This is a genomic window from Mesorhizobium sp. M0601, from assembly GCF_040320845.1.
GTDB lineage: Bacteria > Pseudomonadota > Alphaproteobacteria > Rhizobiales > Rhizobiaceae > Mesorhizobium.
In genome coordinates this window covers 1-57,018 of the sequence record NZ_JAMYQK010000033.1, presented here as the reverse complement: position 1 = coordinate 57,018, position 57,018 = coordinate 1, and the positions used below count along the sequence as shown (strand labels likewise).

The window sequence follows — 57,018 nt, the reverse complement described above, 5'->3', positions numbered from 1 at the left end:
CGCGGAATATCGCGGCCCTCGCCACCGTGGAGGGCACCTCGAAATGACACAGATGATAGGGCCAATAGAAACAGTAGAGCGGTCCGGGGCCCATCTTGTAGAGTGAGAGATAGTGCTTCTCGACGGCATCCTCTGTGGTGCCAAGAACGAAGATGCCGGGGTTGGGCATGGCGCCGACACAATAATCAACTATCCCCGGCCCCTCGAGGAGCTGATTGAGCGGATACCACCCGACCGCCCCCTGGATCGGGGTACCAGGCTCAACCACAGGCCCGTACATGCCGCGCTTCGCCACCCGCATGCCTGTGGCGTTGGCGACGATGGCGTTCTCGAACGAGATCTTCGTGCCGTCCGCGAAGGAGGTGACCATTGGGGCCTTCATCCCCCACTTCTTGGCAAAACCCTCCTGAGTCGTCGGATTTCGGTAGGGATCGTGCAGGCCCTTGATGTTCCCGCAAAGCACCGGACGTATGCCCAGGCCCCTGACCCAACGGTAGAGGTTCATGATAACGCCGGGCTGATCCCCCTCCACATTGGTGAGGACCACTCCTGCCCGGTCGGCATACACTTTCAGGATCGGTCCGATCGTGCCGTCGAGTTCGGCGTTCATCAGGGCAACATGCTTGCCGTGCCGGATCGCCCGCATTGTGACGTGGGCAGCGAACTCGATCGCGCCTGTCGCCTCGACGACGACGTCGATGTCGTCGGCCTCGCAAATGTGCATCGGGTCGGCCGTGATCGAGCGGCGACCGCGCGCCACGAGATCCTCAAGCGCTTTGGTGCTGGTCGCCTCAGTCACATCGTCTTCACCTGCGGCGGCATAGGCATCTCGCGCCTTTTCCACGTGCCTGTTGGAAATCGCCGCGAGCTGCATGCCTGGGACATACCGCAGCATCTGCAGCGCGACGCCTCGGGCCATGAAGCCGGCCCCCACCATACCCACGCGAATTGGCCGCCCCTGAGCCTCGAGCCTCTCCAACTCCCTGTCGACAATGAACATTTACGTCTCCCCTGTGCTGCTCCCCGAAAGGTCGGGCGGCGAAAGGTTAGCGGTCATAATCGGGCCAGCTTCGGTCCTTTTCAGAAATCAGCGCCGGCGCATCCACCGGCCACTTCACTGCGAAAGCAGGATCGTTCCAGCGAACACCACGCTCGGCCGCCGGTGTGTAGAATTCGGAGACGAGATATGTCGCCTCGGAGTGGTCCTCCATGGTGAGAAAGGCGTTCGCGCAGCCCTTCGGGATGACCAGCATCCGTTGGTTCGCCGCTGACAGTTCCACCGTGAGGTGCTGCTTATAGGTGGGCGATCGGGGACGCAGGTCGATCAGCACGTCGTACAGGCTGCCCCGGATGCAGCGAAGCATCTTGTCCTCGCACTGGGGAGCCAGCTGGTAATGGAAGCCGCGCAGTGTATGCTTGTGCCTGTTGTATGAAATATTCACCTGCACGACACGATCCGGAAGCCCCTGCTCGGCAAACTCCCGCGAACACCAGCCGCGTGCGAAAAAGCCCCGCTCGTCTTCGAATTTCTGCAGTTCCACCAGGGTGGCGCCGGGAATATCGGTCTTTGTGAAAAGCATCGTAGATCCATTGGTCAAATGAGTGTCACGTCGGGTTGCATCTCCGACGATCTCTGCTCAGGGTGGCTCGCGCCGGCGGTCCTCTTGTGCGATCGAAGGACGGCCATCAGACTTGCGCCGGATGCAAGAGGCGCGAGCCGTGGACTTCATAGCCGATAGGCACATAGGCTAGGTGTGAGAGTGCGCGTCTTACACTTTCCCGACGTTCCGGCTTGACCGCGAACATAAGGAATCCGCCGCCGCCGGCGCCGCACAGCTTGCCGCCTTCCGCACCTGCGTCCCTGGCGAGATCGTAGTGGCCATTGATTGTCGCGTTGCTCACGCGGGACGCCAAACTCCGCTTCATCTCCCACCCTGCGTGAAGGACGGCACCGAAGCGCTCTACGTCGATGACGGGCTCCGCAAAGATCTCCTGAAGCATGAAGGCGTCGTCCCGCATCCGCCTGAGCGTATCGAGATTGCTTGACGTTTTCGCCTTCTGCTCTGCCAGCACGGAACTGGCCGGCCGCTGATGCGACGTCCAGAACATCATCAGGTTGCTGAAGAGATGTTCGATGGCGCCATTGCGCACCCGCTGCGGCTCGACCGTTACCGCGCCGCCCGGCTGGAAGCGGAACAGGTTCATGCCCCCGAACGCGGCGGCATACTGGTCCTGCTTGCCAATCGGCTCCTTGAGGATGTCCATCTCGATGTGACATGCCTCTTCGGCCAGTTGGCCAGGGGTGACACGTTCTCCCCGGAATGCATGCAGGGCGTTGAGCAGTCCCACCGTGAACGAGCTCGACCCCCCCATGCCCGTCGAGGCAGGCATGTCTCCGACCGTCGAGATGTAAATCGGCGGTTCGATCTCCAGGAAACGCAGGCATTCGCGAGCGATGTTGTTCTTGATCTCCCCTATGGTGTTTACCTGCTCGGTCTGTGAATAGTTCAAGCGGATGGGTTCATTAAAGATCTCGCTGTGACGCTTGACGGTGACATAGATGTACTTGTCTACTGCCGCGCTGAAGACCGCGCCGCAATCGAGATTGTAGAAATCGGGCAGATCGGTACCGCCGCCAGCAAAACTGACGCGCAAAGGAGTGCGCGTCAGGACGAGAGACGGTAGACGCTGTGCAGCGCGATCGATGATGGTCGGAAGGTCCAGTCCTGAGCGGCGCTCCACCGCTTTGGTCCCGTCTAGCTGTTCCATATTTTTCCCCCTTGAAAATCGACGGAATGAAAATTAGGCAACACGCGGCTGTGCGGTTCGCCAGCGCAGCTGACCATCGAGCGTCCCCGCCTTGAGCAAATGATCGAGCCAGCGCAGCCGCGTGAAGCGCTTGTCGGTAAAGTCTTCAAATCTAAGTGCGATCGAGCGGAACGCCTCGTAAAGGTCCTGTGCTCCCTTTCGCGCTGTCCACTGAAACTCGAAATCCGGGAAAGTCCGTGAGAACTTGCTGAAGTCCGCCTTGTAGGTCCTTTGATCCGCGCCCGGCTTCGGTGTCATTGTGAGCTGCGCGCCGGCGACGGCCTCAACGGCGATCTCCGCTATCTCGCGCACCTGAAGATTGAGGCTTTCAACACCCATGTTGAACGCCTCATTGTGGATGTCCTGTAGCGGCGCCTCCAGCATCAATTTGAAATAGCGCGCGACGTCCTGGACATGAACCACGGGCCGCCATGGCGTGCCATCGCTGTGCACTTCGACACGTCCAGTGGTGAAGGCGCTGCCCACGAAATTGTTCAGCACGGTGTCGAAGCGCATTCGCGGCGACAGACCATAGACGGTGCCGTTGCGGCAATAGACGGGCGAGAACCCGTCGTCCGCCAGCGCGCGCAGCGCTTCTTCGGCAACAACCTTCGATCTTGCGTATTCTGTTTGCGGCGCCAGCGGGGCGGTTTCGTCGACGACGGCGGCTTCCGACATGCCATACATGATGCAAGAGGAGGAAAATAGGAACCGCCGGATGCCCGCCGCCTTGGCCATCGTGGCCAGACGAACTGTTCCTTCCGCATTGATCTGCCTCGTCCAATGCGCGTTGAGATTTCCGATCGGGTCGTTCGAGAGTGCCGCCAGATGGATTACCGCGTCAAAGCCCTGCAGATCCGGGGGTTCGATGGCGCGTAGATCCTTTGTGATCTCGGGCACACCGGTATTGTCGGCTCCCAAGGTGCACGCACGAAAATATCCCATATCCAGCCCGACCACCTCATAGCCCGCCGCCTGCAACACGGGCACCATGACAGAACCGAGATATCCATTGTGTCCGGTGACGAGAACGCGTGTTGGTTCATTCATGTCTGCCCTCGCTCCGCTTCGAAAGGAGTTGACGGGTGAGGTCCAGAAGCGAGCATCGCTCGCTTACTTGCGCATATAGGCAGTCCGCGGCTTCGGCCGCTTGACGGTCACGATCGTCATCGCCGACAAAGAGTGTGCGTGTGAGGTCGAGATCAAAATCGCGCTGTGCCTGATACAGCATACCGGGTTTGGGCTTGCGGCAGTCGCAGCCGTCGTCCCAGCCGTGTGGGCAGTGGTAGATCTCCGCGATCTTGCCGCCGACGGCCTCGCACTCGGCGCACATGCGCTGGTGAAGCGCCTCGAGATCAGCGGCGGTCATCGCTCCGCGCGCTATCCCTGCCTGGTTGGAGATGATGATCATGCGGTAACCAGCCTCGTTCAGAAGGGCCAACGCCTGCTTTGCACCCGGAACCCACTCCCACTGGTCCCATGAACACACATATTGAGCCCGTGGCGGTCTGCAGTTGAGTACGCCGTCCCTGTCTACGAGCATGGTTTTTTCGCGGCTCATAAAGCGCTCCGTCGCGGGTAGACGCTCGATCGAGCCCACGCTGTAATAGCGGTGCTCGCTCACGAAGCCGGCGAGGCGATGCTGCCTCGCGAGCGGCGTGTAGATGGCCTCCTCGAAGAGGGTGTCCTCGTCGGGCAGGAGTTCGAGGGCGAGATCGGTTAGTATGGCATAGCTGATCTCGACTCCCTGCAGCCCGGGCGTGGTGCGGAGCCGGTCGAAGACGGTCACATTGTCGTTCGCATCAAGGATCACGCTGCCGCGTGAATAGCCGTCCTTGTTGCTGTAGACCGTAATCATTCCAGGCTTGCCGGCCGCACAGAAGCGTTGCCACAGCCGCTCCATGCGCATCGGCCAGTAATTGTCGCAATACAGCAGCAGGAAGCACGGATCTATGAGGTGACGGGCATTGGATACCCGGCTGCTGGTGAGGTCGTCGGGACGGGTGACGGCATATTCGATACTGAGCCCGAACCTGCTGCCGTCGCCGAAATGGTCCATCACCACATGGGGCAAATACCCGAGTAGAAGAAGAACCCTTTCGAACCCCTCCTGCCGCAGCTGTTCGATCTGGTATTCCAAAAAAGGGCGGCCGAGCACCGGCACCATTGGTTTCGGGCGATCGAGTGTGATCGGCCGCATGCGCGTGCCACGCCCGCCGGCCAGGATGACCGCCTGACGCGGCCGGCTGTAGCCGCGGCCTTCGACATCTGCCTTTTGCAGGCAGGGAGAGCTCGGCAGGACAATATTCATTGACCGCGCTCCGGTCGGTCGGCGATGAGGTATCGCGTGATGGCATGACAGATCGCGGCGTGGACGTCCTCGACGAGTTCGTAGGTGCCTTTTTCGGACCGCACCCATACTGGCTGATCGACGAGCTCTTTAAGCGTGCCGCCGTCAAAACCGACAATGCCGATGGTGGCTACCTTCCTTTCGCGAGCGAGTTCGACTGCCCGCACGAGATTAAGCGAGTTCCCGCTGGCTGAAATCACTATGAGTACGTCACCCGGCTTGGCGAAGTTCTCCATCTGGCCGGCAAAGATACGCTCGTAGCCTTCGTCATTGCCGAGTGCCGTCATCCAGGAGACGTTGTCTGTCAGGCCTATGACCCGGATTGGCTGCCTTCCCGAGCGTTTCGTGGCCTTACCGAGGTCATTGACCCAGTGGGAGGCGGTCGCTGCGCTGCCGCCGTTGCCGGCGACGAAGACTGTGCCGCCCGCATCGCGTACGGCGCGCAGCAACTGTATCGCCTCCTGCACGGCGTCCGTATCGATCTGCGCCAATGCGATGCAAAGCGATGCCAGATATTCCTGCGTGAATTCTTTAGGGTGCAACCAGAGGGCATCATCCCGCGAAGATTTGCGACATGCCGTCACTCCCTGATCGATCGCGAGCTCTGTCATGCCACCCTCGATTGCTGCAATGGTGAGCAATCATCACAGCGTGCGAGCACTTCGAGTTCAATTGCTATTCCGAACGGGAAGCTGGCGGGCGGCGCTCATCGGAGGTACTTAAAAGGAATATCCCTTGTTCTCCATACAGCCGACACGTCGGCACATGGCCATATCGGCGTCAAGATCATCACGGTGTCGCCCGACAACAATGCCGTAGGCAAACCCGCGGTGATGGGGCTTTACCTCCTGCTCGACGGCGCGACGGCGCTCCTTCCATGCGCTCTTTCGGCAGCACGGAGAGGACAAGTTGATAGATGGGTAACGCTTTGAACCGGATACCCGACGAGACGCTCCAGTTGGCCGATCCGAGCTGATGCCTTCGAAGGCTCGTCAAGCGCTTTCGACGGCAATGCCGGCGCTGCACCGCCCGGGTCGTGCGCCTCACCCACCCGGCGTACCGCTCGCGGCGGACCCACGCGACCGCGCAGAGCTGCTGGCCCGCCTGCACGAAACTGCTTCTGCCAGTGATAGAGACCCTTGCGAAAGATGCCGAGCTCCCGCGCCAACCTTGCTCACATTGGCGCCCGCAGCCATGCGTTGCACCGCCGCTCGCTTGTATTCGCCACTGAATTGCCGCCCCGGGTCTTCTCTCCTCATCAGCTCTCCTTAACGAATGGAGAACTGTTACCCTTTTCGTGTCTCAGAATCGGGGTGCACCACACCGGTTCGGACAGGATATTCCTTTTAAGTACCTCCGATGAGCGCCGCCCGCCAGCTTCCCGTTCGGAATAGCAATTGAACTCGAAGTACCCGCACGCTGTGATGATTGCTCACCATTGCAGCAATCGAGGGTGGCATGACAGAGTTCGCGATCGATCAGGGAGTGGTGCGCGAGCAAGTGCTTGGGGTACCCGTGCACGCCCTGGGCTTGGCGCAGGCAGTCAACTGCGTCTTCGACTGGGCCCTGCGGCGGGAGAGCCGAACGGTTTTCCTGTGCAATGCCCACAGTGTCGTCACCGCCCGCCGCAATCGCGCCCATGCCGAAGCGATGGATAGCGCCGATCTTGTCGCGCCCGATGGAGCGCCGGTGGCCTGGATGCTGAGACGGCAGGGACACGCGGATCAGCCGCGCATCGCCGGACCGGACCTGATGTGGATTTGTTGCCGGAGGGCATCGGAACTGGGCTCGGCAATGTTCCTGTACGGCGGCAGCCCCGGCACCCTCCAGCGTCTCGAACAGTGCATTCGAACCGAGTTTGCCGGCATAAACATCGTGGGCTCTTACTCACCTCCGCCCCGCCCTCTGTCGGCCGAGGAGGATGAGGCAGTGGTCGGAATGATCAATCAGTCCGGTGCGAGGATCATGTGGGTGGGGCTCGGATGTCCCAAGCAGGAAAGCTGGATGCAGGCGCATCGCGGCCGGATCAATGCAGTCATGTTGGGGGTAGGAGCAGCTTTCGATTTCCACGCCGGAGACGTCAAACGGGCGCCGCAATGGATGCAGAAGAGCGGGCTGGAATGGCTGCACCGGCTCTTCCAGGATCCCCGCCGGCTGGCGAGCAGGTATCTCGTGACGAACAGCCTGTTCATCCTGGCTTTGTTGCAGGCAACGCTGCTTCCCAGGCGCAGACTTCGTGACGGTTAGAGGGAGGCGGAACCAGTGAACACACTTGGACCGCCGTATTGCCGATCTGCGCCAACTTCTTCACGGCCGGCTGTTCTTTGGCGCTGCTTCTGGGAGGCGGCGCTGCCATATCTGGACTGGGTGGTTTGCATTGCCTCGACAGGCACCTGACTGGAGGCTACCATGACTCTGAGCAAACAGGCCGCCAGTCTGGCTGTCCTGCATGTCACCGACGTCCTGCAGCCGCTGATCATCTTGCCCTATGCCGGGCGTGTCCTCGGACCCATGAGTTTCGGGCGCTACGCGTATGCGCTCGCCATCGGACAACTCGCTGCCGTCGTCGTGGCCTATGGATTTCATTGGACGGCGCAGCGCAGGGTAGCTTCCCTCCGATACGAGCCGGCGGCGATCGCGTCCCTGGTTGCTCAGGTCATGGCCACCAAGGCAGTGCTGTTCATTGCCGTATGCCTCGTGGGCCTTGTGCTGGCCGGCGACGTGCTGGCGCTCAGTAGGCCGACATTCCTGTGCGCGATGCTCTCGGCCGCCGGCGGCATTATTTTTCCGGCATGGCTCTTCGTCGGCCTTGAACGCGCCTGGCAGGCGGCCGTCGCGGTGGTTGTTGCTCGCGTTCTGGCGCTCGTCTGTTTCGTCGCCCTGGTCGCATCACCTGACCAGGTCGCACTCGCCGTTGCCATCCAGAGCGCAGTTCCCGTCGTCAGTGGCGTCATCTGCTTACCTTTCATCCTTCCCATTGGGTTCGGCGGCTTCAGGTCCGTCACGCTTTCGACAATTGGAATGCAGCTGCGCAATGGCTGGAGGGGATGCCTTTTCATAGCCGTGGAGACTGCCCTCGTCACCCTCCCTGTTGCCCTTGTCCAGCATTTCGCAGGCTATGTCGCAGCCGGGCAATATTCTGTCGCCGAAAAGTTTCTGCTAGCCTCGAGAGTATTTTTCAAGTTGCTTATGGATACTTTCTTACCGAGGGTTTCATACTACGCTCATGTCGATCCGGCTGCCGGGGTTCGATTGATAAGGAGATCACTATTCACCGTAGCAGGCGGGGCGGCGATGAGTATTGGAATGTTCTTTATTGCTCCATACATAATTTTGATTCTGTTTGGAGATAAATTTTCAGGAGCGACACCTATAGTGCGTGCGATGGCAATCATACCATTTCTAATGAATATAAATACATTCACATCAAATGTATTTATGTTTAGTTACGGATATGAAAATGAATGGGCAGCCCTTAATGCATCCGGACTGCTAGTATTCCTGGTGGCCGCATATTCTTTGTCTTTCGTCATGGCGGAGCAAGCCATTGTTTACGCGATGGTGGCGAAGGAAGTCGTCGTGCTGGTGGTTTCAGCCGGCTTCTTCATCATTGGCGGAGCGGCAGTCCTTCGCACGGCGGCGGCGGCTTGCGACGCAGGCCGGGTGCGAGCGCATCCCCCGGCGCCCCAATCCGCGCCGTTGGAGCACGAGGCCGATCGTTTCCGGTCGTAGGAGAGTCTGTATGTTAGCCACCGATCACTTCGTCGTTCAGCCGTCCGGGTCGCCTCACCAGCAGATACCTCCAAAGGATCGCGACGAGCTGACCGTGAAAGACATCTTGAGATTTATTCGAAGCAGTTGGCGCCTTTGCCTCCTCTGGATGGTTGTAAGCCTTGGTGTCGGCGGCGCATATACAGTCCTTTCGCCTGGATATTACAGCGCTTATGCGACGATCCTCCTTTCATCTCCGCCCGCTCCGCAACCGGGCGAAGCTCAGGCGGATGAGAGGGTCTATGTAGAGAGCCAGATACAGGTCATTCAGTCGGACGAAGTCGTCGGACGCGTTGTTGACCACACTGGCTTAGCGGAAGACGAAGAGTTTGTGACGGACGACAGCTTGCGCACCCGGATATCCAGCTATGTGCAGGGCCAATTGGCGTCTCACTTCGGCACCGAACTGCCGACGGCGGAGCCAAATATTCGGGATGAGGCGATGGTCCTTGTGAGGCGCGCGTTTTCCGTTCTTCAGATGGGTTCCTCCAGCGCCGTCGAGATCGGGGTCACCTCTTCCGATCCTCAGTTCTCCGCCATGCTCGCGAACGCGATCGCCGACGGTTACATCGGAAATCAGCGCGAGCGCAGGCAGGCGGCTGGCGCGGAAGAAGCATCTGATCTGCACAAGCGGCTGGCGGAACTTCGGGAAAAGGCTTTTGTGACCGAATCACTGAAGGAACTCCAATCGGACCCTGAATCTGCGGAGAGGGCAAGAGTCCTTTTCCGCGAGCAGCAGAGCGCGGCCGAGGTTTATCGCTCGCTTTACAATGCCCTTCTGCAGCGGACCCTCTCCGATTTTAGCGCCTCGTCGCTGATCCCGAGCGCAAGGGTCATCACGGCGGCCGAACCGCCTCGCCAACGCAGTTGGCCGCCACCCGTCCTGATGGTAGCCCTCTCCGTTATGGCCGGTGGGGTTGCCGGCGTTGGTCACGCATTGATCAGGCAAGCAATGAACCACCGCCTGATAACGGTCGAGGATGTGCACAGGTCGACCGGCCTTGATCGGATTGTAGGGATACGCAGAATTCCCCGCCGCAGGTGGAATGTTGTGGGGCCATGCGAGCAGTCTTTGCAGCCCGTCTACTTAAAGGACGCTCCCGAGCTTCACAGCTCGCTGAGCAAAATTGCCAGCCGTATGCGCGGAGTTCAGGGCCGCCAAGGCGGATTTGTAATCGGCGTTGCTTCACCCCTCGCCAAGTCCGGAAGCTCCACGGTGGCGGTTCATCTCGCAAGGCTCATTGCGGCGACCGGGCAAAAGACACTGCTCATTGATGCCAATTGGCAAAAGCCATCGATGGACCAGCCAATGGTGAACGCGGAGCCAGGTCGCAAGCTCGCAAGGGCGTTTGCCATCATTCCCGCGCATCAGGGAGGGCTGGAAGTTCTGGTTCTCAGGCCCATGGGGTCAATCTCCGAGTTGAATGCCTCGCTCTCCATCTCCGCTGCACTCCAGCATCTGCAGCAAGAATACAGTTGCATAGTGGTTGATTTTCACAGCACCGACCGCATCGCTGATCTGGAAGCTACCATGGGCGTCATCAACGAGGTCCTTTTGGTGCTGCAGGCACGCCGCACTTTCGCGGATCACCTCAAGGGAATCCTGCGCATCATCCCTGCAGAGAAACTCTCGGCAGTAATTTTGACCAGGATGAACCGTGCGGCTTTCAGTCCTAACCGGGAATACAGGCCATGACCTCGCCAGCGACATTGTCACGCAGGAAGGGTTCAAAGCCGGTCGACCTCGTTTCCAGCCATTCCCCTGACGTGCTCGACTACACCCTCTTTCTTTCGGGCATTTGGCTGGCCTGCGCCCTCGCAATATCCCTGCGCCTGCTTGGCCTTTTCTTCATAGTGGTCCCGGTCGGTGTCTGTCTGGCCTATGCCTTGCTGCGGCAGACGGTGCCGCCTCGTCTGCTCGCGGTCTACACCGCCTTCTGCCTCTTCATTGCCCTGCTGTCCAGATACAGGCTGATGCCGGATTCCTGGCAGGTTCACTTCCTTCAAGAAGCAGTCACAAGGCAAATCGTCCCGATTGTTGGATTCTTCGCCGTCGCATGGGCGTCCAAGGCCTATTTCCGCCGCAGGCTGATGAGCGGCAATGCCTTTTTTGGTGCACCCGTTTTCCTGTTCCTGTCTCTCGTTGTCGCGCCGGCGGTGATGTTTCAGCAGGACGTGCAATATCCGCGCGCATCTGGGCAAGCCGCGATAGTGATTCTTTATGGTGCGCTGATCAACAACATGGTCATTGCCGTGTTTTTCATTGCAGGCGGTATCTTTCTGACGAACGACTGGCGCCGATACGGCGGCATTTTGCTCCTTTTGGGAATAGCCCTCGCCAGCCCCTTGGCTCAGTTCAAGGTGCTTGCGGTCACGACGATCGTCATTCTGATTGGCGTGCCCGGCCGGTTGATGGCCGCAGCTTTGGCGACCGCACTGACTTCGGCTTATGCCGTCGGGCTCAACTTCATACCTCAAACCTTTGCTCTGGACCCGAACTCTGGGATCCGACTCGCGTTCATTTCGGACGCACTCGTATCCGTTGCGGATACATACGGGTTTGGCATCGGATTTGGGAGGGAATCTGTCCGATGGCGATACGAGTTTCCCGGATTCGAGGATATTACCTTTCTTCCCGACACCCATAATATTACGCATGCCAGAATGCTTGAGGTACTCTCGACAGGAATTCACAATTCGTTCTTTCAAGCCATATTGCGGACGGGGGTCATTGGTTTTATTTTGATCGTGTCTGCCATTTTGGTGGCCTTCCCGCCAAATCGACTGCCACGCGGTGTTCGCAATCATGCGTCCACGGTCTTCATCACGATTTTCCTCGCCATGTTCGTCAATCCGGCCCTGGAGAGCCCTCTACAGATTGTGGGAATTGCTTTCTCATACGGCTATTTGATTGCGCTTCGCGCCAGCGTTCCGGCCTTGGCTGTGGAACTTCCTCCAGTTGAACCGGATCGAACGCAGCATTACGCTTGTTCATACATCGGAACGAACATGGATGCGGCCCTCCCGACATAGGGCAGGCTATCGGTCTCGGTAGAAGGGATCGCGTTGTACGATTTTGGCGCGGCAGGAGCAGGGGAGCCGTCCACTGATGTGCCCGCTCATGCGGCGGCGCCGTGCCGGTCCATCAGGAGTGCCTCGAAAGAGCCAGCGAGCCAGCCATTTTGCCTCGGCCTCGGCTATGCCTCTTCTGGTAGCATAGGGCCATCCACTGCGCAGGTTCGCCCGCGCCGGAGAAACCCGTAATAAGCCGCCCGTAGAGATACGGGGGCAACCCGTTGGGGGACCTTGGGGGACCCATGAAGCTGTTGAGATCCTTGTTGTCGGCGCTGTCGATGACCATGGCTTCGACCCGCCTCGCTTCGTTTGCTGGCGCCATCGCTCTGATTCCGACAGCGACACTTGCCGACTACAAGCTAAAGCCCGGAGATACGCTGGAAGTATCGGTCCCTGGTATTCCGGATTTCAGGCAGCGATTGCTGATCGGAGTGGACGGCGAGGTGAACTTGGCGCTGGTTGGAGCGGTTCAAATCAGCGGCCTTTCCGTTCAACAAGCGCAGGAAATAATCGCCGGCAGTCTCGCCAGCAAGCCCTATCGGCGGGGGACCGAGGACGGCCGTGAAATAACGCAGCTGATCCAGACGGACCAGGTCTTCGTTTCCCTTGCCGAATACCGGCCCATCTATGTTTATGGTGATGTGGCCAGGCCGGGAGAGTACATCTTCCGGCCGGGTATGACCGTCCGACAGTCTGTGGCGGTTGCCGGTGGCTACAGCGCTGCCCAGGTTCGCATCGCCAATCCGCTCATGGAAGCGGCCGATTTCCGTTCCGAGTACAAAGCCCTATGGGCGCAATTCGCAACGGAACAGGTTCGCATTTGGCGCCTTCGCACCGAACTCGGCGAAGAAGTCGAACATGTCGAGAACGCACCGGTGCCTGAGGCGCTCGCCGAACGATTGAAGCAAACGGCAACAGCGCATATCGAAGCTCGTCTGTCAGACAGTGAAAAGGACAAGGAGCTTCTGCGACGTTTTGTCGAGGAGGCTAACCTGCAACTGGGGCTCCTGTCTGAAAAGAAGAAGAAGGACGAAGAGGGAAGCCAGGCCGACACCGAAGATTACGAGAGAGTCAGGACGCTGTTTCAGAAGGGCCTGGCGGCGACCACGCGCCTATCTGAAGCCCGTCGAGCGGCGCTTATGTCATCAACCCAACTGCTCGATACGATCGTCCAGGCATCGAACATCGAGCGCCAGCGCGGCGAATATGTCAGACAGATGAACAAGATCGACAGTGAACGACGAATCGCGGCCTTGGGAGAGCTACAGGAGGCCTATATGAATCTGGCCCAGATCTCGGCGCGTCTTGAGGGTACCGCGCAGAAGCTGGCGCTTACAGGTCAAGCGCAATCCACCTTGCTGATAGCCGCGGGTCGGCCCGAGATAACAGTGCATAGAAAGCGAGAGCAGGGCGCCGAGACGCTCCCCGGCAGCGAAGATCTCGGGCTTGCGCCCGGCGACGTTGTGGAGGTCGTTTTGCCAAAGGTCGACTTTTCCGGAGCCGTCGCGTCGTCGCCACGGGCGTCCGGGATGCCGAATTGAGATTCGGACGTGGCGGACTGCGATGCGCGTCTTAATGGTTCATAATTTCTACCAGATAAGGGCCGGAGAGGACAGCGTGGTTCGGGAGGAGCTCGCGTGCCTCAAGCAGAATGGGGTCGACGTCGAGCTGTTCTCCGCCACGAATGACGATATCGTGTCGGTCGCGCGGAAGATTTCTAGCGCCGTGGGGGTCATCTACAACCCTCATTCACGGCGGACTCTGTCCCGAAAATTGGCGGAATTTTCACCGGATATCGTCCATATCCACAATTTCTTTCCTCTCCTGAGCCCCTCCATCCTGGATGCGTGCCGCGAGGCCGGCGTGCCATCAGTGATGACCTTGCACAATTTCAGGATTCTCTGTCCCAGCGCCTTGCTTTATCCCGATGAGAGGCTTCGGGAGCGAAGTCTCCGCCACGCCTGCTGGTGGACTGTTCCGAAGAAGGTCTACAGGAATTCCCTGGCGGGCACGCTCGCCGTCGCCGCAATGGTCGAGTTTCACAAGCGAGCCGGCACCTGGTCCCGCAAGGTCGACCGCTTCATTGCCCTTACCGACTGGGCCAGGCACAAGCTTGTGGAAGGCGGCCTGCCGGCCGAACGCATCGTCGTCAAGCCGAATGCGGTTGCCAGGCCGCCGATCTTCGGTGACCTTCGTCGCAATGGAGGGCTGTTCGTGGGACGACTGGATGAGCACCACAAGGGAGTGGCCACGCTGCTCGAGGCGTGGAAGGAGATCGACTACCCGCTGCGGATCATCGGCGACGGCCCGTTGGCTTCGCTCGTCGAGCAGTCTGCGGGCGAGCGCGTGGAATATCTCGGGCGTCAGTCGCGCGAGACGGTGCTGAAGGAGATGCAGGCTGCAGCATTCCTGCTCTTTCCGTCGAAAGGCTATGAATTGTTTCCCATGACCGTCATCGAGGCCTTCGCAAGCCGGCTGCCGGTCATCTGCTCGGATTTGCCGTGGATCAAGGGGGTCGTTGAGCCAGACGTCACCGGCCTTGTCGTTCCTGTCGGCAATGCCGGCGCGTTGGCCGATCAGGTGCGCTGGGCGCTTTCAAACCGATCTGCCTTGCAGGAAGTGGCAGGCCGGGCCTATGCCGCCTATCAGGAGCGGTACACGCCCGAAGCAAACTTCAATCGGCTGATGGCCATCTATGAACCCCTGGTCAGGCGCCCGATCCGGGCCTTAGCGGCAGTGTCGTGAGGTGGGCCGGAACATGGGCTGGCAGGAACCGACCAGGGCTGCCTATAGGGCAGACCAAGCTTCACGCGTCAACAAGCGCAGTGCGGGCCGGGGTACTTCCCATTTGCCTGAGGATAGATCCTGCCGCCTCGCATACTTCGGCGAGGTCCTCTTTTGCTTCCATTGCTGAAACACGGTGCCACTGGAGGCTGCGGCCGCCCGCAGACACCTGTTGTCACGGTTCGATCGAATGCGCATTGTCTTGACCCGGCGCGAACCTTTGGATTCACCTGATGGTGTCAGCATCTTCATTGTGGCACTTGCCCAGGCGTTGCTCGAACTGGGGCACCAGGTGCAGATCGTGGTCGGCACCTTCGAAAGCGCGAAATTCCAGCGACTTCTTTCGCCTCGCCTCGAGTTGCCGATAATCGGATTGAGCCGCTCGCCGTTGACCGGACCGGCCTCAGTCGCGGCATGGCTGCGGGCGATCGGTATCATCAATCGGTTCCGGCCGGACCTTGTCATCCACAGCGAGACGGTGCCGCTACCGTTGCGTGGCACGATCGTCCAGGTCGTTCACGATCTCGAGAGGCGGAAAGGGGCGCTTGCGGCAGTACGGCGAGCCATTCGACGCGCGAGCATGCGGCGCTGCCACTACGTCGTCGCCTCCACGACCGAGCTTCAGGAGGAACTGGTGCGAGATCTTGGGCTGCCAAGCGACCAAATCCTGAAAATTCCCAAATGCATCGATCGCCAGTCATATGCGTCTCGTGGGCTGGCAGAGCGCGAGCGGGCAATCCTCCATGCCGGCACATCGCCCTACAAGGTGCCAGAGGCGACGATCCGGGCATTCGGCGCCCTCAACGATCCTTCCGTACGGCTCTACCTGACGGGTGACATCACACGACCGGTGACGAAGGCGGTCGACGCTCTTCCTGAAGCGATACGGGGGCACGTGGTCCTTCTCGGGATGGCAGAGGGAGCACGCGTTCGCGAACTACACAGCCGCGTTCGCGTCGCCGCTTTCCCCACGCGCTATACGGTCCCTGTCGCCTCGGCAACGGTGATGGAGGCGATCGCCACCGGCACGCCCATTGTCGGGTCTTCAAGGCTCAGCCGGGATCTGCTCGCGGATGGCGTGAATGGGACAGTGGTCGAACCACAGGCCGAGGCGATGGCCGCAGCGCTGAAGGCTGTGCTGGACGATGATGACCTTTGGTCGCGTTTGTCGGCAGGTGCCGGCCAGTGGGTGGGACGGTTCGATGCACAGCGAGTCGCAAAGCAATATCTCGAGCTCGCGGATCTCTACGGACATGGGAGATGACAAAGGGACTGCCGAGCCGCGGCGGCATTCAGGCTCGCAGATCGTCAGCGACTTCGTCGGGCACCTTGGACCCTCGCTGAAAGCTTCTTACGATTGGGGATTGCGATGATCATCGGCTACTGTCGTATCAACACCTTCGAACCCGCTGCCAGGCTGGAGGCGCAAAAGCTTTATCTTGCCCGCTTGGGAGCCGAGAAGTTCTTCTGCGAGAAGACTGGCATATTCGGTTCGACGCCGGAGCTGGAGAGGGCGATCGCATGTGTCAGGAAAGGAGACGTGATTGCGGTCACGAAGCCGTACCGTGTTGCGCGCACAACCCGCGAAGTGCTGGCGCTCATCGAAAGGCTTGGCAGCAAGCATGTCGGTCTTCGCATCGTCGACACACCTATCGATACGAGCACGACGACGGGACGCATGATTCTTGCATCAGCGCCTCTCTGGACGCTTGGGATGTCGCCGTCGCGGTCAATGCTGTCAGACCTGCTTCTCTTTTGGCGTTGTCGTCGATAGGGCCTCATCGGATCTCTGCTCACTGCCAGTTGAAGGCAAGCCGCAATGGCCGTCTGGGATCAAATGGCTTGCGCTCGATGGACCAACCGGCACGCACGGCCGCCCTTTGCCAGATGATGTTGCGGGGATTGGCGAGCGCGTAGACGCAGCAGTCCCTAACACTGTGCTTTTCAGCGCCTTCTGATATCCGGGTATGGAACGACAGGCCGTTGGATGTCGGGGCGTCCCTGCCGTCCCGTGGCTCATTGTAGGTGTCCCGGCTCCGGCAGCGGTTGAACGCGCAACCGCCACTGCCGACCTTACCCTGCGGAACGGCGGAGAAGGCGCCGTTGCCCTGTTGAACGGCATCGACGTCATCGACCCGGCAATTGAAGCTCCCCTCCAGCATGACGCCAACGCCTGTGGGGCTGTTATTGTAGAAGACGAGTCCGCGTCGAATTGTACAGCGGTCCGAGTGAAAGGCGGAAATATTGTCCTCGGTCCAGGAGGTGGGACCGTTTTCGGCTGAGAATTCTTCCAGGCTCGTATCCGGAGAGCGGTCGAACTGCACATTCTGTCCGCGGGGGAACGGCCCGCGCGCGTCGTGGAGTTCGAGGAAGCTCATCTGGGTGCCTGGACAGTCGAAGACATAGATATTGGAGGAGCCGCGGGACGCCTTGACACGGATGATGATCGCATCGGGGCAGCTTTCCAGCTCTATGTTGTTGCGGTTCTGACTTGGTTCGGTCCCCGAGGGGGGAACGCCGACACGATCGATCTCGAGATCCTGCAAGCGTATTCCGGCGGCTCCGCGGGCGTATATTCCGCTGCCCATGGCATGACGAATGCGGCAGCTGCGGATGATGACGCCCTGATGGAGTACCGTGATCCCGTTGCCATAGGGGGCGTAAATGTCAAGATTTTCAATGATCTGCCCATCCGCGCGCGTGCGCACGGGACCGCTTGGACGCGCAAGGGAGACGGCACCCCCGAACCATTTATCGCCCGATCGCCCTTGGGCCAGAGGCACCGCTGCACCGACGGCACCCGAGGCAGGCAGCGCCAGCAGCCCGGCGAGCAGACGGCGCCGATTAAGGCGCCGGGGTTCAAGAGACTGCCGGCCGCGCAACATGAGATCTACCAGCCCGCCCAGTTCGGGTGCCAAACGTCGACTCGGCTTGTGCGAAGACGTCGAGGTGGCCAACGAGATGCAGATAAACCCTACCTGTCGGCAAGGCGGCTTCTTCGGTCAGGTTGTCGTCAGGCATCCCCATTTTTCCCCTGTGCGCCAGCGGCGCAGGTTCCTGAAGAATGCACATCGGCGGCAGGCTTATGCACGCACAGCACTCCCCACACCATCTCTCCATTCTGGCCGCCGCGAAAGCCCTTCATAAGGCTTAACTCCGATGGGCAAAGTGCCATCGGCCGGATTCCCTGCCATTCTCTGAAGCTGGTAATAAGCGGAGCGCGAGGCGATGTCGGTTGAAGCGGACGTCTTTGACTATGTGATCGTCGGAGCCGGGGCGGGAGGCTGCGTCTTGGCCAATCGTCTGGCGGCTGACGGGACCAATATGGTCTGCCTGCTCGAGGCGGGCCCGGCCGACAGCAGCATCCTTCTGCACATTCCGGCGGGACTCTACAAGACATCGTCGAATCCGAAATATGCCTGGCAGTTCGACACGGAGCCTAGTCCGGGGACGGCCAACCGTTCTATTCCGATGTCGCAGGGCAAGACACTAGGCGGTTCGACCGCAATTAACGGAATGAACTACAACCGCGGCGCGGCTGCGGACTTTGACGAGTGGGCCCACCAGGGCAATCGAGGCTGGGGCTACGCCGACGTGCTGTCCTATTTCAAGAGAACCGAGCGGAGGCTTGGGGCATGCGATCCCTTCTACCGCGGGACGGACGGACTGCTTCCAGTTACAGATTGCGATTGGCGACATCCACTATGTGATGCATTCATCGAGGCCGCGCTCAATGCCGGCATCCCGCGTAATCCCGACTACAATGCAGCAAGCCAGGCCGGTGTGGGCTACTATCAGCGCTATATCGATAACGGATGGCGCGTGAGCGCAGCGCGGGCTTTCCTACGGCCGATCGCCAGAAAGAAGAACTTGGACGTCCGCACGAACGCGCAGGCCACGGCCGTCCTGTTCGAGGGAAAGCGTGCCATCGGCGTTCGATATGGACGAGGAGGGCCGGGTCATCCCACGAGCTGTGTGAAGGCCCGTCGAGAGGTGATCCTCTCCGCTGGCGCGGCGAACTCACCAAAGCTGCTGCAGCTGTCAGGCGTGGGTGCTGCGAGTATGCTCTCCGGCCTTGGAATTCCGGTTGTGCACGAATCCCCCGGTGTCGGTGCAAATGTTCAGGACCACTACATAGTCCACCTGATCGCCCGGGTGGAGGGCATCGAAACGGTCAGCGGACACGGCTTCGCCCTCCTGCGCGAGGCAGCGAAATGGATGCTGGGCCGCCCGAACTTTCTCGCCGTCAGCCCGTCGCTCGTCTACGGGTTCGTCAACTCACGGGATCTTCACTCCATCCCCGATATCCAGCTTGACCTTGCCCTGGGCAATTATACCGATCACGGCGCGCGGCGGTTGCCGGTCATCAAGCTTGGCTATTATCAGTTGCGGCCGAAGAGCGTCGGACATGTTCGGGCGGTCTCGGCAGATCCGTCACAAGCGCCGCTGATCCAGCCCAACTATCTCGCCGATGATCAGGACCGACAGGTCGTCATCAACGGCATGAAGACTGTGCAGCAGCTGTTTCGGGCCCCCGAGCTCAGGCGCTACAACTGCACGGAAGAGCTTCCCGGCCCGAAAACAACGGACGACGCCGACCGGCTGCAGTTTGCCCGCGAAACCGGGCTGACAGCCTATCATTTGTGCGGATCGTGCCGGATGGGCCCATCCGCTAGTGTTGACTCTGTCGTGGACGACCAGTTGCGGGTCCACGGCCTCGAGGGCCTGCGGGTCGTTGATGCTTCCATTATGCCCTCCGTTCCCTCGGCCAACACTTCGGCCGCTGTCTTTATGATCGCGGAAAAGGCAGCAGACATGATCCTGGGTCGGCAACCCCTCCCGGCACTGGAGCACTATGCGCCGGGCCAACCCGCGGCGGCCGAATAGTTGAAAGTCGAATGACAAGTGCCGGGAGAATTCCTTGAAGAGACGTACACTGGTTGCCTCTGAATTCAATGCGAAGGACCGGGCTCACTTTGCGTCGGCGTATGAGTTTTGCCGCATCGTTGCCGAATGCGAGGACGCCGATCTGATCGCCCCTGGCATCGACAACTACCTAACGAGACGCTTTCACGCCGTTTTGCCAAAGCACGACCCTCACAACGTCCAGCGTGACTTCAACAGACTGACAAACGCTTTTCGCAAAGGGCTGGGGTTAATGAATGCGCCAACCATTGAGCATGTTCGGCTCAAGCAAGATTATGACCTTTTCTTCTTCGTCGCCTGGAGTCCGCAAAGCCTTGTAGAATTGTCTCGGATCCACGACTGGCGCCGGCGATGCAAGGTTGCTGTCGCGTATCTGTTCGAGCTCTGGTCGAGCACTCTCGAAGAGGACCGCCGATATCTGAAGCTCCTGGACCAGTTCGACCACGTGTTCCTGTTGCACAGCGCGTGCATACCTCGCCTGCCTCAATACACCCGCACGCCCTGTTCCTTCCTTGCCACGGCCGTCGACGGCCTCATTGCAACGCCGTACCTATCGCCGGTCAAACGCGTAATCGACGTATACTCGATCGGCAACCGAGCCGCGAAGATACACCGACAGCTTCTGAAGCTGGCCGAAGAGCGGGACCTCTTCTATCTCTACGACACGCTCGCAAGCACAGATTCCCGGGTGAAGGCGTGGCATGAGCATCGTTTGCTGCTCGCCAATATCATCAGGCGCACGCGCTATTTCATGGCTTTCAGTCCAGCGACGCTTGCAAACTCGAAGGCCGTCACGGTTGCCGGCGAGCAGGTGCTGCCTGCCCGTCTTTTCGAAGGGGCCGCGGGGGGCGCCGTCATGCTTGGGACCGCGCCGCAATGCGCCGAATTCGGCGCGCACTTCGACTGGCCAGACGCAGTGATCGAGGTATCACCAGACTCGAGCCATATCGCAGACGTAATTGGCGAACTCGACGCAAACCCCTGCCGTACGGAATTGTTGCGCCGGACAAGTACGGTCCGTTGCCTGGAGATGCACGATTGGGTCTACCGTTGGGATCACATCCTAGCCACGATCGGCATGCAGCCGCTCCCACGCCTCCACGTTCGCAAGCTCCAGCTGCGACGGATCGCCGCCGATGCTATGGCGCTCGCCTAGACGATCAGGCCTAAAATGAGACCCGGTTTCGGGTTCGGCGCTCAGCGGTGCCCAAAAAAGAGAAGAGCGGCAGTTTCGAACCGGTCGCTTCCGTTGGAGCGTCCGCCGCTCCAGGCCTGCGCGCGAGAGCATATCATTTCGAGGTACTCGAAAGGCTAACAGGCGCCGGAAGTGGGCAAGGAAGGTCGATGTGTCCGCCGGCTCTACCCTTTGGGGTTAGAGCTTATGCCGAATTGGATTCGCGCAGTGTCGCTGCCATTCTCTGGCCATTCCCCGTGCTACCGCAGCCACCGCAATCGAACTTCGCGTGAAGGGGCAATGATCGCAGGCGAGGGGTGCCACGTCACGCTCGGCACTCCGGTGGTTTTCAGCAGAGGAGGGGGGTCGTCCGATGTTGGTCGATGAATGCGGCTTCGAACGCAGGTGAACGTCATGGCACTTCTTCATGAAGGCCCCCGTGCGGGCGCCACGTCAAACGCACCGCGGTGGAACGCGCCCCTCAAGGTCAATGTTCTTCTGCAGTCGTTTCCGCTTCTCGAGGCAATGTCCGTCGTGCTGCTCAGCATCGCCTCGGGAATGGTATATGATCTTGTGAGTTTCGGACATTTCGGCGAGTACGGCCGGAACTTCGGGCTCGGTGTTGTTGTAGCCGCCCTTTTTTCGACTTCCGCGTATGCGCGCGGCCTGTATCTGAGTTCCGAGCTGCGGTCGCTGGCCTCTCAGATCAAGGAGGTCGCGCTGATCTGGACGGCGGTCTTTCTTTGCCTGTCGGTTGTGGCGCTTGCACTCAAGGTGGGAGACATGTTTTCGCGCCAAGGCCTCATGCTGTTCTTCGTGACGGGACTTGGCGGCATCATCTTCGTGCGCCTTGGCGCCGGACGACTGTTTGCCTCGCTGACCAGGTCGGACATGCTTGCCAAACCGCAAGTAGTGATCGTAACGCAATCGGACGTGCGCGTGCCAAGCGGCGTTGTCCAGGCAATCGAGGCTTCCGGATGCCAGGTCTGCCAAACGATTACATTGCCTGCTGCATCCAGCGAGAGCTCGCTCCTTGAGTGTATGGATAAGCTCATTGAACATGTGCGTCGGCGTTCGGTCGACGAGATAGTCCTTGCTGTCAGTTGGGCTGACATATCCCTGATTGAGAAAATCACGGCCCACCTTTGCGTGGTCGCGGTACCCGTAAGGCTCCTACCGGACCACGTCGTTAGCGCACTCTTGAAGCGACCTGTCGTCAACCTGGGGGGGACGAGGGCGATAGAATTGCAAAGCGCGCCCCTGACGGCGCCTCAGCTCCTGATGAAGCGGCTCGTCGATCTTGTGCTGACCACTGTCGCCCTCCCATTTCTTCTGCCCCCTTTGGCCGTTGTAGCGGCGCTGATTGCGCTCGAATCCAGGGCGCCGGTGCTCTTCTGTCAGCGTCGGGCCGGGTTCAATGGCCGCACGTTCAAGATATACAAGTTCCGAACGATGACGATCCTGGAGGACGGGCCCGTTGTCCCTCAAGCCTGCAGGGGCGATCCCCGCGTCACCCGCGTTGGGCGCATATTGAGAAGGTACAGTATCGACGAGATTCCACAGCTATGGAACGTGCTGAAGGGCGACATGTCGTTGGTAGGCCCACGGCCGCACGCGCTCGCGCATGACAGCGAATACAGCCAGATCATCTCTCTTTATCCGGCTCGGCACAAGGTGAAGCCGGGGGTCACCGGCTGGGCACAAATAAATGGCTGGCGCGGCGCGACGCCTGATGTCTACATGATGATCAAGCGTGTCGAACACGATATGTGGTACGTCAACAACTGGTCGGTCTGGCTCGACGTAAAGATCATGCTTCTGACCATCCCCCGCATCTGGACGGGGCGAAACGCCGTCTAGCCCAACTTTGCCGATTCGTGTGGCAAGTGATTGATTTGCAAGGAGTGGCGGCTGGCCGCGACCCATCGATTAACTGCCAAGCGATGACCTCTTCTTCGACGTTATCAATTGAATACGACTTTGGGTGAGGCTCGACACCATGAGAGGTGCGGCTCTACTACAAAAGGCGCTGTTACAGAACAACTGAGTGCAAGCGATAATCAGTACGAAAAACAGCGACCGCTCAATGCATAACCTGCGACTTCAAGCAAAAGTGCCCGCACGGCAACGCGTTGGCAAGTTACCGCTTTGGGAGCGGAGGGGGAATGCCATGAGTCGAACGATTGACGAAGATCGTGTCTCTGTGGTCGTGAGTTCCACTCGAATCGAACGATCTCCACGCCCAGACAAACGAGGATGACGGCTTCTGTGAGCCCGCAACAAACCCGAACCACTGACCGAACTGCGGGGCCTCCCCTTGTAGAGTATGCTATGGCGAGGTTAGTTCCCCAAGGTCGGCTTGCATGCATCAAAGGGCAAAACATCCTGCTCAGTTCAACGCAGGGGGTAGTCTTTACGCTCAATGACACTGCGGCGGATATCTGGCGCTCGCTTGAAGAAGGCGTGCCGGTCCAGGCTATCTTGGGCGAGATGGCAGCCCGTGGCGTTGATAGGCAAGAGGCCTATGGCTATGTCGAGGCTGCCCTTCAAGACTGGGAACGGCTCGGCCTAATCCAGCATGCTCCACCGCCGTGCCCAACCGCAGCTCATCAACATATCTGCCAGGTCGTTGCTGTTCCAGGCGTGTGTGTGCGCATACTGTATCCGGCTGCCGTCGCCTTTCCGGCCGCGACCGTATTTCAGCATCTCGAAGTTCGAAACAGGGCCGTCGACGTCCTGTTCCATCTGGTTGAGCGTGGGCAGCGGATCCACCTGTTCCGGGATGGCCACTGGACTGATTCCTGTGGTCGAGACGAGATACCCATTATGATCAAAGGGCAACTGCTGGCCGAAGTGCTTGGGCACAGTGAATATGAACTCGCCCTGCATGCGGCGGCGCTGTTCAAGAACGGCCGCACGCTCCTCCTTTGTGGTAACCCTGGCTCGGGCAAGACGACCCTGACATTGGCGCTGGTCCACGCGGGGTTTGGCTTCGCGGCAGACGATGTGACACTTCTCGACTCGGCCGGACAGGGTATCGGCCTTGCTTTTGCGCCTTCAGTCAAATCGGGATCATGGTCCATTGTCGGACAATATTTCCCCGAACTCGGCAGGTCTCGGGTTTACCGGCGCCCCGATCGCAGGCGTGTGCGTTTTCTTGTGCCTAGGGATCATGTCCCTCCCGTTCCCCGGCCCGTGGGCTGGGTGGTCTTGCTCTGTCGGACGCAGGATGCCAAACCTTCCTTGCGCGTGATTGACCCGAGCGAGATCCTGGGTGGCTTGCTGAACGGCGCCTTTGCGCGGAATAAAGAGCTAAGTAGCACTGCGTTCGACGCTCTTTGCCAAGTCATCCGATCGGCAGAGGGCTTTTGCCTGACCTATGCCAAATTGGGTGACGGGTTGGAACTGCTGAAGGCGGCGTGCCGATGAAGCCTACCAGGGACGCGTTCGAGTCCCTGATCGCGGGACTTAACGGGCGCCTGGTGGTAACGGCCGACTGGCTGGCGGTGATTGCACTCGCCAACCACACTCTGCTTACGCCCGTCTTGTGCGCCACTCTTGCGCACACGGGCCAGCTTGAACGGCTCCCCGAAGAAGTGGGCCAGTATCTTCAGTTCATTTACGGCTGCAACCGGGAACGCAATTTGCGCTTGCGCAGGCAGCTGAATGAAGCCGTTGCTGCCCTCAATCAGGGGAGCGTCGTTCCGGTCCTGCTCAAAGGGGCCGTTCCCTTGTTCCTTTCGTCGAGCGGCAGGGTTCCCGACAGAATCATGAGCGATCTCGACTTGGCTGTGGAAACGACAAAAGAAGGGGCTGCCCGGGCTTGTCTTGCCAAGCTTGGCTACGCCGAAGTGACGGTCGCTGGTGGCATGGCGCGCCCGCAAGATGTCGGTCTCCTGGAGCTCCGGCCGTACCGGGAGATTGACCGCCAGCCCCCGAGGCTTGCCCGCCGTCACGGCCTTAGGGTGAAAATCCCCGCCCCACAGTCGAGGGCCCTCCACTGGATCATGCATGATCTCATCAAGGAGGCGGACTACTGGCGCGGAAGGACCGACTTTCGCCACCTTTATGATCTGGCACGGCTGGCGGAACAGCATAAGCTGGATTGGGCGGAGCTCCGAACATCCTTGCCCGATCAGAATGCGCGGAATGCGTTCGATACTCAACTCTTAGCCTTGAGTCACTTCTTTGGCGTCAGAGCACCGGCGCAATATGTGCGGCGTCCCTTGGTTCGCTTTCAACACTGGCGGCGCGTCTTCCCCTTGTACCATCCCGTCCTCGGCGTTCCATTGCGCCTGGTCGGCAATTCGGTGTGGGGTATGTGGCGACTCCTACATGGCGATGGCTCGGGCCGACGGGGTCCGCTCGACTTTGGACGCCGCGCAACCAGCATCCTCCTTGACGGCGATCTCGGGTCAAAAATGTAGTAATACTTAATTTCCTGGTTGTATCTTGATGGCGGCTTGTCTTCACAAAACGCATATGTCAAGTTAGAGCGTTGGAGTTGTTACACAATGATAGGAGTACATTCGATGGAGAGCGGGAAGTCTGCCAAAGGAAATACAGACAGCCAGGTGCCGGAAGAACAGGCGCGTCGAGAATTTCTAAAGAACGCCGGGCGTTTTGCTGTTGTAACACCTCCATCGATTGCTCTGTTGCTTGGCACGAGCTTAAACTCGCAAGCTATTGCCGCATCGCATGGCGCGCGTCCCGGGAATGGATTGGGCGACACGGGCCACGTCCACTCTGGTCCTCCTGGGCACAATCCTTAGAATGGTTGCTTTGGTCGTTCTGACCGTTCCTCGTCTCTGGGGTCTATCCTGATCCCGTCTAAGGAAGGGTCGACCGCAAGGAGGTCAGTAGCGCATGCCGAGACTGAACGCGTCCGTTAGAGGTTGCTCAAGTAGGACAGCACGGTCAGCGCGCCGCTAGCAACGATCACTTCCGCCGGCATACCGGGCCTGAGTTTTTCCATACCGGGCCTGAGTTTTTCGCGGGACCTGTTCGGGGAACTGAGAGACCTACACGGAACCTTTCAATTCGTAGTAGGGCTCACGCGTCACTTCCTCATGGGGCGCGTCCGCCGGCAACGGTCTCCACCTCGCCGATCGCAACCGGCGTCGAGCGAGGCTTGAACGAAGGCAGTCGCATCTCGGCAGGAAGGCCCTCGGCAACATTGTTGATGTCGACCGGCGACTCTTCGCCGGACGGTCAGAGTGTCGTCATCAGGGATGATCTCCATCAAGGTTTCCCCGGCGCGAACCGACGGCTCGTATCGTGTGTACCTTAAAGCCGACAACGCTCCCGGACCGCGGTGCGCGCTCGGTCGGTTGAGCACGTCATCTGCAACGTGCACCTTTTCGCCAGCTTCGGCGAGGTTGGCGACTTGTCTCGGCAGTCGTGACCAGTTGCTGCCGTCGCTCGTCGGCCCGAACGTAGCGCCGGCACGGCGGCAGCCCGTCTGGGATGGAGGGCGCGCCGGACGGCCGGCGTCAGAGGCAGGCGTCCGGCAATCGGCGGGTTCTCCTGGAATATGCTTTCCAGGCGCACATGGGCGCTGCGCGCGGACACGATACTTTTCCATTGCATGAGCTCGTCGGGGCAAGCGCCCGCACCATAATGAGTGACGCCGCAAACAGGACGCCCCCCGGAGATTTCCTGGTTAATAGCCAGGTACGCACCGACTCCCATAATGGCCGTTTGAATGGCCATGCGCAGAAACTTGGACAACGCAAGAAGAGTGCCGCCGCGCTTGCCCGCGCTGACGGACTAACCGAGCCCTTCCTCGGGGATACCGGTGCACGATGACCGTAACAGCGGGCCTATCCCGAGCCGCCGGCGCTACCGTCGGCCGTCCCAAAGCGGCCTGACGGCATGCTACGACGGCTCGCGATGCGCAAGATGTCGACGAGAGCCGAAGTACGATCGGGTAGGCCGGCGTGGAAAAGGCGGGGCTGTGGGCTCTGGATGCCCGCGCATCTGCCTTCCTGCTGGTTAGGAGAGGGACAGCCCGCCAGCCGGTCAATTGTAGGTTGGCCGACAGACGGGTGCTCCCGCGGCGCAACCGGACGCGTTTGCCTGGGGTTTCCTGCGGCTATAAGGCTTGCCGCGGCGCATATGTGGAATCGGCGGCTCGCTCGGAGTGACCATAGAGCTGTTCCCGACCCGCTACGCAGATCTGAGCCTTTAGCGATCCGACCGGATCGTAATGCCGCATCGATAACCTCGGAATTACACGAACTTGTCTCAGTGCCGAGGCGTCCGCTGCTTCGAGGATCAGAGTGTCCGTTCGATGAGAAGCCATGTCGCGCGACGCCGGCGACCCAGGGGCCGGCAATGACGCAGTCGACACGTTATAGCCCTCGGGCAGTCTCAGGATGAAATCGTGAAACGCCGGCGAGCGATGCCCGCTCCATGGGGATAGCCGGATCGGCGAGCGAGATGTTCTCGCGAATGGACCGGTTGAAGAGCACGTTCTCTTCAAAACGACGCCGATCTCGCGTCGAAGCCAGGTTGGGTTGACCACCGGCACATCGACGCCATCGACCAGCTTCACAGGCCGGCTCGCTTCGACACACCATAGGCCTGCGCCGCAAGGCTTGGGAAAGATGTCGCTCGATGGCCGAAAGAGCCAGTTCCTCTCGACGCCACGGCGTCAGACGGGCATTCTTATGAATATTGATTTGGTACCCTCCGGTGAGTGCTGAAGCTTGGTAACTCTAGTTTCCTCGGTTCGGTCCGCATCGACAACAACGGAAAGCTCACAACTCGAGTCCGTTCCATCCCGATGACATCGGGATGGAACTCCATTGAGCGTGATCTTCTCCGAAACCGGGCTCCCCTTTTTGATACGCTGACCTTCGGTTCGGGATCATGGCGGCAAAGGGAGTGTGATCCAGTCCTATTTGCCAGGGCAGCCCCTCGCGGGATGTTAGTTCCCCGCGTAGTCCTTCAGGTCACAAAAAACGAGGCTGCGGTGAGCGACAGATGTGGGGAAAGGGTGGCGAACTGTGTTTGCGACGCGCCGCCGGCCCCGTCATTGTCGAAAGAGAGAGCCCCGGTTTCACTGTTGTAGATGATATGATCGGAGCTGTCATGCGCGGCTGCACCAACAAAGAAAGCTTTGAACGGAAGCCCTCCCGACTGAAGCCCGGCAAAAACGGTATCGCTGAGATGGAAAGTGTCCTGGGAGCGCTTGAAGTCGGTGATCTTGTCGATATTGCCGGCTCCAAGAGCAGTATTGAACGAGAAGGCATCGTGGCCTCCGTAACCGGTCAAGACGTCGGCGCCGAGTCCGCCGTTGATGACATTGTTGCCGGCATTGCCCTCGATGGTCTGGGCGAACTCGTTGCCGGTGATGCTCATCGCCTGCGTGCCGGACGGGTTGTTGGTGGCGAGATGCTCGATCTCCGAGCCGGCCGAAAGCGCATAGCTCACCGAGGCGATCACACTGTCGTTGCCGCCGCCCACTGCCTCAACCGCCTTCTCGTTGGCATTATCGACATAGTAAGTGTCGTTGCCTCCATAGCCGATCATCGTGTGGCCGCTGGTTCCATGCAATACATCGGCGCCGCTGGTGCCGTACAAGGTGCCATCACTGGTGCCGCCGGAAGGAGCGACAATCCCGGTTCCAGACCCAGTCTCGGTCCCGGTCGAGCCAGTGATTGGGGGGGTGACGTTCGCGCCCGTGACAGTGCCGGTCGAGCTATCCCCTGCGTAGTCCCAGGTGAACTGGTTGTCGACGTGTGCCGCTGGGGTGGCGGTGGGATCCTCGTGCACGTCGGCTACGACCGCCTTTGACGCGTCCCAGATGGTGTTGTTGGGATTGCCAGGGTTGGTGTAGCTCGAGTTCAGGACGCTGACCCCGCCGGAGCTTACATTCCAGATCAGTCCATTCGACGAGGGGAGCCCGCGGCCTTGATCCTCATTTATGCCGTCGAACGACCTCGTGTGGTCGAAGGTCACATCGCTCGCGTAGGAAGAGAACGCGCCATTACCCTGATGGATGGCGTCAACGTGGTCCACCCTGCCGCCGGTCGATCCGTTCTCGAACATAACGGCCACGCCGGTCTGAGAGTTGTTACCGTCGATCACCCCATTTGAGATCGTCGTATTCGGGCTGCCATATACCGAGACGATGTCCTCCGGATGCGAACTGCCGGCGTCGTTTACGGCATAGAAGTCGGTTAGCGAACTATTCCCCGAGTTGTTGAACTGGACGAACTGACCGCGCGGCATTGGGCCATGGAAGTCATAGCCATCGACGTGTGAAAGACTCGCGCCGGGCGAGTTCACGAGATAGATGCCAGTCGAGCCTTCCCGCACTGTGGTGTTATGAACGGTCAAGTTCGGGGCGTTCTCTGCATTAATGTTGTTGATGTTCGGGCTCGTCTCGGGGTCGATTCCCGCCGGCGGGTCGGCGTTGATGACTTCGGTGTTCTCGATCGTGACGCCGTTTGCGCCCGATACCACCACCCCGTCACCTTCGACGTGATGAATAAGACAATTGCGCAGGATGACATTGTCGTGCGTGATCGTGACCGCATCCCCGTTGGTGACGTAGATGTCTAGATTTTCAATCACCTGGCCATCATACTGCGATTGGACCGGTGTGGTGGTGTAGGTAAGACCCTGCGCCGGCTGCGTCGTTGCCGTCGACGCGGAAGCGGTGGAAATGGGAGCTTCGGTCGTCACTCGGCTGCCTCCGTCGCGCGTAAGTTGTTCAACCGTTCCGAGTGTGTCCGCAGTATTTCCTCGTCGCGACTCATCGATCTCATGTGTTTCTCCAGTTAAATGGTAATCTCTATAAGTATCCCAAAAGACACCCACGTACAATAAAACGACAATCTATCGTCTTAACGAAATTCTGATAATGCAACCAGAAATTTCATATTGGGATATAATGCTAACGTTCATGACCATAATACGGCCTTGGCAAGGCTATACTGAGACTCTCCCGGGCGATTGGCGTTGCGCTCAAGCTTGCGCCTACCTCGAATTGCAAACATCGTCTCGTATGTCGGATCACGTGTGAACTTACCCCCGAGGACAGGAGACAAGGTCATGCACGCATGAACGTCACCGACACGGGTTCGGCACAGCTCGAAACAGGCGATCTACGAGGGCTATCCTGAATCGGCTGCAACTACCGACCGACCTGCACGCTGCCATCGGCGTGAGCAACTGCAACAGCTTCCCGCACTCGTCACGCGGCGGCGGTAGCTTGCGGCGCAATTCGGTGAGCGCCTTCGCGACATCGCCGAACTGGAGATACCTACCGAGCCTTGCTGGACTCGCAGCAATTGGCAAAGCTACTGTGTGAAATTCCTCCACTGGTTCGACCAGCGGCCCGTCCGCCTCCGGAAGGGCGCGGCGTTTGCCCTATTGCGATACCGAGGCGATGCGGGAGCACCTCGCCGAGATCAGTCGGAGCGCCGACAACGGCGCGCATGCGGTGCTGATCCTGATGCGGATCGCAAGCGTCGCGGCCGGACAACGTCACTCTGATGTTCGTGCCGCGCGCTCACTGGAACTGAAGCCAGTCGAAAACCTGCGGCAATTCATGACAAGGGGCTCTTCAACCGTAAATTCAAGGACTACGACGAGATCCTCAATCATTGCTGCGCCGCGAGGAACAAGCTCCTTTTCCAACTCCGGAGGACCTGAGGACCCGGTGAGCCGCTATCGCAATGTGGTTTTTGGCGGCAGCAAAATGTGCGAGACCGTGCCGTCTGGGCGACAGTTTTGATATGCGCCCGCGCGGCGTGCTGCCGCCAATCTGACAGCAATTGGTACAGGCTCGATGATCGGAATTGAAAAGCGCGAGCGCAATGCGACTGCCTGCACGGCAAGCGGTCGCCACCGAGGACGATTGCCTCTGCCGCATCCTCCGAGATAGCAGCCTCACACCTGCGAACCATGCCCGCTTCAAGGCGGACGGAATCCATTAGTCCAACAACGTCGCCTTGTGTAAGTCGCTCGCCGGTAAGAGAGCCTCGTAACCATATTTGGCGACCCGCTCCAAGACCAGCCCCGGTGTAGTCGTCACGACCGAGAATCGGAGACCGTCGCTTGCCGCTTCGATGGTTCCTGCCTCGGCGATCCCGGCAACCGGAATGCACGACTTTAGGTGCAACTGGTCCATTCCAGGATCCCCGGCGCCGTGGTTCGCCGTGGTTCTGCGCCGTCATTCTGCTATGTGGACGACCTGATGCACGGCTTGACGCGTCAGATGAATTAAGACGCGAATCGACCAAGCTCTCAATCTTGGCAATCGTATCGAGGTAACCATGGCGGAACGGGCCGTCTCATGTTTTTCATCGGCCCGCGGGAAACCAAGCCCGGTAATCCTCGCGGCCGCGCAATCCTTTGCCCGATAGGCTGAGTCGATCAAACCACGAGCTCGGGTTCTTGACCAAAAGCCCCAGGTTGAAGATTCGGGATACGCCTCGATGATGCTGCCTTACGCCTAAAGAGGGTATTTTGGTGTACGGTTTTCCTGGCGTAAGGTTAAAAAAGAAAACTGTGCGGTTGGCGCGTGGAGCACCTAATCGGCGCGTGTATCCCAATCGCGCCGGGTGAGAATCGATGATGACAAGGCAATCTTTCATAACCGTGCTTGTCGGGCCAAGCGAGTTACTTCGAGAAGGTGTTAGTCGAATCCTGAATGAAGAAGATTTTCGTGTTCTTTTCTCTACGGCTTCTGTTAACGATCTTCTGCAAAAGCCGCTACCGCATCACCGGTCGATCTTGCTAATCATAGATATCGGCGGTGCTGATGCGGAAGCTGAATTCGCGCAGATTGCTGAGTTTAAGGCGATTTACCCAGCCAGCCATGTCGTTGCGCTAGCTGATCACTGTCGCACGACCGATATAGTCTCAGCCTTTCATGCGGGGGCTGACGGGTATCTGACAAAGATCGCTGCTTACGACACCTTCATCAAAGCCCTCGAATTGGTTATGCTTGGGCAAACGGTACTACCTGCAGAAACTTCGATGGTTATTGAAGGTATAAGACAAGGTTCGAAAGATGAACCGATAGCTGATGAGTTACCAGAGGTGGAAAGTAAATTGGATAGTAGAGATCAAGAATTGGTAATTTTGTCGAATCGCGAGAACTGTATTCTTCGCCGTTTGATCCATGGGGAGTCAAACAAAGCCATCGCGCGCGAAATCAACATTGCCGAAGCTACGGTGAAGGTACACGTCAAAGCCATACTTAGAAAGATTCGAGTCCGCAACCGAACACAGGCTGCAGTTTGGGCGATGAATCATGGTATGCTTACTCGACCGTCTGGCAACGGCGCGCCGGGGAACGATACGCTGGTACCTCAGGAATCTCACCATCGGCATGATCTACTTGAAGCAAAAAATGCATACCTCGTTTTCGACAATCGTCCTCCTATCTGACCTGCGACAGAGCTTCGTTTTGGCTGGTGCACTTTCCGAAGCCTCGTTCCCGATCAAGGACGCATGGGCTCAAATCATTCCGGGCGATGGCCGAAGAAGCGGTGGAAACTTTATCACAGGGGCGTATCACTTAGGTCCGGTTGTTTTTTACCCGTTGTCCTCTCTGGCTCAACAGCGGTGGATTCCGAATTAGATCGCCTCAAACAGTTTAAACTCTGCGTGATTGACAAAAATCATAAGAATGACGGATATTTACTGCCATTTTGACTTTGAGGGATTTTTCATTAAATGGGCCAAACAAAAACTGTTTCTGGTTTGTAGTTCAGCGAAACCCGGATAGGAACGGTTGAAGGCGGAGAATGCGGCCTCCTGGTTTGGAAATGCGACCAACCGGTGGCGGTCCTTATCCAGATCGACGAGGAAGCTTACTCCACCAAGGCAATGGCTCCTCGAAACGGGATTCGGGCTGCTGAGCGCGTCTGGCTAGACAGCCGTTCAGCTGCCGATTCCGCCCTTGGACCTTCAGCAGTAGAATGCGGCCGCGGGACTCACGCAAGTTGGGAAGTTACGCTTGGGCTCACTCCTCAGCCAGAGTTTCCTTCTGCGAGAAGATCGTTGACCTTGCAGGCGACTTCCGTGCGGTTGGTCGCCTTTAGTTTCTTCATGATATTGCGGATGTGGACCTTCACCGTGCTTTCGCGTAAATTCAGTTCGTGGGCGATCATCTTGTTCGCCTTGCCGCGCCGGAGCGCTTGCGCAACCTCGGCCTGCCTAAGCGTGAACATGCCTGCCAAAGGCTGCGTGTCGCTGGTGCCCGAATTTATCAGGTGCCGCATAGCAAGGACACTGCTCGCCGGCACGAAGATGCCGCCCGCTGCCGCAAGGTTGATAGCCTCGACGCAGACATTGATTGCAACAGAGGTCGGAATGTAACCGCGTGCACCGCATTCGAGAGCGGTCAGTATTTGGGCAAGGTCTTCGGTGTCGGCCAGGACGACCACAGGGACTGATCTGAACTCGCACGAAATATGCCTGATCTCGTCAGCGATGCCACGATCGGTGACCTTCCGACTGCCAAGGTTGAAGAGTATGGCTGCAAGGGGAGGGGCCGATCTCTTTCTGACGCGCCATTCCTCGACGGACCCCAAGGCGGCGACATCCATGCCGAGTTCGTGGTCCACGAGAGCCGATGCGAGACACTCGCGGTCCAGAGCCCTTCCGTCCAAGATGAGGAGGCATTCCCTGCCTGTCTGCCCTTGGTCGATTCCCGGCCCGCCGGACGGAACTTCTGACTGACTGGCCGAATTACAATTGTGCAGTCCTGCCGTGGCACCCATGTCAATACTCCCTCTTTCCCACACAAGCCGTCTTGCGCTGGCCGACATGATTTCCGCATTCTCTCGCAGTGAAAGTTTGGTACTGCGCGTTTTGAAGGGTCGAGACTCGATTACCCCATTTGCGTCGTTGTCAGTTCCCCAACCCCCAGTGATACCCAGCGTGGGGTAAGTGTAGGGGTTATTTATAAGCAGTCTCTAACATAGATTGCTTTTTTGGTAATTTTCAGGGAACCGATGCCAAGCTGGACCCAAAGGGCTGGATTCTGTGCGAAAGGCGCGTGCATTGGACACCCAGCCATCTTCAGCCCAGCAGACAGCCGAATCTGGATCAGCGTGTGCCTCCGACATTTCATCGGCAGACCAGAACCGCCGAAAGTGCCGTTGACATTGTCGGGGGACAGTGCTGGCAGCATTGGCTCCCCACTTTAATCGAGCAGGCCTTGGTAAGCGGCCCTCTGCGCATAATTTGGCAGCACGCCGCACTCGCGCGATAGGCCGAGTTGCCGCGGCCACGATGATCTCCCTTGTCACACTTGGTCAGCACGCACGGGTTGCGTTCCGCTCGGCCCAACCGTCGACCGCCTCGAGCCGGATACCGCTGTCGTCGAGACGTCAGGCGTCCTGCGCACGACCAGCCCTCCATAAATGTCGTCTCGAACTGTTCCGGCGACGGAACGACCGTTTTCATTTTGGCGTCCATGCGCTGGCGTTCAAAGAGAGATAGCCGCTACCTGAGGTACTCGCTGTCGAATCCGGCTGTTTCGACCAGCTTCTTGCGGTTGATCACCTCTACATGGCCTGACTTGAAAGAGACGAGATCGGCCTTGCGGAGCTCCCTTAACGTTCGGTTGACGTGAACCGTGGTCATTCCGAGGATGTCGGCCAGTTCATGCTGGGCAAGAGGACACTCATATCTTCCATCAACCGACAGCTCAACCATGGAGAGCCTCTCTTCCAACTCGAGCAGGAAATGGGCGGTACGCCTCATCGCGTTCCGCCGCCCGGTATTTATCAGATGTTCGGCAAGGATGGCGTTCAGGCGCGCCAGCGAGGAGGCGATCTTCTTCCCGATTCGGCCGTCCGACAGGATCGCCTCGACCAGTTCCTTACTGGAAATTTCATAGACAGCTAGTTCGGTTATGGACGCCAGCGACGCAAGACGGGGTCCGTCCAAACCACGGTAACCGACAACGTCCCCCTTGAGGGGAGTGTCTATGATCTGCCGCTCTCCGTCTGGCAGCGCGTGATAAAGTATAGCCCAACCCGATTTTACAATGAATATCTCGCCGTTGTCGTCTTCCTGGCGGCATATCACCGAATGGGGTTTATAGGTTTTTGCGGTAACACCGAGAAAATCGTTGTTCCCCCACTCGTCCTTCGACAACGTTCCCCCTATGGGATGCGAGCACATGAACTCCAATAGTGTCTGCATGAAGAATCGGCGAGTTTGATTTTATTTCCATACGACTACAATAGTTTCTCCCGGATAAAGTCGGCCGAACGACCTCTTACCGTAGGGGAGGGGTGGCCTAATGTCCTCGTCTGTTTGAATGAGGTAAACTGCGTTTAGATCAAGGTGTTGCAAGCATCAGGTGGTTAAGTCTCCCCGCTTGAGCGAGACGATCCACGCCAAGGCCTGCAGAAGTGTGGTATCGAGGGCCGTATGGCGGGCCTCCTCGACGCGCGTGTCGTCGTGCATAATGACAGATGTCGCGGAATCATTTTGCGCCTCGGTCGTGAGGAAATCCCGCGGACAGGCATTCGCCCGCAGGCGAGGCCGCCGAAGACTGCGCTTCCTCAGCAGACTATGCTGGCGCCGTATGTCGCAGTTAACTCAGGCCACGCTGCGGATAAGCGTGCCACAAGTCTGCGACGTGTTGTTTCTCGCGTTCACAAAGGGCGAAGAAACGCGGAAGGCTGGCATCTGATTGACGGCGGAAAAGCGCGGTCGCGTTAGTTGTCGCACCTCACTAGACGGTTTCGAGCCGGCCGAACCGAACCGGGATGAGTTTCCGGGTCTCGAGCTGCCCTGCCGCATCCTTGTCGATGACAGTCAGAAACTGTGCTTCTTTAGATCCCAAAGGCAGAACCAGCCGTCCCCCCGGCTTGAGTTGCTTCAGAAAAGCCGGCGGTGTCTGCTCAGCCGCCGCCGTGACCAGGATCTTGTCGAATGGGGCGTGCTCGGGCCAGCCGCGAGACCCGTCTCCGACACGAATGCCGACATTGGATAAGCCTAGCTCCTGCAGGAGAGCCTCCGCACGGCTTACGAATTCCTCGATGATTTCTACGCTCCAAACCTGCCCGGCGAGTTCCGCGAGGATTGCGGTTTGATAGCCCAGGCCAGTGCCGATCTCGAGGACCGCCTCGTGCGGTTGGGGAGCGAGGAGATCGGTCATGAGAGCGACGATGAATGGCTGCGAGACGGTTTTATCGAAGCCGATCGGCAGCGGCATGTCCTGGTAGGCATAAGGTGCAACCGAGGCTGGCACGAAGCGATGCCGCGGCACTCGCCGCATCGCCGCCATCACCCGCTCATCGAGCGCTGCCTTGCCGAGTTCTTCGCTTGCAAGGTCGGTATGGATTGCAATCATCTCGACCATGTGCCTGCGTAGGACCGCAAGGTGCTCTTCGTTCATTGGCTTCATGACGGTGGGGCCTTCCTCAACCAGCTTGCTGCCGGTGAGCATTATATCCTGTTCGTCACGGTAGCGCCCGCCATCGTTTCCATTACGGGTGCCCACGGCAAGCGTGGGTGACCGTCTTGGCAGGCTATCGCCGGCGGCGACCCTGGAGATTCTGGGCGCTATATCGCATAGCGGCGTGTCCCACATACGGCTATCTCGCGCATCAGCCTCGCCAGCACCGGCCGGGAGGGCGAGGCGCCGGAGCCGTGCTCCTGGTGGGCGAGTCGGCAGCCAGCCGCCTTGACCTCGTCGGGCGTCGGTCGCCCGATCCTCGGTCGAGACGCGGGGATCGCCAATGGGCGGCCGATCGAGAGAACTGGACGTTGTGCGTGCATTTGGCCGGTTTCGGGGGCGACATTGTCGATCTGAGGACGGCGCAAGGCCAGGCCGACGCCCAGTTCGAAGATATGGCTTGTGCCTGGATGGATTTTCTCGCCGATGGCAAACGGCCGCCGTCATGGAGCATCCACGACCGCTTGGTTGCTGAAGGCAAGTTCGGCATTCTCGTGCCCAGCTTCGCCCCAGGTGCCGGCACATCCGATCAGAACCTCGTGCTATGGAGCTGGGGCGAGGGGCTCCCGCACCAGGTCAAGGTGATCGATCCGGAAGGCCGGCTGCCTCGGAACCAATTGTCTGGAGCTAACGCCGCAAGGGTCGGATCGAATTGCGACTCAGGCGATTATCCGCGCCGCCCGCGCGAGCGTGCGTTCCGCGTCATTGTAATAGTTTGAGGCCTGCTGCGCGGAGCGATGCTGCGACTGCTGCATGGCTTCGGGCAGCGGAATACCGCGGCGTGCGATTTCGGTGAGATAGCCGGAGCGCAAGCTGTGGGCGGAGAAGGCTTCCGGATCGAGCGCCCGGCCTCGGCGGTGCGCCGCTTCAGGATCAGATTGACGGCCTGCGGCGTCAGGACGCGCGCTTCGAGATTGCCCCAGTGGTCGATGCCGCCAAACACGACGCGGTCGCTGATCCTGGCGCGTTCCAGCCAGTCCTTCAAGACCAGCACAGGCCGGCCGACGAGCAGCACGAAAGCGTCGCTGTCGGCTTGCGTCGTCTCTGTGCGGCCGAGCCGTATCGACAGGCACGGCAATTTATCGCCGCCGGGAGCGTTGGGATCGGCCGGAACCGGGTCTTCGTCGACCAGCTGTTCGACGCGAAGAGCAGAAATTTCGCTGCGACGCCGGCCGCTGCAGGCGAAGGCCGTGATGAGAATCGCGCGATCCCCGACGTCGACGAGACGGTCACCGGCGCATGTTTCAAGAGGGCGGCCAGAATATCGGCGGTCACAGCCTTCCTGCTCTTGCGGCCGCGGACGGGCCTGGCGCGCACCGCCAGTTTGATCGCGCTCTGCAGGCCCCAGGGCTGCAAAATTTCCGCGCAAACCGCGCCATTGAATCACGTCGAACAGCTCGACAGCCGCCAGCGCACGGTGCACGGCGCATACGGACGGCTTTTACCCGCAACAGTCCCTCCGCCTTCGGCGCGGCCATGACCGCAACGGCACACTCTGATCAGACGGTTGCCGGAAGGCGCGGCTGGGGAGGTCAGCGACTACCTCGTTGCTGCCCCCAGAATTGCCATGATCTCCTGTTCCCGCCATCAGAAGCTGATGCCTACGATCTTTACGCCAATACGATCGGCGAGTTCGAGCAATTCGGAATAGACGTCAGAATTCCCGGTCAAATCGAGCGACACGCCGGACTGCACCAACGTCCTTGCCGGAATTCGATCGCCAAACAGCATCACGGCGAGAGCCCGGTCGTCCTGCCGAGAAATCCAGCAAAGTCCCTGGGCATCTGGGCATTGTGCGTGAATGGCTTCAGCCCAGGGGCGTGTTGCTGGGTAGTGGTCCTTCTCGGTGACGATGATGTGGCTGCGCTTGATGCCGAGTTTCCTCAGGGCTGTGACGCTCAGATCAGCCAAGACCAATTCGCCCTGCGGCCCCACCTGCGAATAGACTTGATCCGCCAGTTTCACCTTGTCGTAGGTCTTCAGGCCCGGCGCGAATGGCACATCGTGGAAGACGGTTTCCATCGCCGCGCAGTCAAAGGTCGTGCCGCCGTACAGAGTTGGGATATTGGGCCCACTTGCATTCTTGATCGGGCTGAATCGGGCATTGCCTTTCAGGCCTGGATTGAACTCGACGCCGGCATAGAGATTCAAATGGATACGATGGATAACTTGGTCCGCCGGCCATATCGTTCGGGTGATGATATCCTGCAAATCGTGCGATGGAACGGGAACGGGAGTCCCAGGTCCCCGTCCAATCTTTGATTTAGCCATGGAGTGCGCCTACCAACTCATCCTCGGCGGCTGCAAGAACGCGCTCGGGTTGCGCAGGGAGCACATCTTGCGGACGCTTGCCCCCAAGGAAGCTATTGACCGATGCAAACCAATAGGCGAGCCCCCAGTCGTCCTTTTTCTCGTGTAAGACGCCCAGAACCTTAGCGAGCGCTTTGATAGGCCGATATCCAGCGGCGGAATCCAGAGCGTACCCAGGGAAATAGTCTACGCCCCGATGCCGAACTGCAAAGATCTGGCCTTCTTTCTTCCACTTGTGTGGCTGCGCACTCGGGTTGCTTGTGCTGAACCCAGCCATTTTGGCGATTTGGGGAGCGGTCAGCCAATCGCCGCTCTCCAGCACTGCCTTTCTCGCCTCGGCCGTCATCCGTGCCTCGACAAGCATGTATTGCGGGGGCGGCACCTGAGGGACCAGGGCCTCGATTATTAAGTTAATGGCTTCACGTTGGCGACTCATCAGGATGGTACGGACCAGAGGCGCGATGCTGACGACCGTGTCCGCAAGGGCGCGAACTGCGGGTTCACTCCCATGCTCGAACGTTAGTGCTATGACTTGCTCCGCAGTCAGCCGATCAAGTTGGTCACCAACCTCCTTCGGAGTTCCGGTGAGCGCGCCAAATCCCGATAGCTCAATGGTGTCATTGGTATGTGCCATAATATTCCACTCAGCTGGGTTGGTGAGGATGATTACATATATAGCACGATAACCGATCTCATCAAGTGGTGTTGCTGCGATGCTCTCGGACGCCTGGGAAGACATCAGTCCACTCCAGCATCAACCCTGGCTCGGCACCCTTCTAGTCGCTCGCATGCTGCGGCAGCGCCGCAAGACCGCGGCCCCACCTGCTGGCGCTCAACAGCGGCCTGCACGTTATCGGCCGTGAGCGCCGGCGTCACCGTGACCGGACCACACGCCTGCTGGCATTTGTCGACGCCTTTACTGAAGCCACCGCGCTCGGCCTAAAGGAACATGACCGGCCGGCGTTGGCGCGGGAACAGATGCTGCGCCGCACCAGGAGCCGGCGCGGCAACTCGAAGCTGCATCCGCATAATCCATTCCAGCAAATCCGCATCGAGCGTCGCGTGCCTCCCGCCGTGCAGATACCTCGATACTGTCGCCTTACTCTTGAGCTGCTCAGACATCGCCGGCGTCAAATTCACCAATGGTGTCGCACAGTCCGCGACACCGGATCACGCGCCGCCTGATCGGCCGCGTCACCCAATTCCGACCATAGCTCCTCGCGAGCCGGCCTCAAGCACAAGAGCCGCTCCGACACGCCTGTCGCCCGAATTGAGAAACTGACCCCCTGACGAAATGAAGAACTGACCCCTCGGTTATGAGAGGAGGCATGAGGGGGTGGACGAAGCCCATCCTCACAATGTTCGCCTACCGGGACAAACGTGACGCAACGGAACGGATGGTTCACCCGTAAAGTCTTGGGGAGGTTGCGAAAGGAGACCAGCATATGACCTGCGAACGAGATGTCGGCACGTTCGAAGAGCCCGTGACCGTTTTGCTGTCCTCGGACAAAGTCAGTGTTTCGAGCACCCGCGAAGCCGCCGAAATGGTGCTTTACCGCTGGCCCATTGGAGAAACCGCGCGCCGCATCCAGGCTCGTATGGCAGCATGATGGTTCTCGGCGGCGGCAGCTCACCGGATGTAGCGCGCGTGGCATTTCTCAGCGCCGCCAAGGAAGCGAAAATCCTGAACGCCTGACATCGTCAATGCGTGCCCCACCACTGTCCATCATGCACACTCTTGCAGCAAACATCCTGCGTCGATCATGCGGAGACGCCGAATGCTTGCGCGAGAAGGCTGGAGCCGCGGATCTGCACTCTACGTGGACATAGCACCGCTCCGGGCAAAGCGGCCTACGGATCAAAGTTACGTGGAAACCTGCCCCACCAAACTTTGTCTGGCAAACGCATGTCGGCCCTCCCGATTTCGTTGCGACGGGCGAAGCTGGATCGCGCGCACTCGGTCTTCATCGCGTGTTTTCGAAAGAGTTCGTGAGAGAAGGCAACGGGTCAAGTAGTTCAGTGTTCGATCTGGAGGAATTGAAGCTGCTCGGCCTCGATCCGACAGGCAATCGATTACGGCCCAGGGGTGACTACCGATAAACCTCATTCCCGTTAATCTCCGGCCCCTGTTTCGAGGCAAGAGAATCGCATGCGGCCTCGTCGAGGAATTCCGCACGTATGGGCATGTATGGGGCCCTGTCGGGCCGCGACATCTACTTAGGACAGTCGCCGCGACCATAACTTTTGATAACAGGTCAGGGTCGCGGGATGCCGAGCCGCTTGAAATACCGAGTTGTGCGGTGCTCGCGATCGTCCCGCCTCAACCGCGCAAGTGCGTCATCATCGCCGGCGAGCGCCATAGCCAAACCGGGAGCGCTTATTCTCGACGGAGCGCCGGGCATTGTCTGATTGTGAAGACGGTGCTTGATCACCAGCCGCCTGAGTGTGTCGTCGCTTGCGCTGTAGTCGTGCCTGAACAGATCAATGACCCTCTGGACCGTGATCGCCTCTGCCCGTGGCAGGTAGAGCGGCCGAAGCCGTTCGCCTGTTTCTGGCGCTGTTTTGACAGGGAGTGCATTGGTCATTCGGCCCATAGCGCTATTCTGCGGCCCGCCGTTTCGCCCGACATCAGGGAACGATATCGCCCCCCATGTATTAGAAATCCATGGACACTATGGAACCCCACGGCCACGGGATGGCGATCGATATTTTGACATCGGAAGTTGCCAATGCCAGGCAGCGCATCCACCGGACCGAGCTCGCGCTCCAACGCACTGAAGAAATGCTGGCCGAAAATCTCGCGCTGTGCAGCAGGATACGAACTGCGGTCGAGGCCGCAGACCGCTTGATGGAGATCGATCCCCCCAGCTTTGAACGACATCACGTGGGTTGAACTGCGCCGGCGTTCATTCGTCGCGACCTTGCGGCACCCTGCCGCCGCTCGTTACCCGGGAGAGGTAGAGGCGGCTTAAGGCCGGCCTCCTTAGCCTCGAGAGGCGTCAATCTTCTCGGACAGCCAGGTCTTGATAAGGGACTGATAGGGCACGTCGCGCTTGTTCGCCGCGACCTTGATCCGTTCGAGCAGGCTATTGGGCAGCCGCAACGAGATCGAGGTCGACGACGACTTGAGGTTGGGCAGGCGGACCCGCTCTGCCTTGCTCCAATCGACATGCTCACTGGAGTCGTTGGACTCCCAGAAGGCGCGCTCCTCGGCCTCCGATGCAAAGGTCGGAACCGGCTTAGCTGTCTTGGTCATAGTAGCCTCGCTCCTTGCGGCTCATATCCCGGGCGGAAATCACCCGGATCTTGGTGTCCTTGTCCCGAAGCGTGAAGGTGATGTGCAGCAGCCTTCCATCATCGGTGCGCCCCAGAGCATGAATTCGTTGCTCGATGGCGCTGTGCTTTGCGTCGGGAACGGTCAGCAACGGCTCGTCGAAGAACACCAGTTCCGCCTCGGCCTGGCTGACGTCGTGCTTGTCGATGCTCTTGCGGGCATTGCCCGCATCCCAGTCGAAGCCGGCAATCCGTTCCCATTCGATCATCGATGTATATTGCCATAATATACGCGGATTTCAAGCTCCGTCAGGCGTGAGCGCTCCGCCCTGCAGATTTGGATAACATGGGGAAAGGAAAATGGAGGCAAGGAAAACCCCGTCGCTGATCGGCCAGACCGGTGGCGCTGACGCTCAACCGCCAGCCTCGCAATCCCGGCCGCGTCGTCCGGCGCAGGGCTGAAAGCCCCGCTTGTCCTGCCGGGCAGGGATGCTCACCAGGCAGTTGCACCGGCCCGCCCGCTCCGCGGGCAGGGGGATGTCTTCGGAAGGAAGACGAGAAAGGACCGGTGAAAGGCCGCGTCTGCAACCCTCCAAGGAGCATTCCCATGGAACTGAAACTCGTTGATCCGCGCTCGCTCAAGGACAATCCCGACAAGGCGCGCCGTTCCAAGTCCAGCCCGCAGGCCGACGCGCTGCTGCTGGCGACGATCAAGGCTGTTGGCATCGTGCAGCCGCCCGTCGTCGCCGCAGAAACCGATGGCGGCAACGGCTTCGTCATCGACGAGGGCCACCGTCGCGTCAAGCAGGCGACTACCGCCGGCCTCGAGGAAGTCGCCGTTCTCGTCGTTCCCCGCGCCGAGGATGGCGGCGCCATGCGTTCGCTGGTCACCACGATCGCGCATGAGCAGCTTAACCCCGTTGACCAGTGGCGCGCCATCGAGCGTCTCGTGGCGCTCGGCTGGACCGAAGAGGCGATCGGCATCGCGCTCGCCCAGTCGGTGCGCCAGATCAAGAAGCTGCGCCTGCTCGCCAATGTGCTGCCGGCGATGCTGGATCATATGGCCAAGGGCGACATGCCCGACGAGCGCCAGCTCCGCACCATCGCGGCCGCCTCGCTCGAGGAGCAGAAGGAGGTCTGGAAGGCACATAAGCCGACCAAGGGCGATCCCCAGGTCTCGTGGTGGGCTGTCGCCAACGGCCTCGCCAAGACCCGCATGTATGCGCGCGACGCCAGCTTCGGCGACGATCTGCGAGAGGCCTATGGCATCGCCTGGGTCGAGGATCTGTTCGCCCCGGCCGACCAGGACAGCCGCTACACCACCAACGTGGACGCCTTCCTGGGGGCCCAGCAGGAGTGGATGACGCAGAACCTGCCCAAGAAGGGCGTCATCGCCGAGACCAACAATTGGGGCGAGGTGAAGCTGCCGCCCAAGGCCGAACGCGTCTACAGTACGCCCAAGGAGTCGGACCACACAGCGATGTATCTTGACCGCGAGGGCAAGGTGAAGACGGTCCACTTCCGCATGCCCGAGGCCAGGAAGCCCAAGGGCAAGGGTGCGGAAGACGCCGGCGGCTCGCGGCGGTGCTCGAAGGTTCGCCCATGCCGCCCAGGCTTTCTCCCCGACAGGCCGAGATCATGATGCTGGTCAACAAAGGCATGACCAACAAACAGATCGCCAAGGATCTCGATATCTCGCCGGCGACGGTGAAGACCTTGCTCGAACGGCTGTTCCGGATTCGAAGGCGAAGAACCGGATCGCCCTGATTCATTGGTGGCAGGGGACAGATCAGCCCAATGTGTTCGACGGCTGAGCATGGTGCGCCGGCTGCTCGGACAATTCGGCAGATAGGCCTCGTTATGCCCACGGGATCCTGGTCGGCGGAGTCATCGCCGCCGCCGTCGGAAACGATCTGGTGCTGGCGCATTCCCATGATCCGCTCAAGACGGCCTAACCTAAGTCCTGATCCTCACTGGCGGACCGGCGATCTATCTGCTCGGGAGCGCCAACTACATGAAGGCGGTCTATCGTGTGGTGCCGGCATCCCAATGGCGGGCGTTCCTGCCCTGCTGCTCCTGATCCCGTCGCCTACACCGTCGACTTGCTCGCTATGAGCTGGCTGACAGAGCTGGCGCACCCACGCCCGGCCGGCATCGAAGAAACGGTGTCCGGTCCTGTCGGGCGGACCTCATTCGGCAATCGTCGTCGGCAGTAGAGCCAAAGTGTGATCGCGGCCCAAACCGGTGCTCATGACCATGTTTATGCTTGGGACGTATGTGGCTGTTGTCTTTTGATATGGTATCGATAACATGCCTGGCGTGAAGTTGATTCCAACGGGTGGTTCATGAGCGATGCCGGACGCCGCAGAGAGCTTGTGCCCGAGTGTCCAGCGTTTTGCTTGGGCACATCGCTGCCGGCTGGTGGAGCGGCATGATGGCCAAGGCCGCCTCATCGAGACCGGGCGAGAGCCACGCCCCGACGATGGTGGACGTGGCGCGGCGGGCAGGTGTGTCCACCATGACGGTTTCACGCGCCCTGAAAGAGGGCAGCCTCGTTTCCAAGGCCACGCGGGAAAAGATCATGGTCGCGGTCAACGACCTCGGCTACGTGCTCGACCAATCGGCCGGCAGCCTGTCCTCGCGCAAGACTGGATTTGTTGCCGCGATGGTTCCATCACTCAACAATTCCAACTTCGCCGATACGGCGCGCGGCATAACGGATGAACTGGAGAGCACGGGACTCCAGCTTCTGCTCGGCTACACCGACTATACGGTCGAGAAGGAGGAAAAGCTGATCGAAGCGATGCTCCGTCGGCGGCCCGAAGGCATCATTCTGACCGGCGGCGCCCATACGGAGCGCGCCCGCCGGCTTCTTAAAAACGCGGGCATCCCTGTAGTCGAAACCTGGGAGTTGCCGGCGAAACCCATCGATCAGGTGGTCGGATTCTCCAACGAAGAGGCGATGGGGCTTCTCGTCAAGACGCTGGCCAGAAAAGGCTACAATAAATTCGGTTACATCGGTGGCACGACCTCGCGCGACACGCGCGGCAGCCAACGGCGCGAAGGCTTTGTCAGAGCCATTGAGGAGCTCGGCCTGCCAACCGGGCGCCTCGTTTCCTTTGGCGTGCCGCCGATATCCATCGAGCAGGGAGGCCAAGCCGTCGTCAGCATGCTGGAGCGCTGGCCGGACACGCAAGCCGTACTCTGCGTTTCGGACCTTTCGGCCTTCGGCGCACTGATGGAATGCAAGCGCCGGGGCATGCGGATCCCACAGGACATCGCCATTGCCGGCTTCGGCGACTACGAGGTAGCCGCCTTTTGCCATCCCGGCATCACCACCGTGAATGTCGACTGCTACGGCATCGGGCAACAGGCCGCCCGCAGATTGATCCAGGTGATCCGAGGCGACGAGAAACGACACGGCGAAGAAATCGTCCTCACAAGCTATCGCGTCGTCGAGCGCGAAAGCACCTGAGTTCCTGCATCGATTCAAACGCAGCGAAGGGCAGCCCAGCAGCGATGTTTCGCGAGACCATCACCCTCACGCATGACGGTGCCTTGAAAGCCGGAGCAGCGCGCGCCGTCACGATGGTCGTCGCAATGTCTCGTGGTCGTCAATGCGAGCGGCGAAGTCCTCGCCAGTCTGCGCATGGATGGCGCGCGGTTCCTCAGCATGCGTACGGCGCAGGCGAAGGCGCGCACCGCAGCGTCAATAAACGCCGCTACTGGCGGCATGGCGTTCGAAGCGGCGCTCTCAGCCGGTATCGCATCGCAGGGCGGCGTGACCAATTTGCCCGGGGGCTTGCCGATCCGCTTCGGCAGACGCCTTGCGGGCGGCATCGGCGTCGGGTCGGGAACCGGCGAGCAGGATTTCGATGTGGCACACGCCGCCTTGGCGGCGGTTGGCGCCGACGTGATTTCATGATGTGCCGATGCGCCTCCAGCGCAACCGAAGGATCTTCAGAACGCGATCTGAACCTTCATGGATTTGTTCCGGTCACCGGCGATGTCGAAAGCCGCGACCGCCTCGTCGAGAGGATAGATGCCCGTCAGTAGCGGTTTGACATCCACCCGGCGGCGATTGATCAGGTCGACGGCGATCCCAAACTCCTCGTGGAAACGGAAAGTGCCCCGCATCTCGATCTCTTTCGCGACGATGAGGTTCTGCGGGATCGACAGATCGCCGCCGAGACCGAGCTGCACGAGCACGCCGCGCGGCTTCAGGACATCGAGCCCTGCACGCACCGCGCGTTCATTGCCGGAGGCCTCGAACATCACGTCGAAACTACCCTTGTCGACATTGTAGGCGGCGAGCTCTTCGCTGTTTGTCGCGACATTGATCGTCCGGTCGGCACCGATCTCCAGGGCCTTCGCCAGCACGCCCTCCATGACATCGGTGGCGACGATCTCGCGCGCGCCGTGGGCTCGTGCGGCGAGGATGCAAAGCGCGCCGATCGGCCCGCAGCCGGTGACCAGAACCCGCTTGCCGAGCAGCGAGCCGGCCCGGTTCATGGCATGCAGCGTCACCGCGAAGGGCTCGGCGAAGGCGGCTTCGTTGATGGAGATGTGGTCGGCTATTCTGTGGCACTGCCACGCCTCGGCGATCAGGCGCTGGCGGAAGGCGCCCTGGATGTGCGGCATCGGCATGGCGCTGCCATAGAAGCGCATGTCGAGGCACTGGTTCTGCATGCCTTGCAGGCAGTAGCGACAGGCATTGCAGGCTCGGCTGGGCGAGATCGCCACGCGATCGCCGACCGCAAGTGTGGAGATGCCGTCGCCGAGGGCCCGCACCGTGCCCGCAACCTCATGGCCAAGAATCATGGGTTCACGAAGGCGGATCGCGCCGAAGCCGCCATGGTTGTAATAATGCAGGTCCGAGCCGCAGATGCCGCCAGCCTCGACCGCGATCTCGACCTGTCCGGCGCCAGGGGAGCCCGGATCGGTCTCCTCGATCCGCAGGTCTTTTGCCGCGTGGATGACGATCGACTTCATGATGTGATCCCTTCTCAGACGACCGGTGTCAGCAAGGTCTGTCCGCCGAAATGGGCCGCGAGATTATCGCGAACGAGCTGACCCATGGCCTTGCGGGTTTCCACCGTGCCGCTGGCGTGATGCGGTTGCAGCACGACGTTGGAAAGCTTCAGGAAGCGCTCGTCGATGGTTGGCTCGTTCCAGAACACGTCGAGCCCGGCACCCTTGATGGCACTGGATTCCAGGGCCGCGAGCAACGCGGTCTCGTCGATCGTGCTGCCGCGCGAAATATTTATGACGATACCGTCTGCTCCGAGCGCTGCCAGGATCGACGCATTAATGATGTGTTTTGTGCTTTCGCCGCCGGCGAGCGTTACGATCAGAAATTCGCTGTCGCGCGCCAGTTCGACCAGATCGCCGACAAAAGCATAAGGAAGATCGTCGCGCTTGCGGTTGTCGAAATAGGAAATCGTGCAGTCGAATGCAGCGGCGCGCTTCGCCACCGCCGCACCGACGCGGCCCATGCCGACAATGCCCAGCCTTTTTCCACAGACACGCGTGACCAGCCCCATATTGCCCTTGCGCCAGCTTCCATCGCGTACATAGGCGTCGGCCTGCGGGATTTTTCGCGCCGCGGCGAGCAGCAGCCCGATCCCGATATCGGCTACGTCCTCGGTCAGCACATCAGGTGTATTGGTGACACGAATGCCGTTCGCCCTGGCATAGGCAAGGTCGATGGCGTCGGTGCCCACGCCGTAGCAGGAAACGATCTCGAGCTGCGGCAGCTTTCCCATCAGCGCAGCACTTGCTCCAAGCTCGCCGCGCGTAGCGATGGCGCGGATCGCGCGGGCGTGGCTTGAGAGCAACGCGTCCTTGTCCTCGGACTGCCAAAGTTTGTGGACGCGATACTTCGCCTCAAGATCTGCCATGTCCCAATCGGGATAGGCACCTGTCATCAAAATGTCGGTCACGGCGTCGTCTCCTGTGCGAACTCATTTTTCCATTGACTATGTTATCGATAACATCCATGTCAATAGGGACTGGCGGCGCTGCGCTGCAAATCGTGGCCGCTTCAGGAAACATTGCTCAGGAGGAGCATTTGGGCAGTTCATTGTTCGATTTGACCGGCATGCGGGCGCTGGTCACCGGCTCGGGACAGGGGATCGGCCTGGCGCTGGCCGAGGGGTTGGCGCAGCACGGCGCCGAAATCGTGATCAACGGACGCAGCGCCGAAAAGGTCAAAACAGCTGCGGATGCACTGACAGCGAAGGGACACAAGGTCCATAGCGCCGTCTTCGACGTCACCGATCATGCTGCGGTGGCGAACGGCGTCGCGGAGATCGAGGCGACGATCGGCGCCATCGATATCCTTATCAACAATGCCGGCATGCAGTTCCGAATGCCGCTCGAGGATTTCCCCGCCGACAAATGGGAGGAACTCTTGCGCACCAACATCTCCAGCGTGTTCTTCGTGGGACAAGCGGTGGCGCGGCACATGATCCCGCGGCGGCGCGGCAAGATCATCAATATCGCCTCGGTGCAGAGCGAACTGGCACGGACGAACATCGCGCCCTATACGGCCACGAAAGGCGCTGTGCGCAACCTGACGCGCGGAATGTGTGCCGATTGGGCGAAGCATGGCTTGCAGATCAATTCCATTGCGCCGGGTTACTTCAAGACGCCGCTCAACCAGGCGCTGGTCGAAAATCCCGAGTTTTCAGCCTGGCTGACCAACCGCACACCGGCGGGTCGTTGGGGCGATGTCGGCGAACTGGTCGGCGCGGCGATCTTTCTGGCTGGACCGGCCTCATCCTTTGTCAATGGACACACGCTCTATGTCGATGGCGGCATCACAACCTACCTCTGAGTCCTGGTCCATCGTCGTGATGGGTGTCAGCGGCTGCGGTAAGACCAGCATTGGCATCGCGATCGCGGCTCGTCTAGGGCTCGCTTTTGTCGAAGGCGACGCGCTGCACCCGCGCGGGAATGTCGAGAAAATGTCGGCGGGCATACCGCTTACCGACGAGGATCGTTGGCCTTGGCTGGACCTGTTGGGCGCAGCCTTGCGCCAGGCTCGTGAGGAGGGTCGCGGGCTCGTCGCGAGTTGCTCGGGGCTGAAGAAATCCTATCGCGATCGTCTTCGCGATGGTGCCATTGGGCCCGTGCTTTTCGTATTTTTGGAGGGTTCACGTGCGGTGTTGCAAGCCAGGCTCGCCGAGCGCCGCAGCCACTTCTTTCCGCCCGCGCTGCTCGACAGCCAGTTCGCCACACTGGAGCATCCAGGTGACGAGAAGCTGGTGGTCACAGTGGAGATCGAGGCGCCTGTCGACACGATTGCCGATAGAGTGTTGCAGGGTCTGGGTGCACTTGGGGTCAGCCCTGTCAGCATCAAGGAAAAAGGCACGTTGAAATGACGCAACCAACAAAAGTCGCCGTTGTCGGTGCCGGCATCATGGGGTCGGCGATCGCCACACGCCTGATCGAGACCGGGCTAGCCGTTACGGTATTCGATCTGGACAAGGTCAAGGTTGCAGCGCTGACTGCAAAGGGTGCGGCTGCCGCCGCGTCGGCGGCGGAAGCAACGCGGGCGAGCAGCTTCGTCATTCTCAGTCTCAACCATGCCGATATCGTGCGTTCGGTGGTGTTCGGCGATGGTGGTGTCGCTGCTGCGGGGTCGTCGGAGAAGCTGCTGATCGATATGTCTTCGATCGATCCTGTCGACACCGCGCAGATGGCCGGGAAGCTGTCAGCCGAGACCGGCATGAAATGGCTCGACTGCCCGCTTTCGGGCGGCGTTCCCGGCGCGCTGGCCGGCAGGCTGACAGTCATGGCGGGTGGCGAGGCTGAAGACTTCGAACAGGCGCGCACGGTGATGCGGCATCTCTGCACCAACTACACACTGATGGGGCCGAGTGGGGCGGGGCAGACGACAAAGCTGATCAACCAGCTGTTCTGCGCCGTACTGTTCCAGGCTGTCGCCGAAGCCGTGAAGCTTGCCGAAGCCGGCGGCGTAGACCCGAAGGCAATCCCCGCGGCACTCAAGGGCGGGCGGGCCGATTCCAGCATCATGCAGGAATTCATGGCAAAATTCGCTGCCCGGGATTTTTCAGCCACCGGCCGCATCGACAACATGCTGAAGGATCTGGATTCGCTGCAGGCCTTCGCGCTGAAAACCAAGACGCCGATGCCGATGACCGGGCAGGTGGTCGAGATCCATCGCCTGCTCTGCGCCGCTGGATTGGGGCCGAACGATTCGGCCGAGATGATGCGTCTGCTCGACGGCAAGACCAGCTGATCCGTTGGCCTTATTCTTTGATGCTTGACGCCTAGAAATGTTATCGATAACATCATTTGGGCGATCTCGGGAGGAACGCATTGTGACCGAGCAAAAACTGATCGAGTTCAAGTCAATTACGAAGGAGTTCGGCGGCACCCGCGCGCTCTCCGACGTGACGCTTGATCTGCACAAGGGCGAGATCCTGGCGCTGCTCGGCGAGAATGGCGCCGGCAAGTCGACGCTGATCAAGACGCTCGCCGGCATCTATCGGCCGGATGGCGGCCAAATCCTGTTTCGCGGCGAGCCCTACCATCATCGCCCGCCGCGGCCGAACCAGCGCCAGCCCGTAGCCTTCATTCACCAGGATCTAGGTCTTATCGAATGGATGACGGTCGGCGAGAATGTCGGCCTGGCCCAAGGCTTTTCGCTTCGCTCTGGCCTGATCGACTGGCGATCGACCGAGGCGAGGGCGCACGAGGCGTTAAAGCTGGTCGGCTGTGATTTCGACCCGACGACGCGGGTCCAGGATCTGACCCGTACAGAAAAGTCGCTGGTTGCCATCGCTCGCGCCTTGGCTACCGAGGCCGATGTGCTGGTGCTCGACGAGCCGACCGCCAGCCTTCCCGCCGACGAGGTCGAGCGGCTGTTCGACGCCATCCGTCCGCTCAAGCAGCGCGGCGTCGGCATGATCTATGTCTCGCATCGCCTGGATGAAATTTTCCGCATCGCCGATCGCGTCGCCGTGCTGCGCGACGGCAGGCTGGTCGGCGAGAAGAAGGTCGCCGACACAAAACCGGACGAACTGGTCGAGATGATCGTCGGCCGTCCGGTCAGCCAGGTTTTCAGCAAGGCTCAAACGCAGGCCGGCGAGACGATCTGCGCCGTGCGCGACCTGGTCTGCGCCGGTGCCGGCCCGGTGTCTTTCGACGTGCGCAAGGGTGAGTTGCTCGGCCTGGTCGGCCTGCGCGGCGCCGGGCAGGAACTGGTTGGCCGGGCGCTGTTTGGCTGCCAGGCCTTTTCCGGCACGGTGACGATCCGCGGGGCTGTGCCGGACCTGTCCAGCCCGATCGCGGCGATGTCGTCCGGCATCGGCCTGATCGCGCGTGACAGGACCGAAGAATCAATCGCTGGATCCTTGTCGATCCGTGAGAACAGTTTCCTCAATCCCGGCGCCGGCAAGCGCGGCCTGTTTTCCTTCCTTGCGCCTCACAAGGAGGCTGCGCTGGCGCAGGCGATCGGCAGTTCCGTCGGGCTGCGCCCCAACGATCCGAACCTGCCGATAGAAGCGCTGTCGGGTGGCAACCAGCAAAAGGTGGTCGTCGGGCGCTGGCTGCACACCGGGCGTACGTTGCTGATCGCCGAGGATCCGACGGCCGGCGTCGATGTCGGCGCCAAGGCTGAGGTCTACCGGCTGATCGGCCGCGCGCTTGAAGCCGGCCTCGCCGTCGTCGTGGTGTCGACCGATTTCGAGGAGATTGCCCACATCTGCCACCGCGCTTTGGTGTTTTCGCGAGGACAGATCGTTCGCGAACTCACCGGCAAAGACCTCACCACATCCGCCGTGATCACCGCGGCATCGGCTTCCGAAGCCGCCTGATCTTTCTGGGAGCGAACTCATGCAATCGATCGAATCCAGCGCCCTCGAACCGACCCGCGGCGAGATGGCTGATTTGTCCATGGGGCAGAAGGTCATCCGGCTGCTGCCGGTCTACGGGCTGGTTATCCTGACGGTGTTGCTGATCCTGTTGTTTTCGATCCTGCTGCCGAACACGTTCCCGACGCTGCTTAACCTGCGCTCGATCATCTCCGACAAGGCGATTATTGCGCTGTTGTCGCTGGCGGCGATGATCCCGATGGCGTCGGGACGCATCGACCTCACCGTCGGCTACGGCATTGTGCTGTGGCACATCCTGGCCATCAGTCTGCAGACCATGTTCGGCATTCCGTGGCCGCTGGCAGTGATGATAGTGCTGGTTCTCGGCGCCGCGACCGGCTTCCTCAACGGCCTGCTGGTCGAAGTCGCCCGCATCGACTCTTTCATCGCCACGCTGGGCACCGGCACCGTGCTCTATTCCTTGGCGCTTTGGCACACTGGCGGCCGGCAGGTTGTCGGCGTGTTGCCCAACGGCTTCTACGCGCTCAACGGCACGATGGTGTTCGGGCTGCCGATCACCGGCCTCTACGTGCTTGGCATCGCCGTCGCACTGTGGATCATTCTCGAATATCTGCCGATCGGCCGCTACGTTTATGCCATCGGCGCCAACCCGAAGGCGGCTGCTCTCAATGGCATTCCGGTGCGCCGCTTCGTCATTGGGGCGTTCATCTCCTCGGGCTTCCTGACGGCGCTGACAGGAGTGTTGCTCGCCTCCAAGCTTCGCATTGGCCAAGCCAGCGTCGGACTGGAGTATCTGCTGCCGGCTCTCGTCGGCGCCTTTCTCGGCTCGACCACGATCAAGCCTGGACGAGTCAACGTCTGGGGCACGATGACGGGCGTCATCATCCTGGCGGTCGGCATTTCCGGTATCCAGCAGTTCGGCGGCTCGTTCTTCGTCGAGCCATTGTTCAACGGCGTCACGCTGCTCGTCGCCATAGGCATTGCCGGCTACGCCCAGCGCAAGCGCGGCGCAGCGCAAAGAAACAGGACCAAGACCGTCGCGCAGCCCTCGAAGTGACAAATCGAGCCAAACCCGTGGATCATGGAATGAACGACTACGAGGTTCTCGACGATCGGTTCGGCAAGCTGATGATCGGGCATGCCAAGCTCGAACTTCTATGGACCGGTAGCCGTTGGGCGGAAGGACCGGTGTACGTCCCGGCCGCAAGGCATTTGCTGTGGTCGGACATCCCGAACGATCGGCTGCTGCGCTACGACGAAAGCGATGGTTCCGTCAGCATCTTCGAGGCCCATTGTAACTACCAGAACGGCCACACACTCGACCGCGAAGGCCGCGTCGTTGCTTGCGAGCATGGCGGGCGCCGTGTCTCCCGGCTCGAGCATGACGGGCGTTGGCAGACGCTTGTCGAAACCGTTGCAGGCAAGCGGTTCAATTCACCCAATGACGTGGTGGTCAAATCCGACGGTACGATCTGGTTCACCGACCCGGTCTACGGCATCCAAAGCCACTACGAGGGCAAGATCGCCAGAGCGGAGATCGGCGGCTCCCATGTCTACCGGTTCGACGAGCTTTCGGGCGAGGTGAGCGCCGTTGTCACCGACATGGTGCAGCCGAACGGCCTGGCTTTTTCGCCCGACGAGACGATCCTCTATGTCTCGGACAGCGGCGCCAGCCATGTGCCCGGCCTGCCGCGCGCGATCAAGGCCTATGACCTTGCCGCCGATGGCCGGTCGGCGCGCGCAGGCGGCATCTTCGCCGAGTGCGGGGCAGGCCTCTTCGATGGTTTTCGCGTCGATCGCGACGGCAACATCTGGGCCTCCAGCGCCGACTCGGTGCGCGTCCATGCGCCGGACGGAACCCTGATCGGCCGTATCCTGGTTCCCGAGCTCGTTTCCAATGTCTGTTTCGGCGGTCCCAAGCGCAACCGCCTCTACGTCACTGCGCAGACATCCCTTTACGCCATCTACGTCAACGCACATCCGGCCGGCGTTGGTCCGGTGGCGGGCGACATCAGCCGGTGACATGTCGTCAACTCCAATCGAAAGCCGAGTTTTGAAAGACCATGCAATTTCTTGAAACCAAGGGAGGTACCAACATGCAACGCAGAACATTCCTGAAATCATCCGTCGCCTTGACGGCCATGACAATCGCTGCTCCTGTCCTGTTCGCTGGCCAGGCACGGGCGGACGCCACAGCCGACGCCATGGCGGTCGTCCAGAAATATGCGCAGAAGGTCACGGCCTGGGATGGCCCGACCACCGGTCCGAAGGCGCAGCAAGGCAAGACGATCGTCGTGCTCGCCGGCGACCTCAAGAACGGCGGCATCCTGGGCGTCACCAACGGCGTCGAGGAAGCAGCCAAGGCGATCGGCTGGGACGTCAAGGTGATTGACGGCGCCGGCTCGATCGGCGGCCGCACCGCCGCCTTCGGCCAGGCCATGGCGTTGAAGCCGAATGGCATCGTCATCAACGGTTTTGACGCGGTCGAGCAGGCGCCGGCGCTGGAACAGGCCAAGGCCGCAGGTATCCCGTTGGTCTCCTGGCATGCCGGACCGGTGATCGGGCCCGACGAGAAAAGCGGCGTGTTCGCCAACGTGTCGACGGATGCCATGCAAGTCTCCACGGCCGCGGCCGACTGGGCCTACGCCGATGCCAAGGGCAAGCCCGGCGTCGTCATCTTCACCGATTCGACCTATGCCATCGCCATCGCCAAGGCAGACAAGATGAAGGCGGAGATCGAGCGGCTGGGCGGCAAGGTGCTCGAATATGTCGACACGCCGATCGCCGAGACTTCGCAGCGCATGCCGCAGCTGACCACTTCGCTGCTGCAGAAATACGGCGATGCCTGGACGCATTCGCTGGCGATCAACGATCTCTATTTCGACTTCATGGGACCCTCACTTGCCGCCGCCGGCAAAGCCGGTACCGACGCGCCGATCAATGTCGCCGCCGGCGACGGTTCGGAATCGGCCTATCAGCGCATTCGCGCCGGTCAGTTCCAGAAGGTGACCGTCGCCGAACCGCTCAACTTGCAGGGCTGGCAATTGGTCGACGAGCTGAACCGCGCCATCGCTGGCGAAAAATGGTCGGGCTATCTGTCGCCGCTGCATGTGGTGACGGCCGACAATGTCGAGTTCGACGGTGGGCCGGATAACGCATTCGACCCCGGCAATGGCTACCGCGACGCATACAAGAAGATCTGGGGCAAGTAGGAGCCCGGCGATGCGGGCGCAATACGCGATGCGCCCGCATCTCATTCGCACGACAAATCCACGGATTGCACCGCGACCTGCCCTTGCCGGCCGGCGGCCATCCCAAGCGCAGAAAATCAGGAAACCCTCGCCATGATCATTCGCTACGCCCTGTTCGAAGGCGAAATCCACCCCGGACGCGAGAGCGAATTCCGGCGCTTTGTCAGGGAAAGGCTAGTGCCGTTGTGGACGCAATTCCCTGGAGCCGAGGAGGTGCGCGTTCTGGATGGCACGGCACGGGATGAGGGCGCCCCCGTCTATGCCATGGCGCTCGCCATCCGTTATCCCGACATGGACGCCTGCAACAAGGCGCTGCATTCCGACGTTCGCTTTCAGAGCCGCGATGTGACCGGAGAGCTGCTCAAGATGTTCACCGGCCGTGTGCATCACCATGTTTTCGAGGCCAACGAGTTTCCAACCGCTCGATAGGATGATCAAAAAAAGCTTCACACGACATCGCCGACGCACGTCCAAAACTGGACACCAACGGCATCTTAGACGGGTTCACGCGTCGGCGGTGGACCAGTCCCCAGGGCTGCCAGAACTCGCCGCCTTTTCGCTCGTGCCAGCGGCTCGACAGCCGTAACGGTCAATCGAACAATCTGCGCGACGGAGTAGTCCTCGATCGCCAGCGTGAGCTGGCCGGCTTCGATCTTGGAAAGGTCGAGTACGTCGTTGATGAGCCCGAGGAGGTGGCGGCCGTTTGCCTGCACGCGCGCGACGGTCGTCTTCGCCTTGTCCGGGAGTTCGCCGTAGATGCCGTCGACCAGCAGTTCTGTGAAGCCCAAGACTGAATTGAGCGGTATCCTGAGCTCGTGGCTCATATTCGCGAGGAACTGGGACTTGTGGCGGCTAGCTGCCTCCAGCTCCCGGCCTTTCTCCTCGATCTCGCGGAACAGCTTGGCATTCTGGATCGCGAGCACCGATTGGGCTGCGAAGGTCTCCAGCAGATGGACAACTTGCTCATGGAAGGCACCTGGCTTGTGGCGCCTGACGACCAGTGCACCTACAATCTTGTTGCGTTTAGCCATGAAAGACGACGATTCGCCCAAAGCATGCAAAAGGGGCCCATCGGCTCTCGCGCCGCGATGCAAGGTCAGGAAAGCCTTACGCCAGATCAGTTTGTGAAAAGTCATTGCCCTTGTAAAGCAGGGCAAGCCGGTGAGCCTTCGCGCAGGCGTAGGCAAAACAATCGCCGAAATTGAGATCGGCTTTGTGCCCGACTGCTTTGCCGTATTTCATGCTGGCTTCGATCGCCCGGTCGCCGATGTCGCCGGATATCGTGATTTCTTTGCCGGCGATCTCGATCAAAAAGGCGTCGACGGTATCACGGGCTTGCGCCAGCATGTTGGCCGTGGGCTTGGCGTTCTTTTTGATGGCTTCGGCCGACGCTCGCGCGAGTCCCTGGACTGCCTCGAACCGGACGAGCGGCGAGATATACAGCGGCTTGGTCGCGGCCGCGAGCCGCTTTTCCAGTTCTTCCGCGCCAGGTTCCTCGTTCAGAATGGCAACGATCACCGAGGCATCGACGAACATCAGTCGTCGCTCCACATTTCGTCGGTGAATTTCTTCATATCGAAATCAGGGTTGGCCGGTCCGATCCGCCGCGCCATTTCCTTGACTTTGGCAAGTCTCTCGCGCAGCGGGACGCTGCCGCGGTTGCGCTCGATCTCGTGGCGCAAGGCGGTCCTGACGGCCTCGGTCTTGCTGCGCGCGTTGGTAATGTGCTGCAGCTCGACGGCCATGGCGTCGACGTCGGGATCGCGAATGAAGAGCGGCATTTTGTATATCCTCTGAGTGATATATGTATATCATATCGGAGATATACTCGCCAGCGAATTCGCGAGCGGCGGTTTTGCTAAGGAGGGGAGGGAGGAATCCAGCTCGCGAAAATCCGTCGGGAGGTTCGGTTCTGGTGCTCAGTCCTTGGAATTGCTCGGCGTCTGAAACACGTCGCTCCGGCCATGTCACTGTCAACGCCCACATGCCCA

52 protein-coding genes and 6 pseudogenes (1 of these 58 only partly in view) are annotated in these 57,018 nt (G+C 60.1%); 32 read left to right on the top strand and 26 right to left on the bottom strand.

The window, feature by feature from the left end; all coding sequences use genetic code 11:
* The 6 genes from NKI41_RS24630 to NKI41_RS24605 form a co-directional block, all read right to left on the bottom strand.
* A protein-coding gene (locus tag NKI41_RS24630) for an NAD(P)H-dependent oxidoreductase (RefSeq protein ID WP_352685471.1) crosses the window boundary here: on the bottom strand, positions 1–1,000 show its 5' portion. 338 nt of this gene lie to the left of the window's left edge; the window shows 1,000 of its 1,338 coding nt (coding positions 1–1,000); its start codon is at positions 998–1,000; its stop codon lies off the left edge, out of view.
* Between the two features lie 46 nt (positions 1,001–1,046).
* The gene (gene rfbC, locus NKI41_RS24625) at positions 1,047–1,580 is read right to left on the bottom strand and encodes a dTDP-4-dehydrorhamnose 3,5-epimerase (protein ID WP_352685470.1); all 534 of its coding nucleotides are present in this window, start codon (positions 1,578–1,580) and stop codon (positions 1,047–1,049) included.
* A gap of 106 nt (positions 1,581–1,686) precedes the next feature.
* Entirely contained in the window at positions 1,687–2,769 is a 1,083-nt protein-coding gene (locus tag NKI41_RS24620) for a GHMP family kinase ATP-binding protein (protein WP_352685469.1), read from the bottom strand.
* 33 nt (positions 2,770–2,802) lie between these two features.
* Positions 2,803–3,858 (bottom strand): NAD-dependent epimerase/dehydratase family protein, encoded by a 1,056-nt coding sequence (locus tag NKI41_RS24615; protein WP_352502821.1) that lies wholly within the window; start codon positions 3,856–3,858, stop codon positions 2,803–2,805.
* Positions 3,851–5,119: an HAD-IIIA family hydrolase gene (locus NKI41_RS24610; RefSeq protein ID WP_352685468.1), complete on the bottom strand. Its 1,269-nt coding sequence runs from the start codon at positions 5,117–5,119 to the stop codon at positions 3,851–3,853. The genes NKI41_RS24615 and NKI41_RS24610 overlap by 8 nt, the downstream gene beginning before the upstream one ends.
* Complete coding sequence (locus tag NKI41_RS24605) at positions 5,116–5,769, bottom strand: SIS domain-containing protein (RefSeq protein ID WP_352502819.1); 654 nt, start codon at positions 5,767–5,769, stop codon at positions 5,116–5,118. Before NKI41_RS24605 ends, NKI41_RS24610 begins: the two co-directional genes overlap by 4 nt.
* 132 nt (positions 5,770–5,901) lie before the next feature.
* On the opposite strand from NKI41_RS24605, the pseudogene NKI41_RS24600 reads away from it, so the two are divergent.
* The 9 genes and pseudogenes from NKI41_RS24600 to NKI41_RS24555 form a co-directional block, all read left to right on the top strand.
* Positions 5,902–6,024: pseudogene (locus NKI41_RS24600) on the top strand (bifunctional Delta(1)-pyrroline-2-carboxylate/Delta(1)-piperideine-2-carboxylate reductase); the annotation flags it as partial.
* Between the two features lie 592 nt (positions 6,025–6,616).
* A complete protein-coding gene (locus NKI41_RS24590; RefSeq protein WP_352502817.1) occupies positions 6,617–7,405 on the top strand; it encodes a WecB/TagA/CpsF family glycosyltransferase in 789 nt (262 codons plus the stop codon).
* Between the two features lie 162 nt (positions 7,406–7,567).
* Positions 7,568–8,890 carry an oligosaccharide flippase family protein gene (locus NKI41_RS24585; RefSeq protein ID WP_352685466.1) on the top strand — a complete coding sequence of 441 codons (1,323 nt, stop codon included), beginning with the start codon at positions 7,568–7,570 and terminating at the stop codon, positions 8,888–8,890.
* Positions 8,891–8,900: 10 nt separating this feature from the next.
* A complete protein-coding gene (locus tag NKI41_RS24580) occupies positions 8,901–10,625 on the top strand; it encodes a GumC family protein (RefSeq protein WP_352685465.1) in 1,725 nt (574 codons plus the stop codon).
* Positions 10,622–11,962: a hypothetical protein gene (locus tag NKI41_RS24575; protein ID WP_352473817.1), complete on the top strand. Its 1,341-nt coding sequence runs from the start codon at positions 10,622–10,624 to the stop codon at positions 11,960–11,962. The genes NKI41_RS24580 and NKI41_RS24575 overlap by 4 nt, the downstream gene beginning before the upstream one ends.
* 284 nt (positions 11,963–12,246) lie before the next feature.
* The gene (locus tag NKI41_RS24570) at positions 12,247–13,545 is read left to right on the top strand and encodes a polysaccharide biosynthesis/export family protein (protein WP_352685464.1); all 1,299 of its coding nucleotides are present in this window, start codon (positions 12,247–12,249) and stop codon (positions 13,543–13,545) included.
* A 76-nt stretch (positions 13,546–13,621) separates the two neighbouring features.
* Positions 13,622–14,749 carry a glycosyltransferase family 4 protein gene (locus NKI41_RS24565; protein ID WP_352685463.1) on the top strand — a complete coding sequence of 376 codons (1,128 nt, stop codon included), beginning with the start codon at positions 13,622–13,624 and terminating at the stop codon, positions 14,747–14,749.
* Positions 14,750–15,008: 259 nt separating this feature from the next.
* The gene (locus NKI41_RS24560) at positions 15,009–16,052 is read left to right on the top strand and encodes a glycosyltransferase family 4 protein (protein WP_352685462.1); all 1,044 of its coding nucleotides are present in this window, start codon (positions 15,009–15,011) and stop codon (positions 16,050–16,052) included.
* Between the two features lie 105 nt (positions 16,053–16,157).
* A complete protein-coding gene (locus NKI41_RS24555; RefSeq protein ID WP_352685461.1) occupies positions 16,158–16,562 on the top strand; it encodes a recombinase family protein in 405 nt (134 codons plus the stop codon).
* A 19-nt stretch (positions 16,563–16,581) separates the two neighbouring features.
* On the opposite strand, the gene NKI41_RS24550 is transcribed toward NKI41_RS24555, so the two are convergent.
* Positions 16,582–17,706 (bottom strand): right-handed parallel beta-helix repeat-containing protein, encoded by a 1,125-nt coding sequence (locus tag NKI41_RS24550; protein WP_352685460.1) that lies wholly within the window; start codon positions 17,704–17,706, stop codon positions 16,582–16,584.
* Between the two features lie 310 nt (positions 17,707–18,016).
* Here NKI41_RS24550 and NKI41_RS24545 point away from each other — a divergent pair, with 310 nt between their 5' ends.
* The 5 genes from NKI41_RS24545 to NKI41_RS24525 all read left to right on the top strand — a co-directional run bounded on the left by NKI41_RS24545 (position 18,017) and on the right by NKI41_RS24525 (position 25,315).
* The gene (locus tag NKI41_RS24545) at positions 18,017–19,675 is read left to right on the top strand and encodes a GMC family oxidoreductase (RefSeq protein ID WP_352685459.1); all 1,659 of its coding nucleotides are present in this window, start codon (positions 18,017–18,019) and stop codon (positions 19,673–19,675) included.
* Between the two features lie 34 nt (positions 19,676–19,709).
* On the top strand, positions 19,710–20,870 hold the full coding sequence (locus NKI41_RS24540; protein WP_352685458.1) for a glycosyltransferase: 1,161 nt from the start codon (positions 19,710–19,712) through the stop codon (positions 20,868–20,870).
* A gap of 432 nt (positions 20,871–21,302) precedes the next feature.
* Positions 21,303–22,748, top strand: a complete 1,446-nt coding sequence (locus NKI41_RS24535; RefSeq protein ID WP_352502806.1) for an undecaprenyl-phosphate glucose phosphotransferase — start codon at positions 21,303–21,305, stop codon at positions 22,746–22,748.
* Between the two features lie 471 nt (positions 22,749–23,219).
* The gene (locus NKI41_RS24530) at positions 23,220–24,317 is read left to right on the top strand and encodes a PqqD family peptide modification chaperone (RefSeq protein ID WP_352502805.1); all 1,098 of its coding nucleotides are present in this window, start codon (positions 23,220–23,222) and stop codon (positions 24,315–24,317) included.
* On the top strand, positions 24,314–25,315 hold the full coding sequence (locus NKI41_RS24525) for a nucleotidyltransferase family protein (protein WP_352685457.1): 1,002 nt from the start codon (positions 24,314–24,316) through the stop codon (positions 25,313–25,315). Before NKI41_RS24530 ends, NKI41_RS24525 begins: the two co-directional genes overlap by 4 nt.
* A gap of 640 nt (positions 25,316–25,955) precedes the next feature.
* Here NKI41_RS24525 and NKI41_RS33330 read toward each other — a convergent pair.
* From NKI41_RS33330 to NKI41_RS24505, 6 genes and pseudogenes are all read right to left on the bottom strand, one after another.
* Positions 25,956–26,039: a hypothetical protein gene (locus tag NKI41_RS33330; RefSeq protein ID WP_502901240.1), complete on the bottom strand. Its 84-nt coding sequence runs from the start codon at positions 26,037–26,039 to the stop codon at positions 25,956–25,958.
* A 333-nt stretch (positions 26,040–26,372) separates the two neighbouring features.
* Positions 26,373–26,726 (bottom strand): annotated as a pseudogene (locus tag NKI41_RS24520) (type I secretion system permease/ATPase); the annotation flags it as partial.
* A gap of 514 nt (positions 26,727–27,240) precedes the next feature.
* A pseudogene (locus NKI41_RS24515) lies at positions 27,241–27,438 on the bottom strand (hypothetical protein); the annotation flags it as partial.
* A gap of 14 nt (positions 27,439–27,452) precedes the next feature.
* A pseudogene (locus NKI41_RS33325) lies at positions 27,453–27,571 on the bottom strand (IS481 family transposase); the annotation flags it as partial.
* A 268-nt stretch (positions 27,572–27,839) separates the two neighbouring features.
* Positions 27,840–29,582: a right-handed parallel beta-helix repeat-containing protein gene (locus NKI41_RS24510; protein WP_352685456.1), complete on the bottom strand. Its 1,743-nt coding sequence runs from the start codon at positions 29,580–29,582 to the stop codon at positions 27,840–27,842.
* Between the two features lie 1,252 nt (positions 29,583–30,834).
* Complete coding sequence (locus NKI41_RS24505) at positions 30,835–31,032, bottom strand: hypothetical protein (protein ID WP_352685455.1); 198 nt, start codon at positions 31,030–31,032, stop codon at positions 30,835–30,837.
* Between the two features lie 443 nt (positions 31,033–31,475).
* Between NKI41_RS24505 and NKI41_RS24500 the strand changes: the two genes are divergently transcribed.
* Positions 31,476–32,297 carry a LuxR C-terminal-related transcriptional regulator gene (locus tag NKI41_RS24500; RefSeq protein WP_352685454.1) on the top strand — a complete coding sequence of 274 codons (822 nt, stop codon included), beginning with the start codon at positions 31,476–31,478 and terminating at the stop codon, positions 32,295–32,297.
* 584 nt (positions 32,298–32,881) lie between these two features.
* On the opposite strand, the gene NKI41_RS24495 is transcribed toward NKI41_RS24500, so the two are convergent.
* From NKI41_RS24495 to NKI41_RS24485, 3 genes are all read right to left on the bottom strand, one after another.
* Positions 32,882–33,634 (bottom strand): LuxR C-terminal-related transcriptional regulator, encoded by a 753-nt coding sequence (locus tag NKI41_RS24495; protein WP_502901238.1) that lies wholly within the window; start codon positions 33,632–33,634, stop codon positions 32,882–32,884.
* Between the two features lie 727 nt (positions 33,635–34,361).
* On the bottom strand, positions 34,362–35,018 hold the full coding sequence (locus tag NKI41_RS24490) for a Crp/Fnr family transcriptional regulator (protein ID WP_352473800.1): 657 nt from the start codon (positions 35,016–35,018) through the stop codon (positions 34,362–34,364).
* A 586-nt stretch (positions 35,019–35,604) separates the two neighbouring features.
* The gene (locus NKI41_RS24485) at positions 35,605–36,279 is read right to left on the bottom strand and encodes a protein-L-isoaspartate(D-aspartate) O-methyltransferase (protein ID WP_352473846.1); all 675 of its coding nucleotides are present in this window, start codon (positions 36,277–36,279) and stop codon (positions 35,605–35,607) included.
* Between the two features lie 245 nt (positions 36,280–36,524).
* Between NKI41_RS24485 and NKI41_RS33320 the strand changes: the two genes are divergently transcribed.
* The gene (locus NKI41_RS33320) at positions 36,525–37,049 is read left to right on the top strand and encodes an RES domain-containing protein (RefSeq protein WP_502901237.1); all 525 of its coding nucleotides are present in this window, start codon (positions 36,525–36,527) and stop codon (positions 37,047–37,049) included.
* Here the strand turns inward: NKI41_RS33320 and NKI41_RS24475 are convergent.
* The 3 genes and pseudogenes from NKI41_RS24475 to NKI41_RS24465 all read right to left on the bottom strand — a co-directional run.
* Positions 36,990–37,764: pseudogene (locus NKI41_RS24475) on the bottom strand (tyrosine-type recombinase/integrase); the annotation flags it as partial. The gene NKI41_RS33320 and the pseudogene NKI41_RS24475 sit on opposite strands and share 60 nt — an antisense overlap.
* Before the next feature lie 153 nt (positions 37,765–37,917).
* Positions 37,918–38,601 (bottom strand): RES family NAD+ phosphorylase, encoded by a 684-nt coding sequence (locus NKI41_RS24470; RefSeq protein WP_352685453.1) that lies wholly within the window; start codon positions 38,599–38,601, stop codon positions 37,918–37,920.
* Entirely contained in the window at positions 38,594–39,379 is a 786-nt protein-coding gene (locus NKI41_RS24465; RefSeq protein ID WP_352685452.1) for a hypothetical protein, read from the bottom strand. Before NKI41_RS24465 ends, NKI41_RS24470 begins: the two co-directional genes overlap by 8 nt.
* On the opposite strand from NKI41_RS24465, the gene NKI41_RS24460 reads away from it, so the two are divergent.
* From NKI41_RS24460 to NKI41_RS24445, 4 genes are all read left to right on the top strand, one after another.
* Positions 39,354–39,503, top strand: coding sequence for a DUF1612 domain-containing protein (locus NKI41_RS24460; protein WP_352502796.1), 150 nt, complete (start codon positions 39,354–39,356; stop codon positions 39,501–39,503). The two genes, NKI41_RS24465 and NKI41_RS24460, sit on opposite strands and share 26 nt — an antisense overlap.
* On the top strand, positions 39,463–39,825 hold the full coding sequence (locus NKI41_RS24455) for a DUF1612 domain-containing protein (protein ID WP_352685484.1): 363 nt from the start codon (positions 39,463–39,465) through the stop codon (positions 39,823–39,825). Before NKI41_RS24460 ends, NKI41_RS24455 begins: the two co-directional genes overlap by 41 nt.
* Positions 39,826–40,085: 260 nt before the next feature.
* The gene (locus tag NKI41_RS24450) at positions 40,086–40,250 is read left to right on the top strand and encodes a DUF982 domain-containing protein (protein WP_352685451.1); all 165 of its coding nucleotides are present in this window, start codon (positions 40,086–40,088) and stop codon (positions 40,248–40,250) included.
* Positions 40,251–41,335: 1,085 nt separating this feature from the next.
* Positions 41,336–41,533, top strand: coding sequence for a hypothetical protein (locus NKI41_RS24445; RefSeq protein WP_352685450.1), 198 nt, complete (start codon positions 41,336–41,338; stop codon positions 41,531–41,533).
* Between the two features lie 90 nt (positions 41,534–41,623).
* On the opposite strand, the gene NKI41_RS24440 is transcribed toward NKI41_RS24445, so the two are convergent.
* Together NKI41_RS24440 and NKI41_RS24435 are read right to left on the bottom strand one after the other, a co-directional pair.
* Positions 41,624–41,896: a BrnA antitoxin family protein gene (locus NKI41_RS24440; RefSeq protein ID WP_352685449.1), complete on the bottom strand. Its 273-nt coding sequence runs from the start codon at positions 41,894–41,896 to the stop codon at positions 41,624–41,626.
* Positions 41,880–42,182 (bottom strand): BrnT family toxin, encoded by a 303-nt coding sequence (locus NKI41_RS24435; RefSeq protein WP_352685448.1) that lies wholly within the window; start codon positions 42,180–42,182, stop codon positions 41,880–41,882. The genes NKI41_RS24440 and NKI41_RS24435 overlap by 17 nt, the downstream gene beginning before the upstream one ends.
* Before the next feature lie 338 nt (positions 42,183–42,520).
* On the opposite strand from NKI41_RS24435, the pseudogene NKI41_RS24430 reads away from it, so the two are divergent.
* From NKI41_RS24430 to NKI41_RS24415, 4 genes and pseudogenes are all read left to right on the top strand, one after another.
* Positions 42,521–43,480, top strand: a pseudogene (locus NKI41_RS24430) (ParB N-terminal domain-containing protein); the annotation flags it as partial.
* 71 nt (positions 43,481–43,551) lie between these two features.
* Positions 43,552–43,680, top strand: coding sequence for a LuxR C-terminal-related transcriptional regulator (locus NKI41_RS24425; protein ID WP_352685447.1), 129 nt, complete (start codon positions 43,552–43,554; stop codon positions 43,678–43,680).
* Positions 43,681–44,395: 715 nt separating this feature from the next.
* Entirely contained in the window at positions 44,396–45,388 is a 993-nt protein-coding gene (locus NKI41_RS24420) for a LacI family DNA-binding transcriptional regulator (RefSeq protein ID WP_352474894.1), read from the top strand.
* Positions 45,389–45,520: 132 nt separating this feature from the next.
* Positions 45,521–45,838, top strand: a complete 318-nt coding sequence (locus tag NKI41_RS24415; RefSeq protein WP_352685446.1) for a heme-binding protein — start codon at positions 45,521–45,523, stop codon at positions 45,836–45,838.
* Between the two features lie 35 nt (positions 45,839–45,873).
* Here NKI41_RS24415 and NKI41_RS24410 read toward each other — a convergent pair whose 3' ends face one another.
* Entirely contained in the window at positions 45,874–46,905 is a 1,032-nt protein-coding gene (locus NKI41_RS24410) for an L-idonate 5-dehydrogenase (protein WP_352685445.1), read from the bottom strand.
* Positions 46,906–46,919: 14 nt separating this feature from the next.
* A complete protein-coding gene (locus tag NKI41_RS24405) occupies positions 46,920–47,840 on the bottom strand; it encodes a 2-hydroxyacid dehydrogenase (RefSeq protein ID WP_352685483.1) in 921 nt (306 codons plus the stop codon).
* A 173-nt stretch (positions 47,841–48,013) separates the two neighbouring features.
* Here NKI41_RS24405 and NKI41_RS24400 point away from each other — a divergent pair, with 173 nt between their 5' ends.
* From NKI41_RS24400 to NKI41_RS24365, 8 genes are all read left to right on the top strand, one after another.
* Entirely contained in the window at positions 48,014–48,751 is a 738-nt protein-coding gene (locus NKI41_RS24400; RefSeq protein ID WP_352685482.1) for an SDR family oxidoreductase, read from the top strand.
* A complete protein-coding gene (locus NKI41_RS24395) occupies positions 48,720–49,298 on the top strand; it encodes a gluconokinase (protein ID WP_352685444.1) in 579 nt (192 codons plus the stop codon). Before NKI41_RS24400 ends, NKI41_RS24395 begins: the two co-directional genes overlap by 32 nt.
* Positions 49,295–50,179, top strand: a complete 885-nt coding sequence (locus NKI41_RS24390; protein WP_352685443.1) for an NAD(P)-dependent oxidoreductase — start codon at positions 49,295–49,297, stop codon at positions 50,177–50,179. Before NKI41_RS24395 ends, NKI41_RS24390 begins: the two co-directional genes overlap by 4 nt.
* Positions 50,180–50,261: 82 nt before the next feature.
* Entirely contained in the window at positions 50,262–51,758 is a 1,497-nt protein-coding gene (locus NKI41_RS24385) for a sugar ABC transporter ATP-binding protein (RefSeq protein WP_352618588.1), read from the top strand.
* Positions 51,759–51,777: 19 nt separating this feature from the next.
* Complete coding sequence (locus tag NKI41_RS24380) at positions 51,778–52,833, top strand: ABC transporter permease (RefSeq protein WP_352450612.1); 1,056 nt, start codon at positions 51,778–51,780, stop codon at positions 52,831–52,833.
* Positions 52,834–52,862: 29 nt separating this feature from the next.
* Positions 52,863–53,798 carry an SMP-30/gluconolactonase/LRE family protein gene (locus NKI41_RS24375; protein ID WP_352685442.1) on the top strand — a complete coding sequence of 312 codons (936 nt, stop codon included), beginning with the start codon at positions 52,863–52,865 and terminating at the stop codon, positions 53,796–53,798.
* A 74-nt stretch (positions 53,799–53,872) separates the two neighbouring features.
* Entirely contained in the window at positions 53,873–54,988 is a 1,116-nt protein-coding gene (locus tag NKI41_RS24370) for an ABC transporter substrate-binding protein (protein WP_352685441.1), read from the top strand.
* A 132-nt stretch (positions 54,989–55,120) separates the two neighbouring features.
* Positions 55,121–55,456, top strand: a complete 336-nt coding sequence (locus NKI41_RS24365) for a hypothetical protein (protein ID WP_352474892.1) — start codon at positions 55,121–55,123, stop codon at positions 55,454–55,456.
* Between the two features lie 65 nt (positions 55,457–55,521).
* Here the strand turns inward: NKI41_RS24365 and NKI41_RS24360 are convergent, their stop codons facing one another.
* The 3 genes from NKI41_RS24360 to NKI41_RS24350 all read right to left on the bottom strand — a co-directional run bounded on the left by NKI41_RS24360 (position 55,522) and on the right by NKI41_RS24350 (position 56,808).
* Positions 55,522–56,058 carry a GAF domain-containing sensor histidine kinase gene (locus NKI41_RS24360; RefSeq protein WP_352685440.1) on the bottom strand — a complete coding sequence of 179 codons (537 nt, stop codon included), beginning with the start codon at positions 56,056–56,058 and terminating at the stop codon, positions 55,522–55,524.
* A gap of 76 nt (positions 56,059–56,134) precedes the next feature.
* Positions 56,135–56,563, bottom strand: coding sequence for a type II toxin-antitoxin system VapC family toxin (locus NKI41_RS24355; RefSeq protein WP_352685439.1), 429 nt, complete (start codon positions 56,561–56,563; stop codon positions 56,135–56,137).
* Complete coding sequence (locus tag NKI41_RS24350) at positions 56,563–56,808, bottom strand: type II toxin-antitoxin system VapB family antitoxin (protein WP_352685438.1); 246 nt, start codon at positions 56,806–56,808, stop codon at positions 56,563–56,565. Before NKI41_RS24350 ends, NKI41_RS24355 begins: the two co-directional genes overlap by 1 nt.
* Positions 56,809–57,018: the final 210 nt, after the last annotated feature.

Coding starts and splice junctions, on each gene's coding strand:
- rfbC (WP_352685470.1), bottom strand. CDS start 1,580: ATGCTTTTCACAAAGACCGATATTCCCGGCGCCACCCTGGTGGAACTG.
- NKI41_RS24620 (WP_352685469.1), bottom strand. CDS start 2,769: ATGGAACAGCTAGACGGGACCAAAGCGGTGGAGCGCCGCTCAGGACTG.
- NKI41_RS24615 (WP_352502821.1), bottom strand. CDS start 3,858: ATGAATGAACCAACACGCGTTCTCGTCACCGGACACAATGGATATCTC.
- NKI41_RS24610 (WP_352685468.1), bottom strand. CDS start 5,119: ATGAATATTGTCCTGCCGAGCTCTCCCTGCCTGCAAAAGGCAGATGTC.
- NKI41_RS24605 (WP_352502819.1), bottom strand. CDS start 5,769: ATGACAGAGCTCGCGATCGATCAGGGAGTGACGGCATGTCGCAAATCT.
- NKI41_RS24590 (WP_352502817.1), top strand. CDS start 6,617: ATGACAGAGTTCGCGATCGATCAGGGAGTGGTGCGCGAGCAAGTGCTT.
- NKI41_RS24585 (WP_352685466.1), top strand. CDS start 7,568: ATGACTCTGAGCAAACAGGCCGCCAGTCTGGCTGTCCTGCATGTCACC.
- NKI41_RS24580 (WP_352685465.1), top strand. CDS start 8,901: ATGTTAGCCACCGATCACTTCGTCGTTCAGCCGTCCGGGTCGCCTCAC.
- NKI41_RS24575 (WP_352473817.1), top strand. CDS start 10,622: ATGACCTCGCCAGCGACATTGTCACGCAGGAAGGGTTCAAAGCCGGTC.
- NKI41_RS24570 (WP_352685464.1), top strand. CDS start 12,247: ATGAAGCTGTTGAGATCCTTGTTGTCGGCGCTGTCGATGACCATGGCT.
- NKI41_RS24555 (WP_352685461.1), top strand. CDS start 16,158: ATGATCATCGGCTACTGTCGTATCAACACCTTCGAACCCGCTGCCAGG.
- NKI41_RS24545 (WP_352685459.1), top strand. CDS start 18,017: ATGTCGGTTGAAGCGGACGTCTTTGACTATGTGATCGTCGGAGCCGGG.
- NKI41_RS24535 (WP_352502806.1), top strand. CDS start 21,303: ATGGCACTTCTTCATGAAGGCCCCCGTGCGGGCGCCACGTCAAACGCA.
- NKI41_RS24530 (WP_352502805.1), top strand. CDS start 23,220: ATGGCGAGGTTAGTTCCCCAAGGTCGGCTTGCATGCATCAAAGGGCAA.
- NKI41_RS24525 (WP_352685457.1), top strand. CDS start 24,314: ATGAAGCCTACCAGGGACGCGTTCGAGTCCCTGATCGCGGGACTTAAC.
- NKI41_RS33330 (WP_502901240.1), bottom strand. CDS start 26,039: ATGCGACTGCCTTCGTTCAAGCCTCGCTCGACGCCGGTTGCGATCGGC.
- NKI41_RS24505 (WP_352685455.1), bottom strand. CDS start 31,032: ATGGACCAGTTGCACCTAAAGTCGTGCATTCCGGTTGCCGGGATCGCC.
- NKI41_RS24500 (WP_352685454.1), top strand. CDS start 31,476: ATGATGACAAGGCAATCTTTCATAACCGTGCTTGTCGGGCCAAGCGAG.
- NKI41_RS24495 (WP_502901238.1), bottom strand. CDS start 33,634: ATGGGTGCCACGGCAGGACTGCACAATTGTAATTCGGCCAGTCAGTCA.
- NKI41_RS24485 (WP_352473846.1), bottom strand. CDS start 36,279: ATGAAGCCAATGAACGAAGAGCACCTTGCGGTCCTACGCAGGCACATG.
- NKI41_RS24470 (WP_352685453.1), bottom strand. CDS start 38,601: ATGGCTAAATCAAAGATTGGACGGGGACCTGGGACTCCCGTTCCCGTT.
- NKI41_RS24460 (WP_352502796.1), top strand. CDS start 39,354: ATGCTCTCGGACGCCTGGGAAGACATCAGTCCACTCCAGCATCAACCC.
- NKI41_RS24465 (WP_352685452.1), bottom strand. CDS start 39,379: ATGTCTTCCCAGGCGTCCGAGAGCATCGCAGCAACACCACTTGATGAG.
- NKI41_RS24450 (WP_352685451.1), top strand. CDS start 40,086: ATGACCTGCGAACGAGATGTCGGCACGTTCGAAGAGCCCGTGACCGTT.
- NKI41_RS24445 (WP_352685450.1), top strand. CDS start 41,336: ATGGCGATCGATATTTTGACATCGGAAGTTGCCAATGCCAGGCAGCGC.
- NKI41_RS24440 (WP_352685449.1), bottom strand. CDS start 41,896: ATGACCAAGACAGCTAAGCCGGTTCCGACCTTTGCATCGGAGGCCGAG.
- NKI41_RS24435 (WP_352685448.1), bottom strand. CDS start 42,182: ATGATCGAATGGGAACGGATTGCCGGCTTCGACTGGGATGCGGGCAAT.
- NKI41_RS24425 (WP_352685447.1), top strand. CDS start 43,552: ATGATGCTGGTCAACAAAGGCATGACCAACAAACAGATCGCCAAGGAT.
- NKI41_RS24420 (WP_352474894.1), top strand. CDS start 44,396: ATGGTGGACGTGGCGCGGCGGGCAGGTGTGTCCACCATGACGGTTTCA.
- NKI41_RS24410 (WP_352685445.1), bottom strand. CDS start 46,905: ATGAAGTCGATCGTCATCCACGCGGCAAAAGACCTGCGGATCGAGGAG.
- NKI41_RS24405 (WP_352685483.1), bottom strand. CDS start 47,840: ATGACAGGTGCCTATCCCGATTGGGACATGGCAGATCTTGAGGCGAAG.
- NKI41_RS24400 (WP_352685482.1), top strand. CDS start 48,014: ATGCGGGCGCTGGTCACCGGCTCGGGACAGGGGATCGGCCTGGCGCTG.
- NKI41_RS24395 (WP_352685444.1), top strand. CDS start 48,720: ATGTCGATGGCGGCATCACAACCTACCTCTGAGTCCTGGTCCATCGTC.
- NKI41_RS24390 (WP_352685443.1), top strand. CDS start 49,295: ATGACGCAACCAACAAAAGTCGCCGTTGTCGGTGCCGGCATCATGGGG.
- NKI41_RS24380 (WP_352450612.1), top strand. CDS start 51,778: ATGCAATCGATCGAATCCAGCGCCCTCGAACCGACCCGCGGCGAGATG.
- NKI41_RS24375 (WP_352685442.1), top strand. CDS start 52,863: ATGAACGACTACGAGGTTCTCGACGATCGGTTCGGCAAGCTGATGATC.
- NKI41_RS24370 (WP_352685441.1), top strand. CDS start 53,873: ATGCAACGCAGAACATTCCTGAAATCATCCGTCGCCTTGACGGCCATG.
- NKI41_RS24365 (WP_352474892.1), top strand. CDS start 55,121: ATGATCATTCGCTACGCCCTGTTCGAAGGCGAAATCCACCCCGGACGC.
- NKI41_RS24360 (WP_352685440.1), bottom strand. CDS start 56,058: ATGGCTAAACGCAACAAGATTGTAGGTGCACTGGTCGTCAGGCGCCAC.
- NKI41_RS24355 (WP_352685439.1), bottom strand. CDS start 56,563: ATGTTCGTCGATGCCTCGGTGATCGTTGCCATTCTGAACGAGGAACCT.
- NKI41_RS24350 (WP_352685438.1), bottom strand. CDS start 56,808: ATGCCGCTCTTCATTCGCGATCCCGACGTCGACGCCATGGCCGTCGAG.